The following is a 56475-nucleotide window of genomic DNA, read 5'->3' as shown; positions in this document are numbered from 1 at the left end:
TGACGCACCCAGGGCATGATCTCGAGCCAGTCGTCGACCCGCGCCGGACCGAAGAGTCCGGTGCCGTTGATGCCGAGATCGATGCCGAGGTCGGGGCGGCCGTACTGGTGCGAGAGGCCGATGAAGCGGCCGAACCGCTGACCGTGGTCGGCCTGGTCGGCGGGCGGACCCTGCTCGTAGTACTCGTCCCACAGCGCGACGACGGCGGCGAGCAGCTCCTCCGACGCGCCCCGGCGGCGGTACGCCTCGAGGAGCGAGGGCGCGAAGCCGGTGACGGTGGCGCCCCAGTCCATCGTGAAGCCGAGGAACGGCGAACCGACCTGCTCGTACCGGTCGCGGAGGGCGAGGATACGCGGGTGCGAGGCGTACTGGTCGGCGTGCACCTCGAGCGCGAGCGTGACGCCGTACTCCTCGGCGATGGGGGCGAGGGCCTCCATCGAGTCGGGCGTCAGCGAGATCTGCACGCGCGCGATCGGGAAGCCGAGTTTCGCCGCCGCCGCGATCTGCCGGCGCATGTAGGCGATGAGCTCGTCCTGGTCCATGAGCTTGTCGGGGCGCAGGCCGATGTCGGCGTTGACCGCGAGCGAGGTGCGGACGAGGCCGACCTCGTCGATCAGGTCGGAGAAGCGCCCGGCGAAGTGGTCGTCGATGTCGGGGAACCCGCGGAAGCTGGAGAATCCGATGATCTCCAGGCCCGGCCCGAAGCCCTCGGCCGCGGTCTTGCGGATGAGCTGGTCGAGGTCGTACTCGCGCCCGTGGAACGCGCGGGTGAAGCTGTAGAGCGTGACGCCCTGGATGGGCGTGCCGAGCGCGGTCATGCGAGGGCCTCCTCGGCCTGACGAACCGTCATCGTCTTCGTGTCGTGCTCCTCGATGTGGAGCACCTCGTCGTCGGCGATGATGATGTACGGGATGTAGAGCGTCAGATCGACCCGGACCTCGTGCTCGCCGGCATCCAGCGCGAGGTCTCCCGAGAGCACGGCGGAGTCGGTGGGGAACCACCACTCCTGCGTGTTCGTCGTCATCTCGCCGAACGTGAACTCCTCGCCGTTCATCTCCCAGCGGAGCGTCTCGGTCGGGGCCTCGACCCCGTCGATCGTGAGCTTCGCCGCGGAGATGCAGGATGCCGGCAGCGCCCGGTACCAGGGGAGGCGGACCTCCACCGCCGCACGTCCGTCGCGGGCACGCAGCGTGCCCTGTTCGATGATGCGATCCGGGATCACCGCGACCTCCTCGTCGGCGCGGCCGGAGCCGCGAACTTCTTTGTTCTGATTCCTACACTCTAATGTCTGATTTCTGCATAAGCAAGGAATCAGGCGAGGGATGCCGCGATCGCGCGGGCCCCGCGGACCGCGAGCGCCACGGACGTCAGCGTGGGATTGCAGGCCGTCGCAGTCGGGATGACGCCGTTGCCGGCGACGAACAGTCCCGGAACGCCCCAGACCTGACCGTCGGTGTCGCACACGCTCTCGCCGTCATCGGCGGCACCCATGCGCGTCGAGCCCTGGTAGTGCAGCGACGACCCCAGCGGGAGGGTGAAGGGCCGGTCGCCGACCGGATCGCCGATCGCCTCGGCCAGACGCGTGATCTCCGCGCGGGCGCGCTCGATCACCTCGTGATCGCGAGCGGTGAGGGTGTAGTGGATGCGGGGAGCCGGCATCCCGTACCCGTCGACGTGCGCGTCGTCGAACTCGACGCGGTCGTCGGCCTGCAGGTCCTTCGCGCAGAACAGCCCGAGACCGACGATCGACCCCGGCACGACCGGGTCGTCCTCGGCGAGCGCGATCGGCGAGGCGTCGAGCTGCATGATCTGCCCGTGGAACGGCACGGCGTCGGTGAACGGCACCCAGCTGACGCCGCTGTACTCGGCGAGTCCGGTGGCCGGAGCGTCGGCCCCGAGGGGGGCGACGTCGCGCAGCCGCGACGCGAACACCACCTGCGCCTGGTCGTTGAGGTATCGGCCGAGGGCCGGCGGGCGCACCCCCGAGGCCCACAGCAGCTGCGGCGTCCGCAGCGCGTCGGCGGCGACGACGACCGCCCGCGCGGCGACCTCGTGCTCTTCGCCCGAGCGCAGGTCGCGGACGACGACGCCCGCCGCGCGCCCGTCGGCGAGGACCACCGAGGTCACGAGCGACTCGTCGAACAACGAGAACGCGGGGTTCGTCCGCGTCACGTCGCCGAGGACCACGTCCGACCCCGACCACACCAGGCGACCGTCGTCGCGCCGGTGCACGGCCAGCGGCATCCGCTGCACCTTCGTCGCGTCCGTGCGTCCGTCGTCGACCGCGGCAGCCAGCCGTTCGCGCACGATCTCGCCGAACGGGGCGGAGTCGAAGGCGTCCCGCGTGACGCCGAGCAGACGCTCGGCCTCGGCGAGGAGTTCGTCCATGTCGGGGAGGAACCCGATGCGCTCGCTCTCGTTCGGCCACGGGCACGCGCCGGTCCAGTGGGCGGCCATGCCGCCCACGTTGCTCGACATCGCCGCGACCGGCAGGCCGTCCTCGCCCTCGAAGACGTAGCCGTCGTCGAGCAGGAACGTTCCGGGACGCGCCCCGCGCACCCCGGCCTTGGCGGCACCGGGGCTGACGACCTTCGTTCCCCGCTCCCCCGGGCCCTCCGACGCGACCTGCGCGCGCGTGCGCTCGGCCGGCTCGGCGATGTTCTTCACGTGCGCGCCGGGCGGGTCGGACACGGTCGGACCCACCTCGAACATCGCGACCGTCAGGTCCGGCGCGCGCTCCGAGATCACGCGGGCGTACGCCGCGCCCGTAGGGCCGCTCCCGACGATCGCGACGTCGACCGACGCGGGGTACTGCCGCCCGCTCATGCCGTGCGCCCCAGCTCGACGATGTGGGCGACGGATGCCGCGGACTCGGTCGTGGGGTAGTACTCCAGGCCGATCGGCCCGTCGTATCCGCTCGCGCGCAGCAGGCGGAAGCGCTCGGCCCAGTCGAGGTCGCCCGTCCCCGGCTCCCCGCGCCCGGGGGCGTCGGCGAGCTGCACGTACTTGACGAGGTCGCCCGCGTTCTCGAGCTCCGCCTCCATGTCCTCGCCCTCGACGGCCGAGTGGTAGATGTCGTAGAGCACACCGAACTGCGGCGACTCCACGCCGCGCGCGACGTAGACGGCCTCGGACGTGCGGTCGAGCAGCGAACCCGGGTGGTCGACGCGGACGTTCACGGGCTCCAGCACGAGCGTGACGCCCGAACCGTCGATCTGCGCGACGGCCTTCCGATAGATCTCGATCAGCTTGTCCAGCTGCACCTGCCGCTTCCAGCCGCCGAAGCCCGTGCCGCTGCCGACGACGATGCGGGGGCAGCCGAGGTCCTGCGCGATCGCGACGCCCTCGTCGAGCTTGCGGTAGAACTCCGAGTGGTCCCACGGCGGGATCATGAACTGCGTCCGCGGCTCGGCGAGCTGCGCGGTGAGCTGCGTGCCGGTCTCCTCGAGCGCGGCCTTCAGCGCCGGGAGGTCCTTCGGGGTCGCGGGGGCGTCCACGCCGGTCGGACCCCAGATCTCGACGGCGTCGAAACCGGCCGCGGCCGCCGCGCGCACGCGGTCGTGGTAATCGCCGGCCTCGGTGAAGAGCAGTTCGATGTTGGGGGCGAGCTGATACATGGGGGTCCTTTCGTTGTGCGGGCGCGCCGACCGGTGGATGCCGGGTGTCCTGGCATCCATTCGGGGTGCGCCCTAGCCCTTGAGGCCGCCGGCGAAACCTTGGATGAAACGCTTCTGAGCGAAGAGGTAGAAGGCGAGGATCGGCACCATCGAGACGATGACGATCGCGAAGATCTGGTTCCAGGCCGAGACCAGCGAGCCGATGTAGTAGTACATGGCGACCGGGAGCGTCTGGTTCGCCGAGCCGCCGAGGAAGATCAGCGACGTGAAGAAGTCGTTCCACACGATCAGACCCGCGAGGATCGCGACGGTTCCCGTCGCCGGCGACATCAGCGGCAGCACGATGCGGAAGAAGATCTGCGTCCGGGTGGCGCCGTCGATCGTGGCGGCCTCTTCGTACTCGGTGCCGAGGCCCCGGAAGAATCCGGCGTACAGGAAGATCGCCAGCGGCAGCAGCATCCCGGTGTAGAGGATGATCATGCCCCAGGCGGAGCCGGTGAGTCCGAGCGAACGGGCCCCGATGTAGAGCGGCACGGTGCCCAGCTGCGTGGGCAGCACGATGGCGACGAGGAACAGGTAGTAGACCGCGCGGCTCCAGCGGCGGGTGCTGCGGGCGATGACGTACCCGGTGAGCGAGCCGAGCAGCACCATCAGGACGATGCTGCCGGCGGTGATGACGATGCTGTTGACGAGGCCCATCACGACGTTCGAGTTGCCGGTCGCGGTGAGCACCTTGATGAAGTTGCCGAAGTCCGGGGCGGCCGGGGGCGCGAGCGTCGACGAGGTGATGACCTCGCGGTCGGACTTCAGCGCCGTCGTGACGAGGAAGTAGAACGGCAGCAGGAACACCAGCGCGAGGAGCCAGAAACCGAACTCGCGGAGCGCGGTGAGCTTGGTGTAGCGGAACATGTCAGGACTCCTCGGAACGACCGGCGGTCACGCGCTGCTGCACGACGGCGAAGACCAGGATGATGAGGGTGAGCAGGAGGGCGAGCGCCGCGCCGTACCCGAAGTTGCCGAGGGCGAACGACTGCTTGTAGACCTGCGTCGCGAGGGTCTCGGTGGCCGCCGCGGGGCCGCCGCCGGTGAGGGCCATGATCTGGTCGAAGACGCGCAGGCCGTTGACGAGACCGAGGGTCGTGGCGATCGCGACCGCGGGGCGGATCGACGGCAGGGTGACGTGCCAGAAGCGCTGCCAGAGGTTCGCCCCGTCGATGGCGGCGGCCTCCTCGATCTCGACCGGCACGGCGGCGAGGCCGGCCATGTAGATGACCATCGCGAAGCCGATGTTCTGCCACACCAGCACGATGAGGACGGTCCAGATCGCCCAGGTCGGATCGGCGACCCAGGCGCGGGCGATGTTCCCGAGGCCGACCCCGCGCAGCGCGAGGTTGAGCGGACCGTTGTAGTCGAAGATGAACTTCCAGATGTAGGAGGTCGCGAGGGGGCTCAGCACCACCGGCATGAAGAACAGGGTGCGCAGGATGTAGCGGGACTTGAGCCCGCGGTTGAGCCCGAGCGCGAAGCCCAGGCCGAGGACGTTGCTGAGGATCACCGACCCGAACGCGAGGAACAGCGTGTTCCAGAGGGCGCCGAGCTTGGTGGGGTCCTGGAAGATCTTGACGAAGTTGTCGAGGCCGATCAGCTCGAACGCGCCGATACCGGTCCAGTTCGTGAAGGCGAAGAACCCGCCGACGCTCGTGGCGACGTAGTGGATGCCGATGACGAAGACGATCCCGGGGAGCGCCCACCACCAGTGGCCGAACTTCAGCAGTCCGGGCCGCCGGGGAGCCGGGGCGCGGCGCCGTCCGCGGCGCGGCAGGACCACCCGCTCGGTCTCGGTCCGAGCCGCTTCGCTCGGTCGAAGTGTTGTGCTCATGACGTCCTCGTCTCCGTGGGGAAGGGTGCGGCTCCGCCGCCCGGGTCCCTCGGGGTCCCGGGCGGCGGAGGGTGTCAGTTGCCCCAGGCGGCGTCCATGCTCTGGAGCACCTGGTCGATGGTGGTCTGCCCGGTGAGCAGTCCCTGACCGCCGACCTGCAGCGCCTCGTACACCGAGGGGTTCGGCCAGATGTTGTTCGGCAGCGGCGTGTACTGCTTGTTCTTCAGCAGATCGGCCACGGGGGCGTAGATCGTGCCGCTGAGGTCGAGCGTGTCGAACGCCGAGACGGGCAGCTCACCCGAGAGCTCGTAGTAGCGCTGCTGCTGGGCGGGCTCGGCCATCCACTCGAGGAAGTCCTGAGCGGCCTGCTTGTTCTTGGCCTTGGCGTTGATCGACAGCGTGTAGTTGGAGCTGCCGAGAACCATCGGCTCGCCGCTCTCGGCGGGGAAGGGCTCGACGGCGAACTCGGCCTCGGCGGGCGCGGCCTTGGAGATCTCGACCGCGGCACCCGACGGGATGAAGCTGCCGACCGAGGTGCCCTGGGCGAGGCCGTTGGTGATGGCGTCGAAGCCACCGCCCTCGGCGCCCGGCTGGAAGCAGCCGGCGTCCTTCAGGTCGATGAAGGTCTGGAGGGTGTCCTTCCAGCCCTGGCTGTCGGCGAAGGTGACCGTGCCGTCGGCGCGCTGCTGGTTCCAGTCGGGCGTCGACGAGTACACGCGGGTCGCCGAGATGCCCTGGATGGTCAGACCCACGTTGGGGCCGGCGGCACCGGCGAGGGCGAGGAGCGATGCGCCCTGACCCTGGAGCGACGAGCAGGCCGCGGTGAGTTCGCTCATCGTGGTCGGGAAGGAGTCGAGGCCCTTCATCTTGGCGGTGCCGAGGCTCGCGACGACGGCGCCGATGGTGAAGTCCAGGGGCTGGCCGTAGACCTTGTCGTCGATGGTGTACACCGACTCGCTGCCGGGGATGATGAGGCTCTTCGCGGTGTCGCCGAGCGGTTCGAGGAACCCGGCCTCCGCGAGCGGGATGATGCCGCGGGCGTCGCCCGAGCCGGGCGTGGTCTGGATGACGTCGGAGGCGTTGCCGGCCTGCAGCTGCGTGCGGATCGTCTCGCCGTACTTGTCGTTGGGGGTGGGGTTGGTCGTGATGGTGACGCCCTCGTGCTGCGCCTGGTACTCGTTGGCGAGGGTCTGGTACGGGCTCTCGAGGTTGTTCGAGGTGGCGAACGTGAACGTGAAGGAGCCGCTGTCCCCCGAGCCGGTGTCGCCGCCGGAGCCGGAGCATCCGGCCAGGACCAGGGCTGCGGTGGCGGGGAGGGCGAGGAGACTTACGAGCCGCGTGACGCGACGGCGGGGTTGAGTCATGGCCAGCCTTTCTGACGACGTTGTCGGCGGCTCCTTCGGTGGAGCGCCTGTGCTGTGATCCTCAGTATCGAGGGGATGCGCCGAAAAAGCACATAAGTCTCGTAGATAGAGCACATAAGGCCCGCCCGGGCGTATGGCATCCACCCCCGCGATAACTCACGTGCGGCACATAGACCCCGTGGATACACTGGCGTCACGCATATCCGAGCGAAGGATCACATCGTGGTGACCGATCATGCGACGCTGTCGCGCCTCGACCTCAACCTGCTCATCGCGCTCGACGCGCTGCTCACCGAGCGGAGCGTGACGCGGGCGGCCGACCGGCTGCACCTCAGCCAGCCCGCCCTCAGCGCCTCGCTCGCGCGGCTGCGCACGCACTTCAACGACCAGATCCTCGCGCGGCGCGGGAACACGTACGAGCTCACGCCGTTCGCGGTGCGTCTCACCGATCACACGAGCACGGCCCTGGAGGCCGCCCGGCGCGTCTTCGAGAGCCAGGCGTCGTGGTCGCCCGCCGAGTCGACCCGCGAGTTCTCGATCTACGGCTCCGACTACGGCTTCGTCACCGTGGGCACCGTCGTCTCGCAGCTCGCCGCCGAGCAGGCCCCCGGGGTCCGGTTCCGCTACATGCTGCACAACCCCGGCATCGTCGAGGACGCCGCCAACCGCCTCCGCTCCGCCGACGCCATGGTCATCCCGCACGGTCCGGTCTCGGAGCTGCCCTACCTCGACCTGTGGCAGGACGACTGGCTCGCCGTCGTCTCCGACGACAACGACGAGGTCGGGGAGTCGCTGACGATGCAGAACCTCGCCGACATGCCGTGGGTGCTGACGTTCCAGTCCCGCTCGGCGTTCACCTCGGCCGCGCGCCAGATCCAGCAGCTGGGCGTCGAACCGCACATCGAGGTGGTGCTGGAGAGCTTCCTCCCGGTGGGGCACTTCGTCAGCGGCACGCGCCGCGTGGGTCTCGTGCAGTCGGCTCTCGCTCCGCACCTGCTGCGCATCGGCGGCATCCGCGTCGTGCCCCTGCCGTTCGCCGCGACACCGATCGTGAGCGCGCTGTGGTGGCATCCCTCGCACAACCGCGATCCCGAACACGAGTGGATGCGCGGACTGTTCGCCGAGGCCGGCCGCCGGGTCGCCGCGGGGCACGCGCCGCACTGAGTCCCGCTCTCCTGCATAAACGCGATTCGCGCGCATAAACACGGTGTGCACGCGTTTCCACGCGCGAATCGCGTTTATGCCTGGGTAGGGGTCGGCTATCAGTGATCGTGATGGAGCGCATCCGGATGCCACCGCGCCCATCGCTGGCCATCCCCGGCGCCCCGTGGCTACGGTGAAAATCAGAACCAACGTCCTGATTCTGTAAATCGCGCGTTCGTCCCCCTCCCGATGCCCGCTCAGTGAGGAGCACCCCATGGCACAACCGTTGCGCATCCTGATCGTCGGCGCCGGGATCGGAGGCCTGAGCACGGCCTCGGCCCTCGCCCGGATCGGCGCGGAAGTCGACGTCATCGACGACAAGCCCGAGATCAGCGTCGCCGGCGTCGGTTTCGGCCTGCGCATCAACGGCCTCCGCGCGGTGCGCGACATCGGTCTCCTCGAGGACGTGCTCGCGATCGGCCACCCCGCGCCCGGGATCGACAACTACGACGCCGACGGCAACCTCCTCAGCACCATGAGCTACGGGACACGGGACGAGGGGCTCCCCGGCTGCGTGACGATGTCGCGCATCGCCTTCCTCGAGCTCGCCGCGAAGCACGCCCTCGACAACGGCTGCACCTTCCGGATGAGCACGACCGTCGCCGACATCGCCCAGGATGCCGACACGGCCACGGTCACGTTCAGCACGGGCGACCGCGCCGACTACGACCTCGTGCTCGGTTTCGACGGCCTCCACTCGCAGATCCGTCGCGAGTACTTCGGCGAGAAGTACGCTCCCCGCCCCGTCGGCGGAGTGGCGTGGCGCGCGGGACTCCCGAACCGCCGCAGGATCATGCAGCCCATCATCTGCCAGGGCTACGGCGGCAAGATCATGCTGACGCCCCTGTCGGAAGACCTCATGTACATGGTGCTGACCGTGGCGGAGGAGGGCCGCCCGCGCTACGACGCCAGCAAGATGGCCGAGATCATGCACGATCGTGCGGCCGCGCTCACCCGCGGGTCGGAGTTCCTGGCCGATGCGCTCGAGGACGTCCGCCACGCCGAGAACGTCGCCTACACGCCCTATTCGACCGTGTGGGTGCCGTACCCGTGGTTCCGCGGCCGCGTGATGATCCTGGGCGACGCGGCGCACACGATGACCCCGTACCTCGGGTCGGGGGCGGCGATGAGCATCGAGGACGGCGTCGTGCTCGCGCAGGAGCTCGCGAAGGACCAGTCGCTGCTCGACGCGCAGCTGAACTTCATGAAGCGCCGCCTTCCGCGCGTGCGCGCGGTGCACGAGCGGTCGATCGAGTCGATGCTCGAGGAGTTCGACTCCGTCACCGAAGAGACCTACCGCGCCCGCATCGACCACCTCCGCCACGACGAGCCGATCGCCAATGAGTACGCGAACCGCCTCCTGCGGATGCCCTACTGAGACCCCCGAGGAGACGCCCGTGTCGCACACCCCCACCCGCACCCTTGTCGTGGATGCCGCCCGGGAGAGCGCCTTCCGTCCGCTGAACGGCGTGGGCGGCGTCCCCGGCCCCGTCGAGGGATACCCCGAGTTCCCCGACATGACGCCGCTGTGGCGGGAGGCGGGGGTGGCGGTCGTCCGCTCGTTCGACTGGGTGTCGCGCCTCGACACCCGCGACAACCCCACGAGCCTGTTCCCCGACTGGAGCGCCGACCCCGACGACCCGGCGAGCTACAACTTCACCGCGACCGACGAGTGGGTGGAGGCGGTGCACGCGATCGGCGCGGAGGTCCTGTTCACGGTGGCCAGTTCCATCCCGAAGAACAAACTCCCGGCCGAAGACGTCGAGCTCTACGGCAGGGTCGTCGAGCACGTCGTCCGCCACTACTCGGCAGGGTGGGCGGGCGGACCCGCGAAGCCCGTCCGCATCTACGAGTTCGGCGACCAGCCCGACTTCGGCCCCCTGCACTTCGGCGGGCGCCCCGAAGACTTCTACGCGATGTACGGCGCGTTCTGCGAGGCGGTTTCCCGCGTCGACCCCTCCCTGACGGTCGGTGGGCCGTCCCTCGCCTTCGCGCTCGAGGCCGACGCGCCCTACCGCGAGGGCTTCCTGGCCTTCGTGCGCGAGAACGACCTCCCCCTCCACTTCTTCTCGTTCCTGTGGTTCACCGACGGCAGCCGCGATCCGCTGGACTACCGCTACGTCGCCCGCGAGCTGCGGACCGTGCTCGATCGTCACGGGTTCAGCGACACCGACCTGACGCTCTCGTACTGGAACTACCTCGCGGTGCCCAGCAGCTCGGCCCCGGCCGCCGAGAAGGGCGCGTTCCAGGTCGCGACGGCGATCGCGCTGCAGGACACGGTGATCGACCACGCGTTCTTCTTCCGCGCCGACAGCGGCCGCGACCCCCACTACGGTTTCGTCGATCCGGGCGGCGTCGGCGACGTGGACGGCACCCCCGACGAGCGTTCCCGCGCACTGGCCCTGGCCGGACGCGCCCTCACCGGGCGACGCCTCGCCGCCTCGGGCGGGGACGAGTCGGGCCTGGCCGTCGCCGCCGGACGCGACGGCGACACCGTGCGCGTGCTGGTGTCCAACTACGTCGCCCCCGACAGCGCCCTCGCCCCGCGCGAAGAGGACCGCTTCACCTTCCGCATCCCGATCGGCGAACAGCGGATCGAGCTGGGCCTGACCCTGCCCCCGCAGCGTCCCGACCTGGCATCCGCCGGGGTCGAATCGGCTCGGATCCAGGTGCAGAACCTCCCCTGGACGGATGCCATCGTGCACGCCACGATCACGTCTCTGGACGGCGTGGTCGAGGGTCCTCACCCGGTGACGGTGTCCACCACCGGCGCCCTCCAGCTCGATGTGCCCCTGCCGCCGCAGTCTGCGATCCTCGTGGAACTGACGGCGTGAGCACAGGGGGTCCCGTGAGCGGCGTATCGGAGCCCAAGCAGCAGCGCAGCCGCGACTCGTTCGCGAAAGTGCGCGCCGCGGTCCTCGAGCTCCTGCACGAGCGCGGGACCGGTCAGTTCTCGCTCGCGGAGGTCAGCGCGCGGGCCGGAGTGTCGATCGGGTCGATCTACGGACGGGTGCCGGGCAAGGCGGAGCTGCTGCGGGCCGTCCAGACCCAGGAGTTCGATCGCCTCGACGCCGAGACCGAGCAGCGCGTGGGTGCGGCGGGGGTCGGGGCCGCGAACTTCGCGACCGCGACGGCCGACATCGTCACGGTCTACGCCGGGATTCTGCGGGAGAACCGCGACCTGTTGTCGCCCTTCTTCCTCCTGGGGGTGGAGGATGCCGAGATCCTCGCGCGCGGGCGACGCTCCGGTGACGCGGGGCAGGCGGTCTTCCTCCGCGCGCTCTTCGCCGCCGCCGCGGAGCACGGCGTTGACCTCCCGACGGAGAGCGCCGTCTGGGCGTTCGAGATCTTCTACAGCCTGTGCGTGCGGTACCTCGGCCTCGGCGTGACGGCGACCGCGAGCCCCCACGACACCTACGCCTGGCCCGACCTCCTCGAGCGCCTGGCCCGCACGGTGTACCGGACGATCGCGGCGGACTGACCCGGCGCGTGGCCGCTCACCGGCCAATCCGGCTCCCGCCCCCGGTCACCCCACCGGCACCGCCCGCATCGCCGAACGGATGAGGTCGTGCTGGCGCCGCACGAGCAGCAGCGGGTCGACCTCACCGAGTTCGGCGAACGCGTGACCCTCCCACTCGCTCGACCAGAAGCCGCGGTATCCGCCCTCGACGAAGACGCGCACGAGCTCGGGGTAGTCGATCGCGGGCTCTCGGCCGTCGTCATCGATGTCGTAGAACTTCGCGTGCACGTGCAGGATCTGGGGCATGATGTCGGCCCACTCGCGGGGGTCGACGTGCCCGTGCATGTTGAACGCGAGGTGGGCGAACGAGCCCAGGCGGCCGGGGTCGAAGTCACGCCCGCGCAGGTACGCGAGGAACTCCTGCTGACGCGCCTGCATCGTGGCATCCGTCGCCCAGATCTTCTGGAGACGCGCAACCGCTTCGTCGTCGAGCCCCGCGCGACGGACGGCTCGCAGCAGCGTCGGCGACATCGCGTGCATGGTGGACGAGAAGTCGGCGACGAAGCCGAGCAGCGGCGAGTCCAGCTCGGCGTAGGTCTCGCGCACCCGCAGGATCGGCTCGGCGTTCGGTCCCATGGGTGCGTGGATCTCGTACGCGAGCTTCAGCTCGAAGTCCTCCGCGATCGGCAGCAGCCGACGGAGCAGCTCGGGCTTGGCCGACTGGATGCGCACGAGCGGGAACCCGAGCTTCTTGGCGCCCTCGAACATGAGGGTCGAGAACTCGAACTCCTCGTCGGGGGTCATGTCGCGATCACGCCGGCGCCCCATGTCGAGGTTGGCGCCGAACGAGCTCTCGACGAACCCGTGCCGGTCGAACGCCGCGCGCCACGTGCGCACGAAGTCGTCGCCGACCACCGGGTAGGTCGGGACCATCTGGGATGCCACGATCTCGATGCCGGGGCCGATCCCGAGATCCGCGACCCGGTCGAGCAGGCCGTCGAAGTCGTACCAGCCGGCGCGGAACTCCGCGCTCGCGGAGTAGAGCGTCAGGCCGAGCCGGAAGGGGTCGTCGTCGGTCGCGGGCGGCGCGGGAACCGTCTCGTGCACGAGCGCCGGGGGCACGGCATCCGTGTCGACGACCGTCAGGGTCCTCACGTCGTGGACCACGTTCGGCACGTACATGCCGGGGCCGCCGTCCTGGCCGGGCGCGATCTGCATGTAGGGCAGGCGCAGCTCGCCGTGCAGCACGACGTCGTGGGTCTCTCCGAGCGCGACGGGTTCGACCCGTCGGACCACCAGCAGCGGGTGCTCCTGCAGGAACCACAGCGTCTCGCTCTGCTCGGGCAGCTCGTCGACGCGGTAGGGGCGTTCGCCCAGCTCGAACCGGAGGTCGTCGGCATCGACCGCCTCTCCGTCGATCGAGAGCGCGAGCGAGGTGACCGACGACAGCCAGAGGCTCCGGTACCAGGGGATGGTCAGCCGGAGCGCGAGCCCGTCGGGGTGGGGGCGCAGGCTGTCGGCGTGGATCAGTCCGTTGGGCATGACGCGCCTCAGAGCCGGTCGGCGATCTGGCGGATGAGCGAGTGCTGGCGGCGCACCTGCTCGATCGAGCGCCACGGTTCGCGCTCGCCCTCGTATTCGCTCGAGAGGTACCCGGTGTACCCCGCGTCCTTCAGCGCCCGGAGGACGGGCTCCCACGGGATCTGCTTGTCGTCGAGCTCCTCGTCGATGTCGTGGAACTTCGCCTGGATGAACACCACGTTCTCGATCACGTCGAACACGTCGTTCGGGTCGACGTGGATGCCGTCGAGGAACGCCGGACGCCGACCCGGCAGCTCGCCGACCTTCAGCGGGATCGGGCGGTCCTGGAAGATCCCGGTGTCCAGCAGCAGCCCGAAGTGCTTCGTGCCGGTGCGGCGGATGAGGGCGATGTAGTCGTCGACGACCTCGTGCTTGATCGGGGTGGGCGAGTGGATCTCGGGGCAGATGATGACGTCGAGCTCCTCCGCGAGCGGGAGGGATGCCTCGACGGCCTCGGTCCAGATCGGGTGGGGGACGAGGTCGCTGGACACGACGCCGATCTTCGGCCGGACGAACCGGAAACCGAGGCGCTTCGCCAGACGCAGGTCGCGCTGCAGGACGGCGGCGCCCTCTTCGGCGGTCATGTCGCGGGCGTTGGGGCCGCTGGAGTGCAGGCGCGTGTCGATCCACGAGCCGTAGTTCGTCGGCTCGAGGCCGTACTTCTGCAGCAGCGCGAACCACTGCTCGACCCACTCGTCGGAGGGGTTCGGGTAGTTCGGGATGTGCGCTTCGCCGAGGATCTCGAGGCCCGTCGCGCCGAGGTCGGCGATCGAGGCCATCGCGGTCTCGAGGTCCAGGACCGTGCCGAAGTCGCTCATGTAGCTGTACAGCGAGACGCCGTACCGGAAGGGGGCACCGGATGCCTCGGGCGCGAGCGTGACGTGCTTGGTCACGCGGTACGTGCTGGGCTGGTGCTCCTGCGGGATGTACGACATGCGCAGCCGGAGCTCGATCGACAGCTCGTGCACGCCGTCGGGGAGACCGCCGGCGAGCGGCACGGTGATGATCGCCGCGTCCTCGAGCGGCCAGCGCACGCCATCGCCGTCCCACAGCTCGGCGAGCGTGTACTGCCGTCCCTGCAGCGTCCACAGCGGCACGTCGGGGGCGACGTCGACGAGCCCGGGGATGCTCACGCCGATCCCGTCGATGAGGGACGCGGCCATGCCGCGGTACGACGGCATGCGGACGCGGAACTGGAATCCGGTGATCTCGTCGCCCTCGCGGACGTTGCGGAATCCGACGGACTGGATGAGGTCTCTTTCGAGAAGCATCGTCGCTCACTCTCTGTGGGGTTCGCCTTCGACGCTACCCCCTTATGCCTCATTCAGACATAAGCGTTCCTGATCCCCCGCATCAGCCGACGTCCGGCGGGCTCGCGCAGGCGTGAGTCGCCAAGATTTGTCGCCTCGGTGCGCCGAGAAGCGACAAATCCTGGCGACTCACGCGTCTGTTAGGCGGTCTCGCGGGCGTGGACGTCCTCGGAGGGCGACGCGACGGCATCCGGGCGACGCGTCGCGACGAACGTCGCGACCGCCACGGCGACCGCCGCGACGCCGACGACGCCCACGGCCGTCGTCAGCCCACCGAGGGCGGCGGCGAGGATCCCGATGAGGATCGGCGTCAGGAACTGGCCGAAGAAGAATGACGCCGTCCACAGGCCCGTCACCCGCCCGCGCTCGGCGAAGGTCGTGGTCGCGACCACCCACCGCAGCAGCGTGGGCAGGACGAGTCCCGAACCGAACGATGCGACGATCGCCCCCGCCACCACGCCCGGGACGCCCGACACGATCCAGATGACGAGGAGGCCCACGGCCTGGAGTCCGAACGCGATCGGCAGCAGGCGCACGTCCAGCCGACGGGCGAGGGTGGCGAAGAGGATGCCGCCGGCGGCGGTCGCCAGGGAAGCGACGGCGGCGACGGCGCCGATGACCGCGGTGTCGTCCGCGGCGACGCCGGCCCCGACCAGCAGGTAGCTCACCTCGATGATCACGACGTAGAACGTGAAGCCGCCGAACACCGTCACCAGCAGCCGTGCGCCGATGCGCCGCCACGGGACCGCGACGCGCTCGGACGCCTCCCGCGCCGACGCGCCCGAGGCCGCGCGCGGCTCCCACAGCAGGAAGAACATGGGGATCGCGAGGACGAGGCTCACCGCGTACACCCAGAACGGCGTGTGCCACCCGCCACCGCCGAGCGCGCCGCCGAGCGCGATGAACACGGTGGCGGCGAGGGTGGTGACGACGGTCTGCGCGGCGAGGTAGCGGTTGCGGCGCTGGTCGTGGAAATAGTCCACGATGAGCGCGGTGCAGACGGTCATGATCGCCGCCTCGCAGATGCCCACCAGCACCCGGCTGACGAGGATCTCCGTCAGGCCCTCGATCCACGCCGGAGCGGTGCCGACGAGGGCGTAGACCACCATGGCGACGAGGAGCAGGGGCTTTCGTCCCACCCGATCCACGATCTGCCCCGCGAAGGGCGCCATGAGGGCGATGAACAACGCGGGGAGCGCGACGATCATCGGAACGAGGACCTCGGACCCCGGTGTCGCGGCGAAGTGCGCCGAGAGCTGAGGGAGGACGGGGGTGATGAGCACGGAGCCCAGCACCGGCATGCAGCTCCCGGCGAGGAGCAGGATGCCCTGGGCGGTTCCCGCGCGGTGGATGCGGTGCGTGGTGGTGGAAGCGGACGTCATCGTCGGATCTCCTTAGACCGGACCGCCTCGCGTCGTCGCGAGGACGCCTCCATTGGACGCCCGTACCGCCCGCCGCGGGAAGCGCCGATCACTGATCCCCGCTATCGCTCTCCCCGATGCGCCCCGTCCCCCGCGCGCGTGAGTCGCCAAGATTTGTCGCCTCGGCACGCCGAGAGGCGACGAATCTTGGCGACTCACGCCTCTGAGCGGAACACCTCGGAGGCGATGCGGAACGCCGTGTTCGCGGCGGGGACGCCCGAGTAGATCGCCGACTGCAGGATGACCTCGCGGATCTCGTCGATCGTCAGGCCGTTGCGGATCGCGGCGCGCAGGTGCATCGCGAGCTCCTCGTGGTGCCCGTGCGCGATCAGCGACGACAGCACGGCGATCGAGCGCGAGCGGCGGTCGAGCCCGGGCCGCGACCAGATGTCGCCCCAGGCGACGCGCGTGATGAAGTCCTGCCAGTCGGCGGTGAGCTCGGTGGCGGCGGCGGTCGCGCGGTCGACGTGCGCGTCCGAGAGCACCTCGCGGCGCACCGCCATGCCCTGGTCGTGGCGTTCCTGGTCGGTGGCCATCAGGCGTCCTCTCGCGAGACGGTGGCGAAGAAGGAGCGGAGGACGGATGCCACGGCCTCCGGCTGCTCCGCGGGCGGCAGGTGTCCCGCGTCGTCGATGCGCACCGCACGCCCCCGCACGACACCGTCGGCGATCTCGACGGCCTTCTCCTCGGGCGCGACGGCGTCGAACTCGCCCCAGGCCGCGAGCACCGGCACCCCGATCGCACTGAGCGACGACCGCACGTCGTACGCGGCGAGCGCCTCGCAGCAGCGGGCGTAGCTCTCGTCGTCGGCGTCCTGCAGGGCGTGCAGCAGTCGTCCGCTCAGTTCCGGGCGCCGGGCCATGGACTCGGGGGCGAACCAGCGCTGCGCCGAACCGATGATGAGGCTCGAGGTGCTCTGCGTGCGCGCCTGCTCGGCCCGCGCGGTCCACGACTCCGCGTCGCCGAGCTTCGCCCCGGATGCCACGATCGCGGCGGCCCGCAGCCGTGCGCCGTGGCGCAGCGCCAGCTCGAGGCCCGTGGCCCCGCCGAGCGAGACGCCGGCGTAGAGGAACGTCTCGTCGGGGACCGTCGCGGCGACGGCGTCGGCCAGGTCGGCGACGGTGAACGGGCCGGTCGCCACGGGACCTGCGCCGTGGCCGGGGAGGTCCCACGCCGCGACGCGGTAGTCGTCGGCGAGGAGCGGCACGACGTCCTCCCACAGGATGGTCGAGGTGCCGAGCGACGGCCCCAGCACGACGAGCGGGGCGTCGGCGGGGCCGACGGGGGCGGTGAGCGCGATCATCGGGGATCCTCCGTACGGGCCAGGCGCGGCGCGAGGCCGACGTAGCCGGCCGGGTCGAGCAGCGCGTCGATGTCGAGGTCGCGGGTCTCGGGCAGCGCGCGCAGCGCCTCCCCGAGGTCGCCGTCGCCGCCGACGAGCGCCGCGAAACGGTCGGCCCCGATCAATGGGACGAGCACGCCGCGCAGCCGCTCGCTGACGATGCGGCCGCCGGTGAGCGCAAGGTTGCGGGCCACGGCATCCGTGTCCACGCGCAGATGCGCCGCGAGCGAGGACGCGTGCCAGGATGCACCCAGCACGAGGCGCAGCAGCTCTCGCAGCGTCGGCCACTCCGCGTGCCACGCGCCGTCGGGGCGCTCGTCGACCGCGAGGGCGGATGCCAGGTGCAGCGTCGCGGCCAGCTGCGGCGCACGGAGAGCGGCGGAACGGATCAGCACGGCCTCGGCCGGATTCTGCTTCTGCGGCATGGCCGAAGACCCGCCGCCCGTGCCCTCGGCGACCTCGCCGATCTCGGTGCGGCTGAGCGTCGCGACGTCGGCCGCGAACACGCCGAGCGCGTCGACCGCCTGTGCCAGCGCGTCACCCAGCTCGGTCACGGGCCAGCGCGTCACGTGCCACGGCGCGTCGGGGGCATCGAGCCCCGCGGCCTCGGCGTACGGCGCGGGCAGGGCGGCCGCGGCATCCACCGATCCCGTGATCTCCACGAACGACGCGAGGGTCCCGGCGGCCCCGCCGAGCTGCGCGGGGAAGACGAGCGCATCCAGACGCGCCAGAGACCGACGGATGCCGCGCTCCCACGCGGCCGCCCGGGCACCGACGGTCGTCGGCACGGCGTGCTGCGTGAGCGTGCGGGCCGCGGCGACGGTGTCGGCGTGCGTCTCGGCGAGGCTCCGCAGCCACTGGCCGGTGTGCGTGAGGGAGGCGATCACCTGCGCGACCGCGGCGCGCGCCACGATCATCGCCGCGGTGTCGAGGATGTCCTGGCTCGTCGCCCCGCGGTGGATCCAGGGGCGGCATTCGGCGGGCACACGGCCCTTCAGCTCGCCGACGAGCGGGATCACCGGGTTGCCGCCGGCCACCGACGCGGTCGCGAGCGCGTCCAGGTCGATCCCGAGCGAGGGCGAGCCGTACTTCTCGTCCAGGCCGAACGCGTGATCAACGGCGATCGCGACCTCGCGGGGCGCGATCCCCCGGTCGGCGTAGGCCGTCACGAGTGCGCATTCCGCGCGCACGAGCGCGTCCAGGTACGCCCGATCCGAGACGAGGCTGTCGTGACCGACGGTCGCCGGCGAGAGGAGCCCGGCGTCGAGGGGGTCAGAAGGCAAGGAAGACCGTCTCCTTCTCGCCCTGCAGCCGGATGTCGTGGTGGAGGTGTCCGTCGGGCGTACGCGTCGCCACGAGGCTAGCGCGCTCCTCCGCGTCGAGCGAGGACAGCAGCGGGTCGGCGGCGAGCGCGGTGTCGTCGCCCGGCACGTAGATCCGGGTGTGCAGCTTGTTCGGGAGCCCTCGGGCGAACACGATCGCCGCGAAGAAGGCCGCCGTGCCGCCGGGCTCGCGGGTCCAGAACTCGAAGTGCCCCTCGTCGTTCGTGAAAGCGCGACCGAAGCCGGTGAACGTGTGGTCGTCGCGGCGGAACGCGCCGCGCGCGCGGGGCACCGAGCCGTCGGCATCCGCCCCGAAGATCTCGACGAGGGCGTCGGGGATCGGGGCCCCCGCGCCGTCGTACACGGTGCCGCCGAGCACGATCGCGCCGGGCGAGTGCGGGAAGACGACCTCGTGCTGCTTCGGGAATTCCAGGCCGTACGCGAAGAACGGGCCGACCGTCTGACCGGGGGTGGCGCGATGGGTCTTGGCGGGGGTGCTCATCACTCGTCGCCCTCCTGTTCGAAGTACGTCTGATCGGGGCCGTCGACGACGATGTCGAAGCGGTAGCCGGTGGCCCACTCGGGGGAGGTGAGGGCGTGGTCGTAGACGCCGACGAGGGCGTCGCGGTCCTTCTGCCGGTGGATGCTGTTGTAGATCGGGTCGAGTGCGAACAGCGGGTCGCCGGGGAAGTACATCTGCGTCACGAGGCGCTGCGTGAACGACGTACCGAACACCGAGAAGTGGATGTGGGCGGGACGCCAGGCGTTCCGGTGGTTCTTCCACGGGTAGGGGCCGGGCTTGATCGTCGTGAAGGCGTACTCGCCCTGGTCGTTGGTGACCGCGCGGCCGGCGCCGGTGAAGTTCGGGTCGAGCGGGGCGGGGTGCTGATCGCGCTGGTGGATGTAGCGGCCGGCGGAGTTGGCCTGCCAGATCTCGATCAACTGGTTCGCGAGCGGCCGCCCCCACGAGTCGAGCAGGCGTCCGCGCACCGTCAGGCGCTCGCCGAGCGGCTCGCCGGCGTGCTGCAGCGTGAGGTCGGACTCGATCGCCGCGACGTCGCGCTGCCCGAAGGCGGGCGAGAACAGCTCGATCGTCTCGGGGTCGACGAGCTTCGGGTTCTTCGTGGGGTGGCGGAGCACGCTCGACCGGTACGCGGGGAAGTCGTAGGCGGTCGCCGGCACGTGCTCGCCCGCGGCCTCGCGGGCGTCGAGGGCGGCGTGCGCGGCCCGGATCTCGCGGGTGATCTCGTCCTGCGTCGCCTGGTCGGGGGCGGCGAGGAGCGATTCGGGTGCGGCTGCGGGGGTGCGGGTCATCGGGTCTCCTTCGACCGCTCCATGCTCCGGCACGCGCCGGTACGGGCGCCAGTGCGTTCCCGCTGAATGGGAGTCATGGCATCCTGAGTCCATGGCGAACTCCCCCTCGGGCGACTCGGTGACCGACCGCCTGGTGCGCATCCTCGAGACCTTCACCCCCACGCGCACCGCGCAGACGACGGCCGAGATCGGCCGCCGGGCCGGTCTGCCGAGCTCGTCGGCGCACCGGATCGTGAACGAACTCGTGGATGCCGGTCTCCTCGAGCGCGACGAGGAGAGACGCGTGCGGGTGGGCATGCGCCTGTGGGAGCTGGCGACCCGGTCGTCGCACGCGCTGCGCCTGCGGCAGGCGGCGCTGCCCTTCATGGAGCGCGTGCAGCAGCGCGTGCGCGAGCACACGCAGCTCGCGATCCTCGAGCAGGACGAGGCGCTGTTCCTCGAGCGGCTCAGCGCGCCGGACTCGGGGGCGAACATCACGCGCGTCGCGGGGCGGCTCCCCCTGCACGCCTCCTCGTCCGGGCTGGTGCTGCTCGCATTCGCCCCGCACGACCTGCAGGAGCGGGTGCTCCGTCAGCCGCTCGCCCCCGTCACGCCCGCGACGATCACCGACCCCACCGTCCTGCGCCGCACGCTCGCCGAGATCCGGACACTCGGCCGGGTCATCGCCCCGGGCTACGTCGACGAGGTGTCCACCGGCGTCGCGGTGCCCGTCCGCGACGAGACCGGCGCGGTCATCGCGGCGCTGTCGGTGGTGCTGCCGCGCGACGCCGAGACGCAGTTCGCCCTCGGCGAGCTGCACCGCGCCGCCCGCGACACCGAGCGCGCCCTCGGCTACCGCCGCTGACCCCGCTCGTTCGCGCGAGTCGCCAAGATTTGTCGCATCCGGCGCCCGACAAGCGACAAATCCTGGCAACTCACACGGGGGGAAGGCGGCCCGTTCATTGGGAATCGCGCAGCGATGGGGAGGCGATCCGGGGAGCATCGGGCGGGTACCCGTCGAAGGAGACGCCATGACCCCCACCGTCCGCACCCGTGTCGCGATCGTCGGCGCCGGCCCCGCGGGACTTCTGCTCTCGCACCTCCTGGATGCCGCCGGCATCCCCTCCGTCGTCATCGACCAGCGCTCGCGCGACGAGATCGAGAGCACGATCCGCGCCGGCATCCTGGAGCAGGGCACGGTCGAGCTGCTCGACACCCTCGGCGACGCGTCGCGCGTGCGCACCGTCGGACACCGCCACGACGGCATCGAGCTGCGCTTCGCCGGCGAGGGGCACCGCATCGATTTCGCCGACGCCGTGGGCCGCGCCGTCTGGCTGTACCCGCAGCACGAGGTGCTGAAGGACCTCATCGCCGCGCGCCTCGCCGCGGGGCAGGACCTGCGGTTCGGCGTCACGGCCGACAGCGTCGTGGATGCCGAGACCGGCCGCCCGCGCGTGATCGCCCGGGACGCCGACGGGCAGCCGTTCGAGATCGAGGCGGAGTTCGTCGTCGGATCCGACGGGTCGCGCAGCGTCGCCCGCGCCGCGGTGACCGGGTCGAGCACCGGCGGCTACTTCCGCGAGTACCCGTTCGCGTGGTTCGGCATCCTGTGCGAGGCGCCGCCGAGCTCGGACGAGCTGATCTACAGCAACTCCCCCGACGGCTTCGCGCTCATCAGCCAGCGATCCGCGACCGTGCAGCGGATGTACTTCCAGTGCGATCCCGACACCGACACCGCCGCGTACTCCGAAGCGCAGCTGTGGGACGAGCTGCAGAAGCGCGTGCCCGGCACGACGCTGACGGAGGGGCCGATCTTCCAGCGCGATGTGCTGCGCTTCCGCAGCTTCGTCGCCCACGAACTGCTCCGCGGTCGGGTCGCGCTCGTCGGCGACGCGGCCCACACCGTCCCGCCCACGGGCGCGAAGGGCATGAACCTCGCGGTCGCCGACGTGCGCCTGCTCGCCGAGGCCCTGCGCGCGCTGCTCCTCGAGGGCGACGACCGCGCGCTGCTGACGTACCCCGAGCGGGCGCTGCGTCGCATCTGGAAGGCGCAGCACTTCTCGTGGTGGATGACGAGCCTGCTCCACGTGGCCCCGGATGCCACCGACTTCGACCGCCGCCGCCAGCTCGGCGAGCTGCGCTCGGTGGTGGAGTCGGAGCACGGCCGCGCGTACCTGGCCGAGGCCTACACGGGCTGGCCGTTGGGCGCGTGAGTCGCCAAGATCTGTCGCCTCGGCTCGCCGAGAAGCGACAAATCTTGGCGACTCACGCGAACGGGCTACTCCTTCGAGAACGGGGAGGGCACCACCGGCACCGTGCCGGTGTAGCCCTCGCGCTCCTCGGCGAGCTCGGCGATGCGCTTGCGGCACGCGAACCAGCCGATCGCGATGCAGATGCTCGCCCCCAGCGCGACGAGCGCCGTCGCGGGCGAGTCCACGAACACCAGCACGAGCACGATCGCCAGGAACGCCAGGGTCAGGTACCCCGTGTAGGGAGCCCAGAACAGCCGGAACTTCGGACGCACCAGCTCACCGCGGTCGGTGAGGCGCTTGAACTTCATCTGGCAGAGCATGATGGTCGCCCAGGTGACGAGGATGCCGACGGCGGCGACGTTCAGGACGGTCTCGAACGCATCGCTCGGGGCGACGAAGTTGATGACGACTCCGAAGAGCGCGACGAACGCCGTGATCGCGATGCCGCCGTACGGCACGCCCGCCTTGTTCATGCGCGCGGCGAACCTCGGAGCGGAACCGGCCACCGCCATCGACCGGAGGATGCGGCCGGTGGAGTACAGCCCCGCGTTCAGCGACGACAGCGCCGCGGTCAGCACCACGAGGTTCATGATCACGTCGACGCCGGGCACGCCGATCGAGGCGAAGAACGTCACGAACGGGCTCTCGTCCTTCGAGTACGCGGTGAAGGGCAGCAGGAGCGACAGCAGCAGCACCGAGCCGACGTAGAACACCGCGACGCGGATGATGACCGAGTTGATCGCGCGCGGCATGACCTTCTCGGGGTTCTTCGTCTCGCCCGCGGCCGTGCCGATCAGCTCGATCGAGGCGTAGGCGAACACGACGCCCTGCATGAGGATGATCGCGGGCAGGATGCCGTTGGGGAAGAAGCCGCCGTTGTCGGCGATGAGCGAGAACCCGACGGGCGCTCCGGTGGGTGTGCCGAAGACGACGAAGTAGATGCCCACCAGCAGGAAAGCCACGAGGGCCGTGACCTTGATGAGGGCGAACCAGAACTCCAGTTCGCCGAACACCTTCACCGACACGAGGTTGACTGCGAGCACGGTGACGAGGGCGGCGAGCGCCCACACCCACTGCGGGACGGCGCCGATCCACGGCACGTACTTGCCGAAGAAGTTCATGTAGAGCGCTGCCGCGGTGATGTCGACCATCGTCGTCGTGGCCCAGTTGATCCAGTAGAACCAGCCCGACACGAACGCGGCCTTCTCGCCGAAGAACTCCCGCGCGTACGAGACGAACGAGCCCGACGTGGGGCGGTGCAGCACGAGCTCCCCGAGCGCGCGGAGGATGAAGAACGCGAAGAGCCCGCACACGGCGTACGAGATCACGATCGCCGGACCCGCCTGCGCGAGGCGCCCTCCGGCGCCGAGGAACAGGCCGGTGCCGATCGCGCCGCCGATGGCGATCATCTGCACCTGACGCGAACTCAGGCGCTTGTGGTACCCCTCGTCCTCGAGGTGCACGGTCGAGGTGGTGGTCGGCTCGGCAGCGCCGCCGGAGCCCGCGGGAGTGGTGTCAGTCACCCGTCCATCATCGGCACCACGGCCCGCTCCGAGGCGAAGCGCGCCGTGCGTTCTCAGAGCCAGTGCTTGCGTTTGAAGGTCAGCCACAGGCCGAAGGACGTCGCCGCCATCAGCGCCAGAGCCATCGGGTAGCCCAGAGTCCAGTCGAGTTCGGGCATGTTCTTGAAGTTCATGCCGTAGATCGCGCCCACCAGTGACGGCCCGAACAGGATCGCCGCCCAGCCGGAGATCTTCTTGACCTGCTCGTTCTGCTCGAGCGACGTCTCGGTCTGCCGGTGCGTGACGAGCGTGGCGTTGACGGTGAGGGCGTTGTCGAGGATCGCGCGGAGGGAGGCCAGCTTGTCGCACTGCCGCAGGACGTGGTCGAGCACGTCGCGGAGCGAGCGCTGCAGCTCGATCTCCACCCCGTACTTGTCGGCCCCTCGCAGCAGCGCCTCCAACATGTCGCGCAGCGGTTCGGTCGCCCGCTGGAAGTGGATCACCTCGCGCGCGAGTTCGTAGATGCGCTGCGTCAGCTCGGCGTCGCCCCCACCGAAGAGCTGGTCCTCGATCTCGTCGACGTCGTTCTGCAGCCCCGCCGCGACGGGGTCGTACTGGTCGACCACCTCGTCGAGGATCGCGTACAGCACGGCTTCGGGGCCGCGCGCGAGCAGCTCCGGCTGACCCTCGAGGCGCCGACGCACCCGCGCGAGGTCGGGCACCTCCGCCTGCCGCACCGTGACGACGTAGTCGGAGCCGACGAAGACGTGCAGTTCTCCGAAGTGGACCGTCTCGGTCGCGTCGTCGTAGCGCGCGGGCCGCAGCACGGCGAACAGGTTGTCGCCGTAGCGCTCGAGCTTCGACCGCTGATGCCCGGCGAGGGCGTCCTCGACCGCGAGCGGGTGCAACGAGAACTCCGCGGCCACGCGCTCGAGCTCGTCGGAGGACGGGCGCAGCAGGCCGATCCACGCCATGCCGCCGTGGGCCTCCATGTACTCGAACGTCTGGTCAAGGCTCGACGGGTTCTCGATGCGGTGACCGTCGACGTACACGGCGCTGTCGATGATGGGCATGAGTACGTTCTACCCCCCGAAGATGGACATCGGATGCCGCTGGCGCGGGGCGCCGGGACGTGGCATCCGTCCTCAGCCGACGGGTTCGATCGCGGGTCGCCGGGAGGCAGCGGTCACCGCACCGATGCTCGCCGCGATGACCAGCGCGATACCGGCGATCTCGAGCCACGACAGGTGCTGTCCGAGAAGGAGGAAGCCGGCGATGGACGCGGTCGCCGGACCGAGGCTCATCATGATCGCGAAGGCGGATGCCGGGAGGCGGCGCAACGCGATGAGTTCGAGCGCGTACGGCACCGTCGACGACAGCAGGGCGACCGCCGCGCCCAGCGCCAGGATGCCGGGCTGGAGGAGCGCGGAACCGGCCTGCAGGACACCGAAGGGCAGCGCGATCACGGCGCCGACGGTCATCGCGAGCGCGAGGCCGTCCAACCGCGGGAACTCCCGCCCCACGCGCGCGGAGGCGAGGATGTACAGCGCCCAGCTCACGGCCGCCGCGAGGGCGAACACCACGCCGAGGGCATCGAGCCGGTCCCATCCGCCCGCCCCGAGCGCCCCCACGCCCGCGAGGGCGAGACCGGCCCACAGCCAGCGGGCGAGTCCGGACGCCGTGAGGATCGACAGCGTCAGCGGACCGAGCACCTCGATCGTCACGGTGACGCCCAGTGGAAGCCGCTCCAGCGCGAGGTAGAACAGCCCGTTCATGGATGCCAGCACCACACCGAACCACACGACCGAACGCCACGCGCCCGCCGTGTGGCCGCGCAGCCGCGGCCGGGCGATGGCGAGCAGCAGCAGGGCCGAGAACACCAGGCGCAGCATGACGATGCCCAGCGGCCCGGTCGCCGGGAAGAGCATGACCGCGAACGAGGCGCCGACCTCCTGGCACGCGAGCCCGACGAGGACCAGGGCGGCCGCGGACCCCCGACCCGAGCGCGCGGTCATCGTGCGACCACCCGGGCGGTCACTGCGCGGGAGGGCAGATGGCGATGGTGCTGAGGTTGTTGCGCATCTGCTCCGCCGTCCACGGCAGACCGGCCTCGGGGACCGAGCGGCCGTCGGCGGCGGGCGCCTTCGACGCGATCGCCGCGAGCTCCCACGCGAGCCACGCACCGGCGTTCTCGTTCGCTCCGGAGTTGTTCAGCACCACGGCGACCGACATGCCGGTCGACGGGTCGGCGAACGCGCCCACGATGTAGCCGGGGACGGAGCCGAACTGCCCGATGAGCGAACCGGCCTGGTAGGCGGCGCCCGTGGCGGTGTACCAGGTGGGGGCATCGCCGCTGGCGGGCAGCGGGGAGGCGAAGCGGGTGTTGTCCGGGGGCAGCAGCGCGCCGGTCGCGAGGGCCTGCGCGTACCGGCCGAGGTCGGTGATGTCGGTCACGACGCCCGAGTCGCCGGCCCCGAGACTCGCCGAGGTCACGGTGTAGTCGCCGGGGTCGGTGCAGTTCCATGCGCCGTCGGCATTGGGCCGCGACCAGTACCCGTTGAGCGGATCGGCCGACGGTGCCGCGGCGGCGGGGCCCGGGAGCGAGGTGGCGTCGAGTCCGAGCGGGCGTGCCACGCGCTCGGCGATGAGGTCGGAGAGCGTCTCTCCCGTGGCGCGTTCGACGGCCATGCCCGCGAGGAGGTAGTTCGTGTCGGCGTTCGCGTACGCCGCGCCCGGCGCGTTCTGCCGGGGACTGGCGATGCCGTACGCCATGAGCTCGCGGACGTTCCAGACGCGGTCGGGGTTGGTCAGCACCTGGTTCGAGAGGTACGACTGGTACCCGCCGAGGCCCGACGTGCCGTTGCACAGCTGACCGAGCGTGATGTCGTCGAATCCCGGGAGGCCGCTGACCCAGTCGGTCACGGGGTCATCGAGCGAGAACGTGCCGTCGGCGGCGAGCTCGTAGACGATGTCGCAGGTCATCGCGCGCGTCACGTCCGCGGCGCGGAAGCCCATATCGGCGGTGACCTCGGCCCCGCCCGGACCCTGCGTCCCCAGGCCCGAGACCCACGAGCCGCTCCAGGGCGCCCAGACACCGACGATTGCGCCGGTCGAACCGGTGATCGCCATCGCCGAGGTCACGGCATCCCGAAGCTGGGAGACCGTGTCGTCGGGCAGCGCGCCCTGCGCCTGCTCGGGAACGTCGATGGATGCCGTCGCCTCCGGCGTGCACCCCGTCAGGGTGACGGCGATGATGCTGGCTCCCGCGACCACGACGGCCACTGATCGGCGCCAACCCCGCATGTCCACCCCCGGATGATTCCGCGCACGACGAATCGCGCGCTCGAAGAATTCAAACACACGCTGAACACACGCAGCGCCGGGGTGCACGGTCGCGGAGTCACGGCTCGATCACGGTTGCGGATGCAGACGGCATCCATGGACGTTCGGGGTTAGGTTCGCCTAACCCGTTGCGTATGATGTCGGCATGAACGCCGTCGCCTCGTTCACCGCCGCCCTGCGGGAACGATCGAGCGCTGCACACGCCCCGTCCGAGCTCGCGGACTTCATGGCCAATCTCATCACCGGCGCGGGGACCCGCGAGGACTACATCGCCCACGTCTCGCAGCAGTGGTTCATCTACGCCGCACTCGAGGCCGGCGCGGATCTGCTGCGCGACGACCCGGTCGCCTCGGTGTTCCTCAGCGACAAGCTCACGCGTCTGCCCGCGATCGAGGCCGACCTGGCGTTCCTCGTCGGTGCCGACTGGCGCGAACGCATCGCTCCCCTCCCGACGACACAGGCCTATGTGTCGCGTATCCGCCGTCTCGCGGCGCGCTGGCCCGGCGGCTTCGTCGCCCACCATTACACGCGCTATCTCGGCGACCTCTCGGGCGGCCGGTCCATCGGCCGCGCTCTGCAGCGCCGGTTCGGCTTCGAGACCAACGGCATCGGCCTCTATCTCTTCGCCGAGATCGCCGACCCCACGGCGTTCAAGCGCGTCTACCGGGAACAACTGGATGCCGCCCCGTGGGACGACGACGAGAAGGAGCGCGTCATCGACGAGGTGCTCGTCGCCTACCGCTTCACGACCGAACTGTGCGCCGACCTCGCGCGGGCGAAGGCGTCGCACGTCGCCTGAGCCGGGCGCTCAGGCCTGCGCCGCCTGCTGGCGGCCGAGCCAGGCCTGCTTCATGAACCGCCGGACGTCCTCATCGACGCGGATGTCGCTCGGGCGGAGCGGACGCGAGAGGTAGAGGCCGTCGAGCGAGGTGAGTCGGCTCAGCGCGACGTAGGTCTGCCCGGGGGCGAACGCCCCTGCTCCGAGGTCGACGACCGCGCGGTCGTACGTCTTGCCCTGCGACTTGTGGATCGTCACCGCCCACGCCAGCCGGAGCGGGAACTGCGTGAACTCGGCGACGATCTCGCGCGAGAGGTTCTTCGTGCCGGGATCGTAGGCGTAGCGGTAGCGCTCCCAGACGGCGGGCTCGACGTCGTGCTCGACACCGTCGACCTCGACCCGCACGCTGTCGCCGGCGATACGGGTGACCGTGCCGATCGTGCCGTTGACCCACCGCGGCCCCTCGCCGAACTGGGCCGAGTCGTTGCGCAGGAACATCACCTGCGCGCCGATCTTGAGCGTCAACGCGAGCTCGGCCGGGTAGTTCGCCTCGCCCCGCCCGAAGTCGCCCGAGATCTCGGCGTTCGCCGTCTGCGTGCGACCGACGAGCTCTTCGAGGTGTCGGCGGTTGATCTCGTTGACGCGGTCGTTGCGGGTCGCCAGCGTGATGATCGGGTGCTCGCCGTCGGCGGGGTGCGGCGGCGTGCGGGCACCGGCGGAGTTGAGGATGCCGGCCATGTCGGCCGTGACGCGTCCGTACCGCACGGCGTTCAGCAGCGACTTGAAGCCCGGGTCGGACTGCCGGTGGATCTCGACCAGCTCGTTCACGTGCAGGTCGGCGCCGTGACGGCCGATGTCGATGAGTCCGTCGCCCGAGGTCTCGCCGGACCAGACCTTCGCGTCGAAGAACCAGAACGAGCGGTAGTGATCGCGAATGTAGCGCGCCTCGTCACCGCGCGGCGGCACCGGTGCGAGCTGGTACGGGTCGCCGAACATCACGATCTGCGTCCCGCCGAACGGCTCGGCGCGGCGACCGCGGGCCTGACGGAGCGAGCGGTCGATGGCATCCATCAGATCGGCGTTCACCATCGAGATCTCGTCGATGACGAGGGTGTCGATCGCGTTGAGGAGCTTGCGGGTCGCATCGTTCTGGTCGATGTCACCGTTCGCGATGAGCCCGATCGGCAGCCGGAACAGCGAGTGGATCGTCTGCCCCTCGACGTTCAACGCGGCCACGCCCGTCGGCGCGCACACGGCGATCTGCTTCTTCGTGTTGTACGCCAGGTGCTGCAGGAGCGTCGACTTGCCCGTGCCCGCGCGGCCGGTGACGAACACGTGCTCGCGCGTGTCCTCGATCAGCCGGAACAGCGCCTGCTGCTCGGTCGAGAGAGGGGGCGTGGTCACCGGTTCATGCTAGTTCGCGCGGGATGCCGCGGGCGGGAGCGCTGTGGACGGCCGGCGCCTTCATTCCGGTGGCTCGGTGTGGCTGACGAGCCAGCGCGCCTGTCCCACGAGGACGTCCTCGACGTGGCTACGGAAGCGGGGGCACTGGGTGATGTCGTGCGCTCGGCAGCGCAGGGCGTGCTCGGTCATCGCCCGCGCCTGCGCGATGTCGGCGGCGCGGCGGTCGAGTTCGGCCACGTGCTCCTCCAGCACGCGGTGCCGGTCGGGGGCACCCTCGTCCAGCAGCACGCGAATCTGGTCGAGCGACATCCCCGCCGCCTTGTTGCGGAGGATCACCGCGATCCGCACCAGGTCCGCGTCGCCGAAGAGGCGCCTCCCCGCCGGGTTCCGCGCCGGGTGCAGCAACCCGGAGTCCTCCCAGTGCCGCAGCACGTGCGTCTCGAGCCCGAACCGTACGGCTGCGTCGCCGATCGTCTCGCCATTTGACTTCATGTCGACATGAAGTCACACGATGATCGCGAACGCAAACGGAAGGAGCCCGTCATGTACGAGGCCATCATCATCGGCGCTGGACCCGCCGGCCTGCAGGCCGCCCTCACCCTCGGGCGCATGCACCGACGCACGCTGCTCCTGGACTCGGGCGAGTATCGCAACGCCACCGTCGATCACGCGCACAACCTCCTGGGCAACGACGGCGTCGCGCCCGCGGATCTGCGCGCGCGGGGCCGCGAGGAGCTCGCCGCTTACGCGACGGTCGAGATCCGGGACACCGCCGTCTCCTCGGTCGCGGCAGATCCCGACGGTGTGCGGGTGGACGTGGACGGCGAGATCCTTCGCGCCGAGTATCTCGTCCTCGCCACGGGCCTCGCCGACGACCTCCCTCCGATCCCCGGACTCGCGGAGCACTGGGGCCGCCGGGTCGCGAACTGCCCGTTCTGTCACGGTCACGAATTCGCGGGGCGCCCGGTCGCCGTGCTGAACGCCTCGCCGCACGCCGCGAAACTACGGGGAATGCTCGAGCCCGTGGCATCCGAGGTCGTCGTGCTCGACCCGGCGCGCGTGCTCCGGGTGGACGGGGCCGACGAGGGACTGCACCTCACCCTGGAGGACGGCTCGACTCTCGAGGTCGCCGGGGCGTTCGTCGCCCCCGTGTCCCGGCAACGCGCGCCCTTCGCGGAGCAGCTCGGCGTCGCGTTCCAGGAATCCGGCGCGGTGCGGGTCGATCCCTTCGGCCGCACGAGCGTCGAACGCATCCTCGCCGCCGGCGACATGGCCCACGCCGACCACTTCCCCGGTTCCATGGCCACGCTCGCGGCGGCGATCGCCGCGGGGCAGCTGGCGGCCGTGGCGATCGTGCAGGAGCTCGCCGCGCCGCGCTGAGGCGTCCCCGACCGCCATATTCCGCTCCCGTGCAGGTCGCCTTCTTAGACTGGGTGCGTGCACGCGACGGACGGGGGCCCGGCAGCGCCTACGGGTGCTGCCCCGTCGCGCCCGCGCCGGCTCGCGCGCGACCTCACGATCCTCGGTGTCGTGGGCGTGCTGCTGATCGCCGCGCTGGGGGCGGGGGCGGCGGCGGCCTATCGCGAGCTCTACAGCCCGCGCGCGTTCGTGCTGCACTATCTCGAGCTGCTCCAGGACCGTCGCGCGGCCGAAGCCCTCGCCGTCCCGGGCGTCGCGGTCGACTCGACGGAGCTCCAGAGCGCGGGGCTTCCCGCCACGGCATCCGACGCGCTCCTCCGCACGGACGCCCTGCAGACGATCACCTCCGCTCACGTCACCGCCGAGACCGTCGTCGACGACGTCATCCGTGTGACGGTCGAGTACCGCGCGGGCTCCTACGAGGGTCGGACGACCTTCGCGATCCGCCAGGACGGGTGGATCGGCGTCGTCCCGCGGTGGCGGTTCGCCGTGAGCCCCCTCGCCGTCGTCGATCTCACCGTGCGCGGATCGATGCGCTTCTCGGTCAACGGATTCGAGATCGACAAACGCCAGGTCTCCGTCGACGGGGTGGATGCCGACGCCTCGGCGGCCGTGCCGCTGCTGGTGTTCTCGCCCGGGCTGTACTCGGTAGCCGTCGACACGCCGATCTCGGCGACCCCGGGCGTCGCGATCCTCGCCGACTCCCCCCTCACCGGGGTACCGGTCGACGTGCAGGCCGAGCCCACCGACGAGTTCGTCTCCGTCGTGCAGCAACGGGTCGAGGACTTCCTCACCGGCTGCGCCGAGCAGAAGGTGCTGCAGCCCACGGGCTGCCCGTTCGGTTTCACGGTCCGCAACCGCATCGACGACGCGCCGACCTGGTCGATCATCGACCAGCCGACGGTCTCGGTCGTCCCCGACGGGGCCGGCTGGCGGATCCCCTCGGCCGAGGCCACGGCCCACATCGAGGTCGACATCCGCTCGATCTTCGACGGATCCGTCCGCACCGTGGAAGAGGACGTGCCTTTCACCGTCGACGGTCAGATCTCCGTGCAGCCGGACGGCTCGGCATCCATCTCGATCGGCGGAAGCCTGGACTGACCGGACCCGGTCTCAGCGGCCCTTCGCCGCCGTGCGCTCCGCGGCGCGCGCATCGCGTGCGGCGAGCCGCTGCAATTCGGCGTTGTACTCGTCGAGCTCGGCGTCGCCCACCCGGTCGACGTGGCGGTCGCGGCGGCGCTGCTGCCGCTCGTCGCTGCGGCTCCACTGGATCGCGACCGTGATCGCGAGGATCAGCGTCGGGATCTCGCCGACGCTCCACGCCACACCGCCACCCGTGTACTGGTCCTGCAGCGGGGTGTCGCCCCACGTCCGGCCCATCGATCCGAACCACTCGGCGGCCATGAGGCCGGAGTTCATCATGATCGCGATGCCGAAGAACGCGTGCATCGCCATGACGGCGATGAGGATCAGGAGCCGCCCCGGATAGGGGAGCCGGTAGGGCACCGGGTCGATGCCGATGAGGCTCAGCACGAACAGGTACCCGGTGATGAGGAAGTGCGCGACCATCCAGATGTGGCCGACGTGGTCGTACAGCGACCAGCGGAACAGGTCGGTGTAGTAGAACGCCCACAGCGACACGATGAAGAGCCCCGCCGCCACGAACGGGTTCGTGAGGACCTTGGCGACGGGGTTGTGCACCGCCCACAGGATCCACTCGCGGCCGCCGCGCGAGCCGTCGTCGCGCTTGCGGATCGCGCGCGCCGCGAGGGTGACGGGAGCACCCGCGACCAGGAGGAGCGGGATCGCCATCGACAGCAGCATGTGCTCGATCATGTGCACGCTGAACAGGTAGTCCTGGTACACGTTCAGCGGGCCCGAGGTGACCCAGAAGATCGACAGCATGCCGAGCGACCACAGGATCGTGCGGTAGATCGGCCAGGAGTCGCCGCGACGGCGGAGGCGCCAGACCCCCGCGAGGTAGAAGAACAGCCCGAAACCGGCGACGAACGCCCACAGCAGGTCGATGTCCCACGCGGTGAACCACTGATCGATCGTGAACTCCGGCGGGAGCGGCGAGCCGGTCAGCACCTCGGCGGGGGTCGTGCCGATGAGGGGCAGGTCGGCGGCGGGCGGCGGCGTGCGGGCGAGCGCGACGGCGACACCGCTGGCGACACCCATGAACACCAGCTCGAGCAGGACGACGCCCCAGAAGCGGCGCGATCCCTCTTCTTCGCCCATGCGGGCGATCAGGCGACGGCGGTACCACGCGCCGAGGATGCCCATCGCCACGAGCGCCGTGACCTTGATCAGGACCAGGATGCCGTACGGCGACAGCAGGTTCTGCCACCCGACGAGGCCGATCGAGGCGCGCACCGTGCCCGAGACGGCCACGACGAGGAACGCGACCAGGGCGATCGAGGAGTACCGGAACAGCGTCGTCTGGAGCTCCGACCGGCTCATCGCGGGCCGCACGACGACGAGGAGGACGAGGCCGCCCAGCCAGACCGCCGCGGCGAGGATGTGGAGGACCAGGGAGGTGACCGCGGCGGTGTGGCTCGCCTCCGTCCCCGCGTGGCCCTGCGTGCCCATGGGGATCAGCGAGGCGAGCGCGAGGATCGCGACCAGGAGCGTCGGGATCCACGTGCGCACCGCGAACGTCAGCACCGTGAGGACCGCACCGGCGATCGTCGTGATGAGCCACGCCGGGCCCACCTCGGTCTCGACGAGGAAGCGTCCGAGCTGCTGGCCGAAGAGCGGATCGAGGGTCGGGGTCGCGTTGATGACGTTGAGGAACGTGAGGAAGCCCGTGGCGGCGGCCGACACGGTGAACACGGCCGCACCGATGGATGCCGTGTCCAGTGCGATCTCGAACGGCCGCTCCCCCGCGGGCAAGGCGAACAGAGCCAGCACGAGCGCGCCGACCATGGTCGCCGCCGAGAGGTTGACGACGAGCGTCGCGATCGGCAGACCCCACCGCACGGCCGGGCCGGGGTCGGCCAGGAGCGTCGGCGCAGCACCCCCGCCGTAGGCGAGACCTGCGACGACACAGATCACCGAGACCACGACGAGGATGACGGGTCCGGCCACGCGCAGGGCTCGGGGATTCACCCCCCAAGCCTACGTCGCGCGGGAACACAAGAGGGGGGATGCCACTGGCATCCCCCCTCTCGACAGGTCTCGTCGTCTTACTTGACGGCAGCCTTCAGCTTCGAGCCGGCGGTGACCTTGACGCGCTTGCCCGCGGGGATCGAGATCTCCTCGCCCGTCTGGGGGTTGCGGCCGGTGCGGGCCGACGTGGCGACCTGCTCGAACGCGATCCAGCCGGGGATCGAGACCTTGCTGCCCTTGGCGACCGCCTCGGAGACGGTGGAGAAGAGGGAGTCGAGCACGCTCGACACGGCGGACTGGCTCTGTCCGGTCGCGCTGGCGATGCTCGCGACGAGCTCGGTCTTGGTGATGGACTTGTCGGCCATGTGGTTTGTCCTCCAGGCGACGGTCGAGTCGCCTCTCGTTACATCGGACGAGGAGAGATTCCCCTCGGTGGTCGGGAGACCGCCTCGACAGTATCAACCGAACCGCGGAATTACGCGGATTTTGACGCATTTCGCCCGCGGGAGGGCGGCGTGTCGCACTTCGGGTGGGGCGCGAGTGACGCGAGGGACGCCCCGGAGGTCGCCCGCGGTGGAAACGACGAAGGGCGGGAGCCCCTCTCGGGACCCCCGCCCTCCGCGGTGGTTCTGGTGCTTACCAGGACGACTTGGTCACACCGGGCAGCTCGCCACGGTGGGCCATGTCGCGGAAGCGGACGCGCGAGACGCCGAACTTCGTGAGGACGCCACGGGGGCGGCCGTCGATGACGTCGCGGCTGCGCACGCGCGCGGGCGACGCGTTGCGGGGGAGCTTCTGCAGACCCACGCGGGCGGCCTCGCGGGCCTCGTCGGTCGCGTTGGGGTCGACCAGGGTCTTCTTCAGCTCGGCGCGCTTCGCGGCGTAGCGCTCGACGACGACCTTGCGCTGCTCGTTGCGCGCGATCTTGCTCTTCTTAGCCATGTGCTTAGCGCTCCTCTCGGAAGTCGACGTGCTTGCGGACCACGGGGTCGTACTTCTTGAGCACGATGCGGTCGGGGTTGTTGCGGCGGTTCTTGCGCGTCACGTAGGTGTACCCCGTGCCGGCGGTCGAACGCAGCTTGATGATCGGACGGACGTCCTGAGCCTTCTTCGCCATTACAGCTTCACGCCCTTCGCCTGCAGGTCACGGACGACGGCCTCGATACCGCGCGCGTCGATGACCTTGATGCCCTTCGCCGAAACGTTGAGCTTGATGTTGCGACCCAGCGACGGAACGAAGTAGGTCTTCTTCTGCACGTTCGGGTCGAAGCGGCGCTTCGTCCGGCGGTGCGAGTGCGAGATGTTGTGACCGAAGCCGGGAACCGCTCCAGTCACCTGGCACACTGCTGCCATGGTGATGTCTCCTTCTGTACCGTGACACCGGACGGTGCCACCCAAGATCCCTTGTCTGCACCCCGCTCCGGGCACAGCACGAGGCCGGGATCGGAAGGAGGGGTACGTACTGCGTGCTGGAGTGCGCGCAGACAAGCGTTCAGTCTAGCACGCCCGGCGTGTCGCCTTGACGGGCCGCAACCTCCGCCGCCCCACGCCCCCACCGGAACGGCGACACCGTCGGGTCGCCGTCGATCCAGAACCGCCAGGGGAAGGCATCCGTCCCCGCGATGCCCGCGACGCCCACCCGAGGTCCGGTCGTCGCCGCGGACGGCTCGGCGGGCAGGAGCAGCCGCGCCCGGGCACCCGCCCGTTCGGCACCCGTGACGGCGTCGATCCCGTCGTGGAGCGGATGCCGCAGGCCCACGGCATCCCCCAGGCGCCCGGGACCGCGCGCGAGGTCGCGGGCCGTGCGGACGACGCCCCCGCGCTCCCGCCGCCGACGCTCGGCCACCGCGGCGCCCTCGATCACCTCGCCGGCGCGCAGCAGCACACCGCCCGCCACCCCCTCGGGCCCGCAGACCACGTTGACGCACGAATGGATGCCGTGGCTCAGGTACACGTAGAGGTGCCCGGGCTCGCCCCACATCGTGGCGTTGCGCGCGGTCGGGCCGCTGCGCGCGTGCGAGCCCGGGTCGGGGCGATCGCCTGTGCCGAGCCCGTGGTAAGCCTCGACCTCGCTGATGCGCAGCAGCACGGTCTCGCCGCCGACGACGGTCTCGAGGTGGGCGCCGAGCAGCGACGGCGCGACCTCGACCGGCAGCCCCGCGAGGTCGTCGCGCGTGGCGGGTCGCGTCATCCGGGCGGCACCTGGCACCACGACAGGTCGAACCCCTGCAGAGCGGCGACCTCCTGGCCGGAGTCGATCTCGACGAGGTGGGTCTGCAGGCGCCCGGGCAGCGGCAGCTGGTAGCGGTCGAAGGGGTTGTCGACCGCCTTCGGCGCCACCAGCACCGCGGCGTAGCGTCCGCTCGGCGACACGCACGTCTGCAGCACCGTGTCGGTGCCGGGCACCTCGAGCAGCGCGCGGACGGTGCCGTCGGTGTCGACGTGGCCGATCGTGGTGGCGCGGTACGCACCGTCCGAGCCGATGTCGGCGAACGACCGGATCGTCCCCGCGCCCGCCCCCGGGACCGGCGTCGCACGCCCCGGCATCCCGGGCGGGTCCACGGGGGCGACGAGCGCCTGCTCGGATCCGTCGGTCAGGTCGATCTCGCGGATGCCCTCGAGCCGCTCGACGATCGCCACCGACGAGCCGCGCGCGATGCCGTCGATCGACAGGGCGCTGCCGAGCGGCGCGGCGTTGCCGCCCTGCGCGTCGGTGAGGAGGAGCCGTGAATCGAACGTCAGCACGAGCATGCTGTCGGTGTCGGGCACGAACCTCCAGTCGGCCACGCGGACGTCGCCGCCGTTGAGACCGATCTCCACCGGGGGCGCGTCGTCGGCGGCCGACGCCGTGAACAGCTTGCTCTCGCGCCCTCCGGTGGTGCCGAGGGTGGCATCCGAGAAGGTGAACCCGACGCGCTCGCCCCGGTCGGCCGACTGCAGGTTGGAGACGAAGCCGGGTCCCGGCAGGGCGATGTCGCGGGCGTTCTGCCCGTCGAGGTCGGTCACGATGACCCGCGCGCTGTCGCCCTCGCGCACCGAGACGACGAGGTGGTTCGCGGTCGCACGGAAGTCCTCGATGTGCTCGTGCGTGAACACCGGCAGCCCCGCGTCGCCGTGCAGGTCGGTGCGGAAGATCGTGTCGCCGTCGGCGGTGCCGCGCTGCAGGAGGAACGCCGACAGCGGCGGGGTGCGGAACGTCTCGCTGAGCGTCGACGCGGGTCCGGCTCCCAGGCCCTTCACCCCGTTCACGGTGACGGTGTAGTCGGAGTCGTCGCGCAGCGGGAGCGTGAACCGGATGCCGACGCTCCGGCCGGACGTGTCGACGGTGAACGGCGTCGCCGGCTCGATCTGGACCTGCGAGGCGTCGATCTTCTCGAGTGACTGGGTCGTGGTGAGGATGACCCGGGCACCGGATGCCGCGACGGCGGCGGCGGGATCGACCTGCACGTCCGTGACCCGCGGACCCTGGGCGACGGAGACGATGCCGCCGACACCGCCGACGAGGACGAGCGCCCCCAGCACCGCCGCGAAGGCGAGGAGGAACCCGCGGCCGCGACGCTTGCGCGCGCGGGCGCGGCGGGAGTCAGTACTCATACGGGTCCGCCGGCTCGTCGATCGCCGCGACCTGGTCGGCGCGCACCTCGAGGGCGCCGTCGCCGGTGGAGCGCACCGTCCCGGTCACCGTCACCCACTGCCCCGTCGACGGGGCCGTTCCCGCGGCGGTGATCGGCAGCCGCGCCGTCTGCGCGTCGATCACGCAGTGCGTGATGACGAGCCGCGTGAGGTCGAAGGTCGCCCCGTCCTGCCCGGGGGTGATGAACCCGGTGAGGGTGACGGGCTTCCCGTCGAAGGTCTCGGGGTTGGTCGCGTGGGCGAAGATCGCCGACCAGTCGCCGATGCCGAACTGCGAGGTGTCGCCCGACGCGGCGAGGGTCACGACGTCGGAGCCGACGAAGAGCGGCGGAGCGCCGACGTCGCGCGAGACGGCGAGCTCGGCCGACAGCGACGCCGGCGGGGTGAGGAGGACGGCCACGACCGCTCCCGACGCGAGGAGGCCGCCGCTGAACGCGGCGAGGCCCGCGACGGTGAGTCGGGGCCGCGCGGCGAGGTGGTCGTGGGCGGCGACGTCGTGCTCGTCCGGCGCATCGCCGTGGTCGTGGTCGGCGTGCGCGAACGCCTCGCGGCGTGCGAGAGCGGGTGCCGCGGAGTGCCCGTGCTCGTGATCGTGGCCGTGGTCGGCCTCGGCCCCGAGGGGGAGCGCGAACGTCGCGATCGCCCCCACGACGGCCACGACCGCCATCCCCACGGCGAACCACGCCGAGTCGGGGTTCACGTACAGCGAGATCCGTCCCGTGAGCCACAGCGCGATCGTGGTGACCGCGAGACACGAGGTCAGCCCGACACCGAGCCACCGAGTGGCCAGAGCACCCGTTCTAGACAAGGAGATTCACCACCGTTCCCAGGGCGAAGGCCGACAGCACCACGATCGCGGTCAACCCGACGAGGACGCGCGTGGTGAAGGTCGTGCGCAGGAGTGCGTACATCTTCAGATCGACGACGGGACCGACGACGAGGAAGGCGACGATCGACCCCGGCGTGAACGTCGAGGCGAAGGACAGCGCGAAGAAGGCGTCGACGTTGGAGCACAGCGACACCACGACGGCCAGCACCATCATCGCCGCGATCGACAGCGCGGGATCGGAGCCGATGGTCAGCAGCGCGCTGCGCGGGATCAGCACCTGCACGGCCCCCGCGACCATCGAGCCGATGATGAGCGCCGGCATGACCGAGCGCAGCTCGACGACGAACTGCGCGAGCGACCGGCGACCGCGACCGCCGCGCTCCTGGACGACGATCTCGCACGTCTCGAGGAAGCGCTCGGTGAGGAGCTTGTCGGGATCGGGATGCCGGCTGTAGAGCCACCCGATGAGGTTCGCGATGAGGAAGCCGCCGACGAGACGGGCCACCAGGATGCCGTCGCTGAAGCCGAACGCGGCGTGCGTGCTGATGATGACGATCGGGTTGACGATCGGCGCGGCCACGAGGAAGGTCAGCGTGTCCGAGACCCGGAATCCGCGCATGAGGAGCCCACGCGCGAACGGGACGTTGCCGCACTCGCACACCGGGATGAGCATGCCGAGCAGCGACAGCACCGCCCGGCGCGCCCACGGTGCCCGTGGCATCCACCGCTCGATCGCCCCCGGCGGCACCCACACCTGCACGATGATCGACAGCAGCACGCCCAGCACGACGAACGGCAGCGACTCGATCAGGACGCTGAGCGCGAGGGTCAGACCGTCCTGCGCGCGGGTGGGGAGCGAGGCGGCGAAGAAGGTGGGCGCGAACGCGTCGATGAGGAAGAGCGCGGCGATGACCGCGACGCCCACGCCGAGGCCGACGAGGGTGCGCGCGACGCCGGAACGCGGGGGTGCCGACGCGACGGAGCGACTAGTCGTCGCCACGCTCACGGGCGCGCGCGAGGGCGCAGTCGGCGCAGACACCGAAGATGTCGACCACGTGCTCGGCCTGCGAGAAGCCGTGCTGGGCGGCGGTGCGCTGCGCCCACTCCTCGACCGCGTCGGCCTCGATCTCGACGGCGACACCGCATGAACGGCAGATCAGGTGGTGGTGGTGGCCGCGGGTCTCGCACGCGCGGAACAGGTTCTCGCCCTCGGGGCTCTGCAGGGAGTCGGCGTCGCCCTGCGCGGCGAGCCCCGCGAGCGCGCGATACACGGTGGCCAGGCCGATGCCGGTGTTCTCGTCGCGCAGGGTGGCGTGCAGCGACTGCGCGCTGACGAAGCCGCCGGCGCCGGCGAGAGCTTCGCGTACGCGCTCTCGCTGCCACGTGTTGCGCTGGACCATGCCGCCGAGTCTACCGAGGCCAGTGGTGAATCGCCTGGGCGGCTACACCGCCCGGGTGGTGCGGTCGCGCCGCGCCCCCACGACCCGGCAGACGAGGTAGATCACGAACGAGATCGTGGTGATGTACGGGCTCACCGGCAGGGTCCCCGCGACCGCGAGAAGCACGCCGCCCACGGCCGACACGAAGCCGAACAGCGCCGCCAGCAGCGGCACCGAGAGCGGACCGGATGCCACGCGCATCGCCGCCGCGGCCGGCGTCACCAGCAGCGCCATCACGAGCAGCGCGCCGATGATGTGCACGGCGACGGCGACGATGAGTCCGAGCAGCAGCATGAAGCCCAGCGACACCGCCGTCGTCGGCACACCGCGGGCGGCGGCGGACTGCGGATCGAGCGAGTCGAAGCGCAGCGGGCGCCAGATCATCAGCAGCGCGATGAGCACGATCAGCCCGATGACGACGAGCCAGCCGAGCTGGGCGCTCTGCACCGAGACGATCTGCCCGGTCAGCAGGCTGAACCGGGTGGCGCTCCGGCCGTTGTAGAGCGACAGGCACAGGATGCCGACACCCAGGCCGAAGGGCATCAGCACGCCGATGATCGAGTTGCGGTCGCGCGCACGGGCTCCGAGCAGACCGATGATCGCCGCCGCGATGAGCGACCCCACGATCGACCCCGACACGACGTCGACACCGATGAGGAGCGCCACCGCCGCCCCCGCGAACGACAGCTCGCTGATGCCGTGGACGGCGAACGCCATGTCGCGCTGCATGACGAAGACGCCGATGAGTCCGCCGACGAGCCCGAGCACCGCGCCCGCGTAGACGGAGTTCTGCACGAGCTCGAGGATCGCCCCGTACTGGCTCACGCCGCCGAACAGCGCGTCGCCCACGTCCGCCCAGTTCATGCGTCGTCCTCGTCGTGGTGGTGGTGGGCCTCGTCGGCGTCGGGCGCACCCACGACGACGAGTCGTCCGCCGGCGCGGGTCACGAAGACCGGTGCGCCGTAGAGGGCGCTGAGCGTCTCGGACGTCAGCACCTCATCGGGGGTGCCGAGCGTGAAACGGCCGTGGGCGATGTACAGGATGCGGTCCACGTTCGCCAGAACGGGATTGATGTCGTGGGTGATCAGCAGCACCGCGGCGTCGCGCTCGCGACGGTGGCGGTCGATGAGCCGCACCACCGCCTGCTGGTTCGCCAGGTCGAGGCTCGTCAGGGGCTCGTCGCACAGCAGCAGGCGGGGATCGTCGGCGAGCGCCTGCCCCACGCGGAGCCGCTGCTGCTCACCGCCGGAGAGCAACCCGACGGGGCGATCCGCGAACGCGTCGGCGCCCACCGCCGCGAGCAGTTCGTCGATGCGGGCACGATCCTTGCGGCGCGAGAACGGCAGCCCGAACCGGTGCCCGTCGACGCCCAGACCGACGATGTCGCGCCCGCGCAACGGCGTTTCGCGGGGCAGGGGCCGTTGCTGCGGCACGTAGCCGATCCGGCGGTTGCCCGCGCGGCGGACGGGCGCACCGAGCGCCTCGATCGTGCCGCCGCTCAGCCGCTCGAGGCCGAGGATGGCCCGGAGGAGCGTCGTCTTGCCCGAGCCGCTGGGACCCAGGACCGCAACGAGCTCGCCGGGCTCGACCTGAAGGTCGAGCCCGGACCACAGTTCGCGTCCGCCGCGTTCGAGCGCGGCGCCGCGGATGCGCAGGGGGACGGTGTCGCTCACGCCGCCAGGGCGTCCGACAGCGCGGCGATGTTGCTCTGCATCCACGAGAGGTAAGTCTGGCCCTCGGGAAGCGTCTCGGTGAACTCCAGCACCGGAATGTTCTTGGACTTCGCTTCGTCCATGACCTGCGTGGTCTCGGCACCGCCGGTCTGCGGGTTCACGATCATGACCTGGATCTGGCCCGAGTCGATCAGCTGGAGCGACTCCAGCAGCGTCGCGGGCGGGACGTCCTGACCCTCTTCGACGGACTCGCTGAACTGGTTCGGGGTCGCGTTGACGAGACCCGCGGCTTCGATGAGGTACACCGGCACGGGCTCGGTGACGAACACCTTCGCCCCGGCATCCTTCGCTTCGATCTGACCCAGCGAATCCTCGAGTCCGGCGATCTGCTGCACGAACGCGTCGGCGTTCGCGGTGAAGTCGGCGGCGTGCTCGGGGGCGAGCTCGCCGAGGTGCTCGGCGATCGCCTTCGCGAGGTCTTCGACGGTGTGCGGGTCGTACCAGACGTGCTCGTTGAAGCCCTCGATGTGGTCGTGTGCGTCGCCCTCGGCGTGGGTGTGGTCGTCAGCGCTCTCGCTGGGCGCGGCGCTGGCGTCGTCGTGCGACTCGGAACCCGGGTAGTCGTGGTTGTACTCGACGGCGGTGAGGACCTCGGCGGTCGAGCCGCTCGCCTCGACCAGGGACTCCATGAACGAGTCGTATCCGGCGCCGTTCTCGATGACGAGCTGCGCGCCCTTGAGCGTCAGCTGGTCCTGGGCGCTGGCCTCGCACTCGTGCGGGTCCTGCGTCGGCGAGGTGATGATCGACGTCACGTCGACGAAGTCGCCGCCGATGTCCTGCGCGATCGAGCCGTAGACATCCGTGGATGCCACGACGGCGACCTTGCCGTCCGCGCCCGGCGTCGACCCGGCCGAGGGCGACGTGCCGGCGCAACCGGCGAGGGCGAGCACGGAGGCCGCGCCGAGGACGAGGGGGGCGAGCAGGCGTCGGGTCATGGCATCCACTGTATCGGTAGTGATAACCGTTCTCAAACTCAGCAGAGTGGCCCGGACGTGGCCGCCAGGTCACGCATAAACGCTGTCCGCGCGCATAAACGCGCTGTCATCGCGTTTATGGACGCCGGAAGCGTTTATGCGGAGAACACCTCGCGGCCGAAAGCGCGCGATCCCGCGAACTCGTGCACGCCCGACGCCACCTCGAACCTTCGACCGTCCGGGAGGTCGACCACACCGGTGGCCCCCGTCGGCACGCGCACCTCGACCGTCAGCTCACCGTCGGCGAGGCGCCACGCGATCGCGGCGCGGCCGTACGGCGTCTCGTGCTCGGCCGACGCGTGGGTCAGCCCGCCACCCGGACGGGGCGCGAACAGGATGCGGCGATAGCCCGGCTCGAGGGGCGCGAGACCCCCGACGGTGCGGTGGATCCAGTCGGCCACCGCGCCGAGGGCGAAGTGGTTGAACGAGGTCATGCCGCCCGGGTTGACCGTGCCGTCGGGCAGCAGGCTGTCCCAGCGCTCCCACGTCGTCGTGCCGCCCGAGAGCACCGTGTACATCCACGACGGGCACTCCTTCTCGAGCAGCAGGTCGTACGCGGTGTCGACGTGCCCGGAGCGCGTGAGCGCATCGGTGATGAGCGGTGTCCCCGCGAATCCCGTCGCGATGCGGTTGCCGCCGGCGCGGACGAGCTCTGCCAAGCGGGCACCCCAGACGTCGCGTTCCGCCACGTCGCCGTACAGCTCGAACTCGATGGCCAGGGCGTACGCGGTCTGGGCATCGCTGGAGAGAAGTCCTGCCCCCGTCACGTACTCGCGACGGAAGGCCTCGCGCACCTCGTCCGCGAGCTTCGCGTAGGTCGCCGCATCCCCCGCACGGCCGAGGACCTCCGCCGTCTTCGCCAGGTGGCGGCTCGACCACGCGAAGTACGCCGTCGCGACGAGGTACCGATCGGTCGTGGCATCCGCGGGATCGTGCGGGGGAGCCGCCGGGTCGAGCCAGTCGCCGAGCTGGAAGCCGGTGTTCCACAGGCGCGACGGTCCGGCGAGCCGCGCTACGAGGTCGACCCACTTCCGCGCCGAGTCGTATTGGTCGCGCAGGATCCGTGAGTCGCCGAACTGCCGGTAGAGCGTCCACGGCGTCAGGACCGCGACATCGCCCCACGCGGCGCCCGGGCGGATGGGTGTCCACTCCTCGCCTCCCGGGATGACCGGCACGTACCAGGGGACAGTGCCGTCCGGCAGTTGCTCGACGGCGACGTCGCGCAGCCACGAGCGGAGCATGCCCGAACAGTCGTAGAGGAAGGATGCCGCGGGCGCGAACACCTGCAGATCGCCGGTCCAGCCGAGCCGCTCGTCGCGCTGCGGACAGTCGGTGGGGATGTCGACGAAGTTGTCGCGCATCGACCACCGCACGTTCTCGTGCAGGCGGTTCAGCAGCGGATCCGACGACGAGAACCAGCCGGTGCGCTCCATGTCGGTGTGGTACACCCGGGCCGTGATCGCGCCGGGGGCGATGGCGCCCGGCCAGCCCGTCACCTCGGCGTACCGGAACCCGTGGATCGTGAAACGCGGCTCCCACTCCAGCTCCCCACCGCGGTGGACGAGGACGTCGGTGGCTTCGGCCCCACGGAGGGGCCGGGTGTACAGCTCACCGTCCTGGAGCACCTCGGCATGGCGGAGGGTGATGACGCGTCCCGGCTCGGCATCCACCGACAACCGGAGGCGTCCCGAGATGTTCTGGCCGAAGTCGAGGATCCAGGCGCCGGTCGACGACCTTGTCACCTCGACCGGCGCGAGCTCCTCCGTGCATCGCACCGGCGGACCCTCCGGCGCCACGAGCGTCGCATGGTCGACCGGGAGGAGCCGCGCGGGCGTCCATGCCGGGTCCACCGCCGTCGCCCAGTCCGGGCGGTCCAGCCGCGCATCGAAGTGCTCGCCCTCGTACAGGCCGGTAGACACGATCGGGCTCGGAGCCGCCTCCCACTCGGCATCCGTCGCCACGGTCGAGCGCGTGCCGTCGACGTGCTCGATCTCGAGCTGGGCGATGAGGCCGATGTCGCTGCCGTACAGGTTCGGGTAGCCGCCGTGGAACCCCAGGCGCCCGCGGTACCAGCCGTCGGCGAGCCACGAGCCGATCGCGTTCGCGCCCGCACGGAGGTGATCGGTGACGTCGTACGTGTAGTACCGCAGCCGCTCGCCGTAGACCGTCCAGCCCGGCGACAGCGCGTCGTCGCCGACCCTGCGGCCGTTGATCTCGACCTCGTACAGCCCGTGCGCCGAGACGTACAGTCGCGCGCTGCGGACGTCCGAGGCGACCTCGAACGCGCGGCGCACACGGGGCGGATGCCGCAACTCCTCGGGTTCCTCGTCCCATGCGGGCCCGACGACGCCGGCGACCCAGTCCGTGGCATCCAGGAGTCCCGCTTCGACCCGCGACGCCGGCGACCACGCGGATGCCCCGTCGTCGCCGCCGATCACGCGCACGCGCACGGTGGCCGCCTCGCGCGAGGTCAGGGGCGCGAAGGGCCAGTCGACCAGCACGGACTCGGTGCTGCGCACGATCCCGGAGGTCTCGACGCCGTGATCTGTCGTGATCTCGAGTTCGTACCCGACCTGCCGCCACCCGGCGGGAGCGTCGGCCTTCCACGACAGGCGCGGGGCTGCGACGCCGATGCCGAGGGCGTCGCGGAGGTGTTCGAACGTGAGGGGGGATACGTCTACGGTCATGCGGTGGTCATCTCATCCTGCTGCGGGTGAACCATGGGCTTGAGGGCCGAGCGATCGCGCCCGGGGAGAAGGAGGGCGTCGTGCACGGCGCCGAGGGGGTGCACGCTCGTCACCAGGCGGCGGAGATCCACCCGTCCCGCGGCGGCGAGGGCGATGGCATCCGGGTACTGATTCGCGTACCGGAACGTGCCGGTCAGCGAGATCTCGCGCGACTGGAGCACGTCGAGCGGGAGCGTGACCTCGCCGTTCGCGGCCATCCCCACCAGCACGGCGCGGCCGGCCGGCTCCAGCGCGGCGACACCGGCACGGATCGCCGCGGCGGCACCCGAGCACTCGATGAGCACCGCGCGGTCGGCCGGCAGCGGCTCGGTGCGGGGGTCCATCGTCGTCGACGCCCCCAGGTCGGCCGCCACGGCGAGCCGCTCCTCGGAGACGTCGCTCACGCACACCTCGGCACCGGCGTCGCGGGCGACCTGCAGCACGAGCAGACCGACGGGTCCCGCCCCGCTCACGAGAACGCGGTCGCCGATGCCGACGCCGGCCTTCCGCACGGCCCACAGCGCCACCGCGAGCGGCTCGATGAGCGCCGCCTGGTCGTCGTCGAGCGCGTCGGGGACGTCGTGGGCGAAGTCGGACGCCAGCGCGACGTGGGTCGCGAAGGCCCCGTCGACGGGAGGGGTCGCGAAGAACCGCACGTGGGGACACAGGTTGTACCGCCCGGCCCGGCACTGCGTGCAGCGGCCGCACGGGACGCCCGGTTCGAGCGCGACACGTCGCCCCACGCGGGCGTCGGGGACATCGGCACCGACCGCGACGATGACCCCGGATGCCTCGTGCCCGAGCACGAGCGGAGCCTCGACGCGCGTGGACCCGATGCGCCCGTCGCGGTACCAATGCACGTCCGAGCCGCACACGCCCACGGCGCGGATCTCCACGAGCACCTCGTGCGGGGCGAGCGCCGGTACGGGCCGGGTCTCGACGACGGTCGTGTCGACCGTCGTCATCACGGCCGCGCGCAGGAACTCCGGTGCCGTCATCCCTTCACCGCGCCGCTGGCCAGACCCGCCATGATGCGCTGGTTGAGCACGAGGTAGATCGCCAGGATGCCGAAGACGTTGATGCAGATCGCCGCGAAGAGCGGGCCGTACTGGGTGGCACCGAACTGCCCCGTGAAGTTCAGCAGCCCCACCTGGACCGTCCGCAGCTGCGAGGAATTGGTGAAGGTCAGGGCGATGAGGAGGTCGTTCCAGAAGAAGAAGAACTGCACGAGCCCGACGGTCACGATCGAGTTGCGGGCCATCGGCAGCGCCACGGAGAAGAACGACCGGAAGATCGAGGCGCCGTCGAGCGTCGAGGCCTCGAACACCTCCCGAGGGATCGCGCGGAAGTACGTCGCCATCATGAACACGGTGAGGGGCAGACCCGTGGCCGTGTAGGTGATGATGAGCGGCCACAGCGACCCCGTGATGCCGGCCTGGAAGTACACCGAGAACAGCGGGAGCAGGATCATCTGGCCGGGCACCATGATGCCGGCGAGGAAGAGCAGCAGGATGCCGCCCCGCCCGCGGAACACCATCACCTCGAGCACGAAGCCGGCGGCGACGCCGAGCAGCAGCATCAGCGCCAGCGCGGGGAACACCGCGACGACGCTGTTGCCGAGGTACTGGCCGATGTTGCCGGTGACCCAGGCGTCGACGTAGTTCTGCAGGTTCAGCTCGCGCGGGAGCGCCCAGGTGGGGGCGTTGAGGAACTCATCCTGGCTCTTGAAGGAGTTCATGAGGAGCCAGAGCAGCGGGAGCACCTCGATCGCCACCAGCAGGACGATGAGGACGGTGCCGGGGATGCGGCGCACGGACCCGGCGCGCGAGGTCGGGCGGCGACGGGGGCGCAGCTGCTCGGAGGACGTCGGAAGGGTGGCGGTGGACATGGCGGATCAGCCCTTCGTGACGTCGCGGCGAGACGACCGGAAGATGAAGACGGTCACGATCAGGCACAGGATCGTCAGCAGCAGCGCGATCGAGGCGCCGTAGCCGTACTCGCCGTAGCTGAACGAGGTCTGGAACATGTAGAGGGTCAGCGGAGTGGTCGCCGTTCCCGGGCCTCCGTTGGTCAGGGCCACGATCGAGTCGAAGACCTTCAGCGTGCCGTTGATCGAGAAGATGATCGACGACAGCAGCACCGGCAGCGACAGCGGGAGCACGATGCTGCGCACCATGCGCCACCCGTTCGCGCCGTCCAGGCGTGCGGACTCCATGATGTCGTCGGGGATGTCGAGCAGGCCCGTGTAGAGAAGGACCGCGTAGAAGCCCATCGAGCGCCAGAGATCCATGATCACCAGGACGACGATCGCGCTGACCGGGCTGCCGAACCAGTCGACGGATGCCACCCCGAAGACGTTCAGCAGGGCGTTGACCGGGCCGGTCTGCGGCGCCACCTCGAACAGCTTCTGGAACATCAGGGCGACGGCCACGGTGGGGATGATGACCGGGAAGAACACGAGCGTGCGGACCACGCTGCCGCGGTTGCGGAGGACGAAGACGTAGAAGAGCGCGAGCAGGTACCCGAGCAGCACCTGCCCCGCGGTGATGATCACGGCGTAGAGCAGCGTGAAGCGCAGGGCCTCCGCGACGCGCGGGTCCGAGAACAGGCGGACGAGGTTGTCGGTGCCGACGAACTCGAATCCCGAGATCGCGTTGCCCTCGAAGAGCGTGTATCCGAGCGACCACACCACCGGGATGAGCATGACGAGGGTGTAGACGAGGAGCGCCGGTCCGAGCAGCAGCGCGATCGCGCGGCGGTCGCCGAGGACTTTGTTCATGGGGATTCCTTCGAAGGGGGTGAGGCGGGGGCGACGCTGGTCGCCCCCGCCTCGGAGGACACGTCAGCCCAGGTCGGCCTGCACCAGGCTCATGAAGTCCTGGGGAGAGGTCGCGCCGGTGAGCAGCTGCGCCGCGTTCTTCTGGCTCGTCTCGGTGGCCTTGGCACTGAAGAGCGCCTCGAACCAGAGCACCGACTCCTGGGTGGAGGAGATCTGGTCCTGGACCAGGGCGGTCAGGTCGTCGACCTGGACGTCGCCGTCGACCGTGAAGCCCGAGATCGTGTCGGCCTTCGACAGCGACTCGGCTCCGTAGTTGTTGGCGATGCAGGTGAGCCACTTGCCGGTGTTGTCGTTGTAGGCCTTGGCAGACAGCGCCATAGGCAGACCGACGTTGGCCGGCGTCTGGCTGGCGTCGCCCTTGCCGCCCGTGACGTTCGGGAAGGGCAGGAACCCGATGTTCTCCGACCCGATCTGGTTGGCCGTCTCGTCGGCGAAGTTCGCCAGCGCCCAGCTGCCCATGTAGAAGAAGGCGGCCTTGCCGGTGAGGAAGGTATTGAAGGCCGTGTCGTAGTCGATCGAGCCCACGCCCTGACCGAAGTAGCCGGCGGTGCCGAGGTCGGCGACGGCCTGGGCCGCGGCGACGTACTCAGGATCGGTGAGCTTGGCCTCGCCGTCGGCGACCTTCTGCAACGCGTCGGGGCCGAGGTCGCGGAAGATGTAGCCGCTGATGAGGCGCGTGATCGGCCAGCCCTGCTCACCCGAGGCGGAGAAGGGCTGGACGCCCGCGCCCTGGAGCTTCGCGGCGGCGGCGGTGAGCTGGTCCCACGTCTGCGGAACCTGGATGCCGTTGTCGCTGAGGAGCTTCTTGTTGTACCAGATGCCCTCGATGTTGTACTGGTACGGCAGGACGTTGAAGCCGCCGTACAGCTGCTCGATCGTGGAGATGGCGGCGGGCTGGATCTTGTCGATGACGCCGAGGTCGGTGAGGGTCTTCTTCAGGTCGAGGACCTGGCCGCCCTTGGCGAGTTCCTTGGTGAGGGCCGGAGCGTTGCCCGCCGCGTACTGCGTGGGCAGGGCGTTCTGGCCGGCGAGCAGCTGGAGCTTCTGGTCGAGCTGCGTCTGCGGGACCGTCTCGACCTCGAGCGGCTGCGCGTCGTTCTCGGCCTTGCACTGGTCGGCGCTCAGGCTCGTCAGGAGATCGGGGATCGTGGTGTTCTCCTGGTTCACCAGGAACGAGAACTTTGACCCGCCGGCGGCGTTCCCGCCGCCACCGGCGCAGGCGGTGAGGGCCAGGAGCGCGGCGGCACCTGTCGCGACGATGGCCACCGTCCGGCGAGACCGCGTGAATGCTGTGGACACTTTTCCTCCTCGAAAACGCGCTTCCGTCATTGAAGCGCTTCAAGAGGATTATCCAAGCCTTCCCGGGGCGAGTCAAGGATTTTTTGAAACGCTTCAGAGGCCAGGGTTTGCGGCCGCCTGACGACCGACCGTGCTCTCCCGGACCACGAGTTCGGGCTGGAGCACCGTCGTGGTGTGGACGTGGTCGGCCCCGTCCTCGATCTCGGCCATCAGCAGCCGAACGGCCTCGCGGCCCATGTCGAGACCCTGCATCTGAACCGATGTGAGCGGGATCATCCCGCCCCACGCGGCGGAGTTGTGATCGCACCCCATCACAGCCACATCCCCCGGCACCTCGATGCTGTGCGCGTTGAAGACCTGGATGATCGCCATCCCGAGAAGGTCGGTGACCGCGACGACCCCGTCGAGGCGCCCGGCGCGCACCTCCCCCGCGAGCTCCTCGCCGGCCCGCAGCCCGCCCGGCGGGTCGAGGTTCTCGGTCGGGACCTCCTGCAACGAGACCCGACCGCCTTCCTCCTCCACGGCGCGCCGCACGCCGCGGCGACGTAGCGCCACCGGCTGAAGGTAGTCACGGCCGCCGACGAAGGCCAGACGCGTGCGCCCCCGGTCGATGAGGTGGCGCGCGGCGATGTAGCCGACCTCCTCGTTGTCGATCAGCACCTGGCAGCAGTCGGCCCTACCCGAGTCGTAGTTGAGGACGACGGTCGGGCGACCGTGGCTCCGGATCCGTGCGACGTCGTCGCCGGCATCCTCCATCGGAGCCAGCAGGATGCCGCTCACGCGCGCCTCGTCGAAGAAGTCGAGGTCGGCGCGCTGCTGATCCGCGCGATTGTCGCTGTTGGCGACGAGGACGTTCATCCCCAGTTCGGCCGCGAACCTCTGGGCACCGCGCGCGATGTCGACGAAGAGCGAGTTGCTGATGTCGATCACGACCAGGCCGATGCTGCTCGAACGCCCCGCTGCGAGCTGCTGGGCATTGGAGTTGCGGACGAAACCGAGCTCGGCGATCGCCCCCTGCACCTTGGCGAGCGTGGCCGGCGAGACCTTCGCGGGGTGATTCAGCACGTTCGAGACCGTGCCCAGGGCCACCCCCGCGACGCGTGCGACGTCCGCCATGCTCGGCGTGCGCATCCCATTCGACACCCGCGCCCCCTTCGTCCGCCTCGACCGTCTGCTTCGGATGCTAGCCGATCCCGACAGCGTGTTGATGCGTTTCAATATCCGTCCGGCGGGCGGCTCGCCGACCTTCGCCCCGAGCGGGACGGATAGCCTGGAATCGATGCCACGGGACGAGAACGCGCGAAGAAGACTGTCCCGAAGCACCCCGAACGGCGCCGTGGTCGCCGTTCTCGCCCTCGCCGGTCTGTGCTCGTCGTTCCTGTTCACCCTCGTGGTGCCCATCCAGGCGAGGCTGCCGGAGCTGTTGAACGCGTCCCGCGACGACACCGCGTGGGTCGTGACCTCCACGCTGCTCGCCGCCGCCGTCATCACCCCGATCGCAGGACGCCTCGGCGACATGTACGGCAAGCGACGGATCGTCCTCGTGCTCCTGGTGGTGATGATCGCCGGGTCGGTGATCGCGGCCCTCTCCCCGGGCATCGTCGGGTTGATCGTGGGGCGCGCCCTGCAGGGTGCGGTGGTCGGCGTCGTCCCCCTGGGCATCTCGATCATGCGCGACGTCCTCCACGAGAACCGGGTCGACAGCGCGGTGGCGCTCATGAGCGCCACCCTCGGCGTCGGCGGAGCCGTCGGCCTCCCCATCAGCGCCCTCGTCGCGGAGCGCACGGACTGGCACTGGTTGTTCTGGATCGCCGCCGCCCTCGGTGCCGTCGTGTTCCTCCTGGTGCTGTGGATCGTGCCGGTGAGCGTGCTCCGCACCGCCGGCCGCTTCGACTACGTGGGTGCGGCAGGACTCGCGGTGGGCCTCATCGGCGTGCTCCTCGCGGTGTCGCGCGGCAACTCCTGGGGGTGGACGTCGCCGCTCACGCTCGGCCTGGCCGTCGGCGGCATCCTGGTCCTGCTCGTGTGGGGCTGGTACGAGCTCCGCATCGACGAGCCGCTCCTCGACCTGCGCGTCGCCGCCCGGCGTCCCGTGCTGCTGACCAACCTCGCGTCGATCGCGATGGGCTTCGCGCTGTTCACCTCGAACGTCTCGCACCCGCAGATCCTCGAGCTCCCGACCGCCACCGGAGTCGGTCTCGGCCTGTCGCTGTTGGCCGCGAGCCTCGTCGTGATGCCGTCGGGTCTGGTGATGATGGTGCTCTCGCCGATCTCGGGCACCCTCGCGCGGACCATCGGCCCGCGCGTCCTCCTGGTCGCCGGCTCGGTGTCGCTCATCGTCGCCTACGGCTTCAGCCTGATGTTCTCGACCGAGGTGTGGCACTTCGTCGTGGCGAACATCCTGATCGGCTTCGGAATCGGGTTCGGCTACGCCGCCATGCCCATGCTCATCATGCGCTCGGTCCCGCCCAGCGAGACGGGCGCCTCGAACGGTCTGAACGCCCTCGCGCGCTCCCTGGGCACGAGCACGTCGGCCGCCGTGGTCGGCGTCGTCCTGGCCACGCTCTCGACCGGCGAAGGCGAGACCCGCGTGCCGACGGCACAGGCCTTCGACGTCTCGTTCGCCCTCGGTCTCGGCGCGGCGATCGTCGCCCTCGTCCTGGCGCTCCTCATTCCGACGCGACCGGCGCCGCGCGAGCGGCATCCGGCGCTGCCGGAGTAGCGCGGGGCCGAACCGACCCGCGCAGACGACAGCGGCGCCACCCCGAAGGGTGACGCCGCTGGAATCGCTGCGGATCAGCGCAGGATGCCGCCGAGGTCGAGCGCGCCGTCGACCACGTCGTCCACACCGGAGGTGACGTCGCCGACGACGTCCTCCACGGAGCCGGAGATGTCGCCGACCGAGGCGCCGTTGTCGCCCGTCGAGACGCCTGCGTCGCCGGTGGAGACGCCCGTGTCGTTACCCGAGCCGACGGGAGCGTCGATCGGAGCGGTCACGTCGTTGCCCGAGCCCACCTCGTTGCCGGAGCCGAGGTCGTTGCCCGAGCCGATCGGCGCGGTGGTGTCGTTGCCCGACCCGATGGGGGCCGTCGTGTCGTTGCCCGACACGACCGGGGTCTGGTTGCCCGACGCGACATCGCCGTTGAGCGAGTCGCTGACGAGCGGTCCCTGCACGAGGGGTCCGATGTTCGCGATGTCGCCCACCGCGGTCTGCGGGCTGGCGGTGAAGTCACCGCTGTCGATGAGGTCGCTGACCCACGTGTAGAACGGGTCGGACGCATCCACGAACTGCGTCGCGGTGGTCGAGGCATCCGTCGAGGTGACGTTGTCATCGGCCGAGGCCGGCAGTGCCAGTCCGGCGACGGCGAGAGCCGCAGCTCCGGTGCCGGCCGCAGCGATCATGCCGATTCGGGTCTTCGTGTTGTACGTACGCATCAGGTTTCCCTTTCCGTTTCCGTCTACGGCGCTTCCGCCGCATGTGGGGTGATCCGAAGAGCACGCGGAATCGGATGGGTGGGAAACGGGAGGGATGCCGATCTGCGGCGTTTCTGGAGCGGCGCGATCCGCGTCAGGACGGCGATCGCGGGAAACCCTGGCAGAAGCCTGGCAATGCCCGATCCGGGCTGCATGCGCAGGCTTTCAGGGAAAGGCCGGTCATCGACCTCGTGGCCGTGAGCGTCTCGACGACACGCCGGATACGTCGCCACCGTCGACCGCTATTTCGTGGAGGCCTCTGGGATTGCTCGCCGCGCTGCCGCACTGCTCCAGGCCGCGCCAGAAAGAAGGACGAACGCGAGAACGATGACGACGAAAGGTTCGTTCACGAACCCGAGGACCGCCAGGACCGTGCCGCCCACGATTGCGATGCCACCGGTCAACGTCATCGGAAGAATCGCGGCCCGGTGCCCCTCCCGCCAAGCGGTGTCACTCGCGAGCGTGGCTCGCGTGCGTACCCCGACGATGCGGTTGCGCGGAATCTTCCCGACCGCGGGAAGTACGGTCCCCGCGATGGCGAGTACTGCGACAGCTATCTCGATGTAAATCATGCGGTGACCTCCTCGGCCTTCGCGGGCGTGGATGGGGATGCACGCTGGAACTGTAAGAAGAACACGTTGGCCTTCTGCAGCCAACCCCGCAGCGCCGACCCCTCGGACCATTGCGGGACGGCGAGATTCCGACACAGCCGACGCCAGGCGAGCGGCATCCGGCGCTGCCGGAGTGACGCAATAGGCATCGCGTCGAAGCATCGGCGGTGCGCCGCGCGCGGGCCGGTGCCATCATCGGCACATGTCGGCGATCGAGGGTGCCACGCCCCCGCCACGTCGGCCGGGGGTGCCACCCTGGGGCGATCAGTGGGGCGTTCTGACCCTCGTGAACTTCTTCGCGGGTGGCGCGGCACTTTGGGCAACGGCCGCGGCGTGCCTCGTCGCCATGTCCACCGAGTACGACGGGATCGTGACGATCATCGCCATCATCGTGGTCCCGCTCCTCGTCGCCGTGCCGTCGGCGCTGGTCGCCCTCGTGGTCGGCCTGCCCGTTCGGCTGATTCCCGTTGCCCGCCGGTGGTGGCTGGCCCACGGAGAAGTCACGCCGATCGGGGCGGCCACAGGGTTCGTAGTCCTATTCGTCGGAGTCTGGGTCATCACCGCTTCGGGATCGCAGCCATCGTCCCCCGGCTTGCCGATCCTGCTGGTCGGCTGGGGCATCTTCTGCCTCAGCGCGATCAACTTCGTCTGGCCGCAGCGCTGGCGACGGGCGGCCGAGTTCCCTGTCCCGGACGCTCCTCCGCCCGTGACACCGCGCCCCTGAGCGTTGTCCCGACGGACGCGATCCGCGTCACGACGGCGATCGCGGGAAACCCTGGCAGAAGCCTGGCAATGCCCGATCCGGCGCCGTCTCCGCCGCTCTCGCGCGGGTCGCCGCCGGCCGTGGCAGCGGTGCCCGGCCGCCCCTCCCCAGGGGGGAGGAGCGGCCGGTCCGCTCATTTCCCGATCACTGCTTCACCAGCACCCCGCCGTCGACCCATGCCGTCGCGGAACCGCTGTTCTTGTAGAAGTACAGCAACGCAGAGGTCGCCGACGCGCCGGTGGTGAAGGTCACCGACGCCTGCTTCCAGTGCGAGCTCGTCACCGGCGTCGAGATCTCAGTGCCACCGAAGTTCTTCGCTCCGAGGTACACCGGCTCACCGGCCGACGACTTCGCGAAGCCGGTGAAGGTGTACGTGGTGTTCGGGGTGAGGCCCGAGACCACCTGGTACACGCCCTTGCCCGCGCCGGTGAACGTCGCCGCATAGCGCCCGTCGTACGGATTGGTGGCGACGACCGAAGCCGCACCCTCCACCGACCACGAGGTGAGGTCGCCGCTCTCGAAACCCGGGTTCAGGATGCCGGCGTTGGTCAGCTCCAGCTCCGACAGTTGCAGGCGGTACACCTGCGACGCCCCTTCCGTGATCGGCTGGCCCTGTTTCGTCGCGGTCAGCCGCACATAGCGGTAGGAGGCGGCGCCGGTGGAGAACACCTGCGGCCCCACGACCTTCTGACCCGACTTGTAGCCCGTCTTGGTCACCAACGAAGTCCAGGTGGAACCGTCGTTCGACCCCGCGAGCACGAAGTCGACCGGGAACCCGGCACCGTCGGCATCCTGGTCGTCCCGCGGCCACAGGGTGGCAGTGTCGAACGACTTCGCGCTGCCGAGATCGAGCTGCACCCACTGCGTGGCGGAGGCCGTCGCTGTCGCATCCGAGGTGAAGCCCTGCGAGATGCCGCCGGTGTCGGACGAGTCGTACGTGTGGCGACGGCCGTCGACGAGCTTCGCCCCGCCCCAGCCGCCACCGGTGTAGCTCGAGGAGGCGGTCACCGTGCTCGCGCGCGCAACATTCGTCGCCGACGTGGGAGTGGTCACGGCCACGGCGCCGGTGGACTGCGTCGACGGGGCCAGGACGAACAGCGACACGGACTTCGCGGGCAGGCTCACCTGCGACGACCACGTCGATGCCGGTGCCGCCACGTTCACGCTGGAGGGACGCAGCAGCTCGTTGGGCCCAGTCGTGCGGTTGCGCGTCCCCGCGGACCAATCCGCGTAGTAGTTGCCGGCCGTGGAGTTGACGTCGTACCGGGTCACCGAGAAGTTGGACGACCCGAACGGCAGAGAACTCGCCGAGAGCGAGACCGTGGAGGCATCCGTGCCGTCGTTCCAGGCGAGGAACGCCGTGGTCTTGCTCCCGGTGTCACCGGTGGCGATCGCCCCGACGGAGCGATCGGTCGGGGCACCCGACGTCGTCGAGGTCAGCACCGTCGAGGGCATCAGGTCGAACATCTCGAAGACGTTTCCGACAGCCTTGCGGTGTCCCTCCACGGTGAGCAGGCCCAGGTCGGTGGAGAAGTCCGCCGTCGGGTTCCATCCCTCGACGGGGCTGAAGAAGAACACCCCGTTCAGCGTCGGCTGGAGCAGCGCCGAGGTCAGACGGCGCGCCGCATACGAGGCGAGGACGTTCGTGTCGGCGTCACCACCCGGAGTGGAACCGAAAGCAGCCGTGGTGTGCCACTCGGTGACGTACTGCTTCTTCGCCGGAATGTTCCGCGACGACAGCATGCCCGCCACGGTCGCCGACTTCGAGAAGTCGTTGCCGCCGTAGTCATGCCAGCTGACGAAGTCGAACGGTACCGTCGGGTGCGCGGCGATGTAGTCCAGGAACGTCCCCATGATGGGCGCCTGGATGTTGTAGACCGCGGGCCCGCCGATCTGCGCGGTCGAATCGGCGCTCTTGACCGCGCTCGCCGACGCCGCGTACAGGTCGTTGAACGCCGAAGTGCCCGACTTCCAGAAGTCGAAGTCGGGCTCGTTCCACACCTCCCAGTTCAGGCCGGTGTGTCCGAGGTCGGCGTAGTGCTTCACGGTCGTCGAGACGACCGTGGACCAGTCGGTGAGGCTGGAGGGCGCGGTGAACTTGTCCTTCGCCAAGGCCCCGGGCATGTAGCTCAAGGTGAACCACGGCACCATGCCCTGATCGAAGAGCGGAAGGACGACCGAGTCGAGTTTGGTGAAGTCGAAGGTGAGCGCCCCGGACGCGTTCCGCGAGACGAGCCCGTAGAAGTCGTCGTCGAAGATGTGGTCGATGCGGACCGAGCGAACGCCGGTGGAGTTCACCTCACCCAGCGTCTCGGGCAGGAGGTGGAGGTTCTTCGTCACGGCATAACCGCCCTGCGAACCGTTGAGCAGCCGGCTGTCGTCGAGCTGGAGCCCCGAATCCGTGCCGTAAGTCGCGCTGAACGTCACCGAGCTGGCGGCGACCGCGGGAGGCGCCGACGCCCCCGCTAGCAGAAGGGCGCCGATCATGGCACCGACGGTCGCGTTTCTCTTGATGGACACTTCTCTCCTCTTCTTTGAGAATCCGACGGCGCACC

The 56475-nt window shown here is 70.3% G+C and carries 54 protein-coding genes (1 of these 54 cut by a window edge); 11 read left to right on the top strand and 43 right to left on the bottom strand.

Annotated elements, in window-relative coordinates; all coding sequences use genetic code 11:
- The 7 genes from CSIV_RS09995 to CSIV_RS09965 form a co-directional block, all read right to left on the bottom strand.
- On the bottom strand, window positions 1–818 hold the 5' portion of the coding sequence (locus CSIV_RS09995) for a sugar phosphate isomerase/epimerase family protein (protein ID WP_077051207.1). It extends 283 nt beyond the left edge of the window; only the first 818 of its 1101 coding nucleotides appear in the window; the start codon lies at window positions 816–818; its stop codon lies off the left edge, out of view.
- Window positions 815–1222, bottom strand: coding sequence for a C-glycoside deglycosidase beta subunit domain-containing protein (locus CSIV_RS09990; RefSeq protein ID WP_077051206.1), 408 nt, complete (start codon window positions 1220–1222; stop codon window positions 815–817). Before CSIV_RS09990 ends, CSIV_RS09995 begins: the two co-directional genes overlap by 4 nt.
- 89 nt (window positions 1223–1311) lie before the next feature.
- Window positions 1312–2826, bottom strand: a complete 1515-nt coding sequence (locus CSIV_RS09985; RefSeq protein ID WP_077051205.1) for a GMC oxidoreductase — start codon at window positions 2824–2826, stop codon at window positions 1312–1314.
- Window positions 2823–3617, bottom strand: coding sequence for a TIM barrel protein (locus CSIV_RS09980; protein WP_077051204.1), 795 nt, complete (start codon window positions 3615–3617; stop codon window positions 2823–2825). Before CSIV_RS09980 ends, CSIV_RS09985 begins: the two co-directional genes overlap by 4 nt.
- Window positions 3618–3689: 72 nt before the next feature.
- The gene (locus CSIV_RS09975; protein ID WP_076493090.1) at window positions 3690–4526 is read right to left on the bottom strand and encodes a carbohydrate ABC transporter permease; all 837 of its coding nucleotides are present in this window, start codon (window positions 4524–4526) and stop codon (window positions 3690–3692) included.
- A 1-nt stretch (window position 4527) separates the two neighbouring features.
- Window positions 4528–5496 (bottom strand): carbohydrate ABC transporter permease, encoded by a 969-nt coding sequence (locus CSIV_RS09970; protein WP_077051203.1) that lies wholly within the window; start codon window positions 5494–5496, stop codon window positions 4528–4530.
- A gap of 74 nt (window positions 5497–5570) precedes the next feature.
- Entirely contained in the window at window positions 5571–6860 is a 1290-nt protein-coding gene (locus tag CSIV_RS09965) for an extracellular solute-binding protein (RefSeq protein WP_077051202.1), read from the bottom strand.
- A gap of 225 nt (window positions 6861–7085) precedes the next feature.
- Between CSIV_RS09965 and CSIV_RS09960 the strand changes: the two genes are divergently transcribed.
- The 4 genes from CSIV_RS09960 (at window position 7086) to CSIV_RS18390 (ending at window position 11544) form a co-directional block, all read left to right on the top strand.
- Window positions 7086–8024, top strand: a complete 939-nt coding sequence (locus CSIV_RS09960) for a LysR family transcriptional regulator (protein WP_077051410.1) — start codon at window positions 7086–7088, stop codon at window positions 8022–8024.
- Window positions 8025–8277: 253 nt separating this feature from the next.
- The gene (locus CSIV_RS09955; RefSeq protein ID WP_077051201.1) at window positions 8278–9441 is read left to right on the top strand and encodes an FAD-dependent monooxygenase; all 1164 of its coding nucleotides are present in this window, start codon (window positions 8278–8280) and stop codon (window positions 9439–9441) included.
- 19 nt (window positions 9442–9460) lie between these two features.
- Entirely contained in the window at window positions 9461–10897 is a 1437-nt protein-coding gene (locus CSIV_RS18065) for a hypothetical protein (RefSeq protein ID WP_077051200.1), read from the top strand.
- 14 nt (window positions 10898–10911) lie between these two features.
- Window positions 10912–11544: a TetR/AcrR family transcriptional regulator gene (locus CSIV_RS18390; protein WP_077051199.1), complete on the top strand. Its 633-nt coding sequence runs from the start codon at window positions 10912–10914 to the stop codon at window positions 11542–11544.
- Between the two features lie 45 nt (window positions 11545–11589).
- Here CSIV_RS18390 and CSIV_RS09940 read toward each other — a convergent pair whose 3' ends face one another.
- The 8 genes from CSIV_RS09940 to pcaH all read right to left on the bottom strand — a co-directional run bounded on the left by CSIV_RS09940 (window position 11590) and on the right by pcaH (window position 19813).
- Window positions 11590–13065, bottom strand: a complete 1476-nt coding sequence (locus CSIV_RS09940) for a C-glycoside deglycosidase beta subunit domain-containing protein (protein WP_077051198.1) — start codon at window positions 13063–13065, stop codon at window positions 11590–11592.
- An 8-nt stretch (window positions 13066–13073) separates the two neighbouring features.
- The gene (locus CSIV_RS09935; RefSeq protein ID WP_077051197.1) at window positions 13074–14375 is read right to left on the bottom strand and encodes a C-glycoside deglycosidase beta subunit domain-containing protein; all 1302 of its coding nucleotides are present in this window, start codon (window positions 14373–14375) and stop codon (window positions 13074–13076) included.
- A 179-nt stretch (window positions 14376–14554) separates the two neighbouring features.
- On the bottom strand, window positions 14555–15796 hold the full coding sequence (locus tag CSIV_RS09930; protein WP_077051196.1) for an MFS transporter: 1242 nt from the start codon (window positions 15794–15796) through the stop codon (window positions 14555–14557).
- 194 nt (window positions 15797–15990) lie between these two features.
- A complete protein-coding gene (pcaC, locus tag CSIV_RS09925) occupies window positions 15991–16371 on the bottom strand; it encodes a 4-carboxymuconolactone decarboxylase (protein WP_077051195.1) in 381 nt (126 codons plus the stop codon).
- On the bottom strand, window positions 16371–17138 hold the full coding sequence (locus CSIV_RS09920) for an alpha/beta fold hydrolase (protein ID WP_077051194.1): 768 nt from the start codon (window positions 17136–17138) through the stop codon (window positions 16371–16373). Before CSIV_RS09920 ends, pcaC begins: the two co-directional genes overlap by 1 nt.
- Window positions 17135–18460: a lyase family protein gene (locus tag CSIV_RS09915; RefSeq protein WP_077051193.1), complete on the bottom strand. Its 1326-nt coding sequence runs from the start codon at window positions 18458–18460 to the stop codon at window positions 17135–17137. Before CSIV_RS09915 ends, CSIV_RS09920 begins: the two co-directional genes overlap by 4 nt.
- Window positions 18450–19001: a protocatechuate 3,4-dioxygenase subunit alpha gene (gene pcaG / locus CSIV_RS09910; RefSeq protein WP_077051192.1), complete on the bottom strand. Its 552-nt coding sequence runs from the start codon at window positions 18999–19001 to the stop codon at window positions 18450–18452. The genes CSIV_RS09915 and pcaG overlap by 11 nt, the downstream gene beginning before the upstream one ends.
- A complete protein-coding gene (pcaH, locus tag CSIV_RS09905; protein ID WP_077051191.1) occupies window positions 19001–19813 on the bottom strand; it encodes a protocatechuate 3,4-dioxygenase subunit beta in 813 nt (270 codons plus the stop codon). The genes pcaG and pcaH overlap by 1 nt, the downstream gene beginning before the upstream one ends.
- 91 nt (window positions 19814–19904) lie before the next feature.
- Here pcaH and CSIV_RS09900 point away from each other — a divergent pair, with 91 nt between their 5' ends.
- The gene (locus tag CSIV_RS09900) at window positions 19905–20657 is read left to right on the top strand and encodes an IclR family transcriptional regulator (protein WP_077051190.1); all 753 of its coding nucleotides are present in this window, start codon (window positions 19905–19907) and stop codon (window positions 20655–20657) included.
- Between the two features lie 166 nt (window positions 20658–20823).
- Window positions 20824–22005, top strand: coding sequence for a 4-hydroxybenzoate 3-monooxygenase (locus CSIV_RS09895; RefSeq protein WP_077051189.1), 1182 nt, complete (start codon window positions 20824–20826; stop codon window positions 22003–22005).
- Window positions 22006–22070: 65 nt separating this feature from the next.
- Here CSIV_RS09895 and CSIV_RS09890 read toward each other — a convergent pair whose 3' ends face one another.
- The 4 genes from CSIV_RS09890 to CSIV_RS09875 form a co-directional block, all read right to left on the bottom strand.
- Complete coding sequence (locus CSIV_RS09890; RefSeq protein ID WP_442922950.1) at window positions 22071–23507, bottom strand: amino acid permease; 1437 nt, start codon at window positions 23505–23507, stop codon at window positions 22071–22073.
- Between the two features lie 113 nt (window positions 23508–23620).
- Window positions 23621–24619: a magnesium/cobalt transporter CorA gene (gene corA, locus CSIV_RS09885; protein WP_077051187.1), complete on the bottom strand. Its 999-nt coding sequence runs from the start codon at window positions 24617–24619 to the stop codon at window positions 23621–23623.
- A 72-nt stretch (window positions 24620–24691) separates the two neighbouring features.
- Window positions 24692–25561 (bottom strand): EamA family transporter, encoded by an 870-nt coding sequence (locus tag CSIV_RS09880; protein WP_077051186.1) that lies wholly within the window; start codon window positions 25559–25561, stop codon window positions 24692–24694.
- A gap of 19 nt (window positions 25562–25580) precedes the next feature.
- Window positions 25581–26849, bottom strand: coding sequence for a serine hydrolase domain-containing protein (locus CSIV_RS09875; protein ID WP_077051409.1), 1269 nt, complete (start codon window positions 26847–26849; stop codon window positions 25581–25583).
- A gap of 184 nt (window positions 26850–27033) precedes the next feature.
- Between CSIV_RS09875 and CSIV_RS09870 the strand changes: the two genes are divergently transcribed.
- A complete protein-coding gene (locus tag CSIV_RS09870; protein WP_077051185.1) occupies window positions 27034–27687 on the top strand; it encodes a biliverdin-producing heme oxygenase in 654 nt (217 codons plus the stop codon).
- 9 nt (window positions 27688–27696) lie between these two features.
- On the opposite strand, the gene CSIV_RS09865 is transcribed toward CSIV_RS09870, so the two are convergent.
- Window positions 27697–29070: an ATP-dependent DNA helicase gene (locus CSIV_RS09865; RefSeq protein WP_077051184.1), complete on the bottom strand. Its 1374-nt coding sequence runs from the start codon at window positions 29068–29070 to the stop codon at window positions 27697–27699.
- Window positions 29071–29130: 60 nt separating this feature from the next.
- A complete protein-coding gene (locus tag CSIV_RS09860) occupies window positions 29131–29562 on the bottom strand; it encodes a MerR family transcriptional regulator (protein ID WP_077051183.1) in 432 nt (143 codons plus the stop codon).
- A 51-nt stretch (window positions 29563–29613) separates the two neighbouring features.
- Between CSIV_RS09860 and CSIV_RS09855 the strand changes: the two genes are divergently transcribed.
- Together CSIV_RS09855 and CSIV_RS09850 are read left to right on the top strand one after the other, a co-directional pair.
- A complete protein-coding gene (locus tag CSIV_RS09855) occupies window positions 29614–30450 on the top strand; it encodes an NAD(P)/FAD-dependent oxidoreductase (protein ID WP_077051182.1) in 837 nt (278 codons plus the stop codon).
- Between the two features lie 57 nt (window positions 30451–30507).
- Complete coding sequence (locus CSIV_RS09850; RefSeq protein WP_077051181.1) at window positions 30508–31590, top strand: hypothetical protein; 1083 nt, start codon at window positions 30508–30510, stop codon at window positions 31588–31590.
- Window positions 31591–31602: 12 nt separating this feature from the next.
- Here CSIV_RS09850 and CSIV_RS09845 read toward each other — a convergent pair whose 3' ends face one another.
- The 19 genes from CSIV_RS09845 to CSIV_RS09755 all read right to left on the bottom strand — a co-directional run bounded on the left by CSIV_RS09845 (window position 31603) and on the right by CSIV_RS09755 (window position 50188).
- Window positions 31603–33600 (bottom strand): cytochrome c oxidase assembly protein, encoded by a 1998-nt coding sequence (locus CSIV_RS09845; protein WP_077051180.1) that lies wholly within the window; start codon window positions 33598–33600, stop codon window positions 31603–31605.
- A 77-nt stretch (window positions 33601–33677) separates the two neighbouring features.
- Entirely contained in the window at window positions 33678–33965 is a 288-nt protein-coding gene (locus CSIV_RS09840; RefSeq protein WP_022878194.1) for an HU family DNA-binding protein, read from the bottom strand.
- A gap of 271 nt (window positions 33966–34236) precedes the next feature.
- Window positions 34237–34542 carry a 30S ribosomal protein S14 gene (gene rpsN, locus CSIV_RS09835; protein ID WP_022878196.1) on the bottom strand — a complete coding sequence of 102 codons (306 nt, stop codon included), beginning with the start codon at window positions 34540–34542 and terminating at the stop codon, window positions 34237–34239.
- 4 nt (window positions 34543–34546) lie between these two features.
- A complete protein-coding gene (gene rpmG / locus CSIV_RS09830; protein ID WP_013584775.1) occupies window positions 34547–34717 on the bottom strand; it encodes a 50S ribosomal protein L33 in 171 nt (56 codons plus the stop codon).
- Window positions 34717–34953, bottom strand: coding sequence for a 50S ribosomal protein L28 (gene rpmB, locus CSIV_RS09825; protein ID WP_013584774.1), 237 nt, complete (start codon window positions 34951–34953; stop codon window positions 34717–34719). The genes rpmG and rpmB overlap by 1 nt, the downstream gene beginning before the upstream one ends.
- Window positions 34954–35092: 139 nt before the next feature.
- Window positions 35093–35791, bottom strand: coding sequence for a DNA-3-methyladenine glycosylase (locus CSIV_RS09820; protein ID WP_077051179.1), 699 nt, complete (start codon window positions 35789–35791; stop codon window positions 35093–35095).
- On the bottom strand, window positions 35788–37194 hold the full coding sequence (locus CSIV_RS09815) for a hypothetical protein (protein WP_077051178.1): 1407 nt from the start codon (window positions 37192–37194) through the stop codon (window positions 35788–35790). The genes CSIV_RS09820 and CSIV_RS09815 overlap by 4 nt, the downstream gene beginning before the upstream one ends.
- Window positions 37184–38041 carry a TIGR03943 family putative permease subunit gene (locus CSIV_RS09810; protein WP_083735093.1) on the bottom strand — a complete coding sequence of 286 codons (858 nt, stop codon included), beginning with the start codon at window positions 38039–38041 and terminating at the stop codon, window positions 37184–37186. Before CSIV_RS09810 ends, CSIV_RS09815 begins: the two co-directional genes overlap by 11 nt.
- Window positions 38034–39068: a permease gene (locus CSIV_RS09805; RefSeq protein WP_077051177.1), complete on the bottom strand. Its 1035-nt coding sequence runs from the start codon at window positions 39066–39068 to the stop codon at window positions 38034–38036. The genes CSIV_RS09810 and CSIV_RS09805 overlap by 8 nt, the downstream gene beginning before the upstream one ends.
- Entirely contained in the window at window positions 39049–39462 is a 414-nt protein-coding gene (locus CSIV_RS09800; RefSeq protein WP_077051176.1) for a Fur family transcriptional regulator, read from the bottom strand. Before CSIV_RS09800 ends, CSIV_RS09805 begins: the two co-directional genes overlap by 20 nt.
- Window positions 39463–39504: 42 nt before the next feature.
- Entirely contained in the window at window positions 39505–40365 is an 861-nt protein-coding gene (locus tag CSIV_RS09795; RefSeq protein WP_077051175.1) for a metal ABC transporter permease, read from the bottom strand.
- Complete coding sequence (locus CSIV_RS09790) at window positions 40362–41174, bottom strand: metal ABC transporter ATP-binding protein (protein WP_077051174.1); 813 nt, start codon at window positions 41172–41174, stop codon at window positions 40362–40364. The genes CSIV_RS09795 and CSIV_RS09790 overlap by 4 nt, the downstream gene beginning before the upstream one ends.
- Window positions 41171–42169, bottom strand: coding sequence for a metal ABC transporter solute-binding protein, Zn/Mn family (locus CSIV_RS09785; RefSeq protein ID WP_077051173.1), 999 nt, complete (start codon window positions 42167–42169; stop codon window positions 41171–41173). The genes CSIV_RS09790 and CSIV_RS09785 overlap by 4 nt, the downstream gene beginning before the upstream one ends.
- Before the next feature lie 134 nt (window positions 42170–42303).
- On the bottom strand, window positions 42304–44895 hold the full coding sequence (locus tag CSIV_RS09780; RefSeq protein WP_077051172.1) for a glycoside hydrolase family 78 protein: 2592 nt from the start codon (window positions 44893–44895) through the stop codon (window positions 42304–42306).
- Window positions 44892–45932 (bottom strand): NAD(P)-dependent alcohol dehydrogenase, encoded by a 1041-nt coding sequence (locus CSIV_RS09775; RefSeq protein WP_077051171.1) that lies wholly within the window; start codon window positions 45930–45932, stop codon window positions 44892–44894. Before CSIV_RS09775 ends, CSIV_RS09780 begins: the two co-directional genes overlap by 4 nt.
- Window positions 45929–46822 carry a carbohydrate ABC transporter permease gene (locus CSIV_RS09770; RefSeq protein ID WP_077051170.1) on the bottom strand — a complete coding sequence of 298 codons (894 nt, stop codon included), beginning with the start codon at window positions 46820–46822 and terminating at the stop codon, window positions 45929–45931. The genes CSIV_RS09775 and CSIV_RS09770 overlap by 4 nt, the downstream gene beginning before the upstream one ends.
- A 6-nt stretch (window positions 46823–46828) precedes the next feature.
- Window positions 46829–47713: a carbohydrate ABC transporter permease gene (locus CSIV_RS09765; RefSeq protein WP_077051169.1), complete on the bottom strand. Its 885-nt coding sequence runs from the start codon at window positions 47711–47713 to the stop codon at window positions 46829–46831.
- A gap of 63 nt (window positions 47714–47776) precedes the next feature.
- Window positions 47777–49072, bottom strand: coding sequence for an ABC transporter substrate-binding protein (locus tag CSIV_RS09760; protein ID WP_238592362.1), 1296 nt, complete (start codon window positions 49070–49072; stop codon window positions 47777–47779).
- Window positions 49073–49165: 93 nt separating this feature from the next.
- Complete coding sequence (locus CSIV_RS09755) at window positions 49166–50188, bottom strand: LacI family DNA-binding transcriptional regulator (protein WP_077051167.1); 1023 nt, start codon at window positions 50186–50188, stop codon at window positions 49166–49168.
- A gap of 163 nt (window positions 50189–50351) precedes the next feature.
- Between CSIV_RS09755 and CSIV_RS09750 the strand changes: the two genes are divergently transcribed.
- Window positions 50352–51794: an MFS transporter gene (locus CSIV_RS09750; RefSeq protein WP_077051407.1), complete on the top strand. Its 1443-nt coding sequence runs from the start codon at window positions 50352–50354 to the stop codon at window positions 51792–51794.
- A gap of 74 nt (window positions 51795–51868) precedes the next feature.
- On the opposite strand, the gene CSIV_RS09745 is transcribed toward CSIV_RS09750, so the two are convergent.
- Together CSIV_RS09745 and CSIV_RS18385 are read right to left on the bottom strand one after the other, a co-directional pair.
- Complete coding sequence (locus tag CSIV_RS09745) at window positions 51869–52507, bottom strand: hypothetical protein (RefSeq protein ID WP_077051166.1); 639 nt, start codon at window positions 52505–52507, stop codon at window positions 51869–51871.
- Between the two features lie 281 nt (window positions 52508–52788).
- On the bottom strand, window positions 52789–53118 hold the full coding sequence (locus CSIV_RS18385; RefSeq protein ID WP_077051165.1) for an SdpI family protein: 330 nt from the start codon (window positions 53116–53118) through the stop codon (window positions 52789–52791).
- Window positions 53119–53359: 241 nt separating this feature from the next.
- Here CSIV_RS18385 and CSIV_RS09735 point away from each other — a divergent pair, with 241 nt between their 5' ends.
- Window positions 53360–53881 (top strand): hypothetical protein, encoded by a 522-nt coding sequence (locus CSIV_RS09735; RefSeq protein ID WP_139340665.1) that lies wholly within the window; start codon window positions 53360–53362, stop codon window positions 53879–53881.
- Between the two features lie 183 nt (window positions 53882–54064).
- Here CSIV_RS09735 and CSIV_RS09730 read toward each other — a convergent pair whose 3' ends face one another.
- Window positions 54065–56440, bottom strand: coding sequence for a GH39 family glycosyl hydrolase (locus tag CSIV_RS09730; protein ID WP_077051163.1), 2376 nt, complete (start codon window positions 56438–56440; stop codon window positions 54065–54067).
- Window positions 56441–56475: the final 35 nt, after the last annotated feature.

The organism is Microbacterium sp. CSI-V (assembly GCF_001984105.1).
Taxonomy (GTDB): domain Bacteria; phylum Actinomycetota; class Actinomycetes; order Actinomycetales; family Microbacteriaceae; genus Microbacterium.
Note: the sequence above shows the minus strand (reverse complement) of the source record. Positions and strands in the feature narration are given on the sequence as shown.

Excerpts from the sequence above, each read along its gene's own strand:
- CSIV_RS09965 (WP_077051202.1), bottom strand. The coding sequence starts at position 6,860 with ATGACTCAACCCCGCCGTCGCGTCACGCGGCTCGTAAGTCTCCTCGCC.
- CSIV_RS09875 (WP_077051409.1), bottom strand. The coding sequence starts at position 26,849 with ATGCGGGGTTGGCGCCGATCAGTGGCCGTCGTGGTCGCGGGAGCCAGC.
- CSIV_RS09750 (WP_077051407.1), top strand. The coding sequence starts at position 50,352 with ATGCCACGGGACGAGAACGCGCGAAGAAGACTGTCCCGAAGCACCCCG.
- CSIV_RS09815 (WP_077051178.1), bottom strand. The coding sequence starts at position 37,194 with ATGAGTACTGACTCCCGCCGCGCCCGCGCGCGCAAGCGTCGCGGCCGC.
- CSIV_RS09785 (WP_077051173.1), bottom strand. The coding sequence starts at position 42,169 with ATGACCCGACGCCTGCTCGCCCCCCTCGTCCTCGGCGCGGCCTCCGTG.
- CSIV_RS09820 (WP_077051179.1), bottom strand. The coding sequence starts at position 35,791 with ATGACGCGACCCGCCACGCGCGACGACCTCGCGGGGCTGCCGGTCGAG.
- CSIV_RS09800 (WP_077051176.1), bottom strand. The coding sequence starts at position 39,462 with ATGGTCCAGCGCAACACGTGGCAGCGAGAGCGCGTACGCGAAGCTCTC.
- pcaG (WP_077051192.1), bottom strand. The coding sequence starts at position 19,001 with ATGAGCACCCCCGCCAAGACCCATCGCGCCACCCCCGGTCAGACGGTC.
- CSIV_RS09775 (WP_077051171.1), bottom strand. The coding sequence starts at position 45,932 with ATGACGGCACCGGAGTTCCTGCGCGCGGCCGTGATGACGACGGTCGAC.
- CSIV_RS09840 (WP_022878194.1), bottom strand. The coding sequence starts at position 33,965 with ATGGCCGACAAGTCCATCACCAAGACCGAGCTCGTCGCGAGCATCGCC.
- CSIV_RS09980 (WP_077051204.1), bottom strand. The coding sequence starts at position 3,617 with ATGTATCAGCTCGCCCCCAACATCGAACTGCTCTTCACCGAGGCCGGC.
- pcaC (WP_077051195.1), bottom strand. The coding sequence starts at position 16,371 with ATGGCCACCGACCAGGAACGCCACGACCAGGGCATGGCGGTGCGCCGC.
- rpmG (WP_013584775.1), bottom strand. The coding sequence starts at position 34,717 with ATGGCGAAGAAGGCTCAGGACGTCCGTCCGATCATCAAGCTGCGTTCG.
- CSIV_RS09795 (WP_077051175.1), bottom strand. The coding sequence starts at position 40,365 with ATGAACTGGGCGGACGTGGGCGACGCGCTGTTCGGCGGCGTGAGCCAG.
- CSIV_RS09895 (WP_077051189.1), top strand. The coding sequence starts at position 20,824 with ATGACCCCCACCGTCCGCACCCGTGTCGCGATCGTCGGCGCCGGCCCC.
- CSIV_RS09955 (WP_077051201.1), top strand. The coding sequence starts at position 8,278 with ATGGCACAACCGTTGCGCATCCTGATCGTCGGCGCCGGGATCGGAGGC.
- rpsN (WP_022878196.1), bottom strand. The coding sequence starts at position 34,542 with ATGGCTAAGAAGAGCAAGATCGCGCGCAACGAGCAGCGCAAGGTCGTC.
- CSIV_RS09735 (WP_139340665.1), top strand. The coding sequence starts at position 53,360 with ATGTCGGCGATCGAGGGTGCCACGCCCCCGCCACGTCGGCCGGGGGTG.
- CSIV_RS09985 (WP_077051205.1), bottom strand. The coding sequence starts at position 2,826 with ATGAGCGGGCGGCAGTACCCCGCGTCGGTCGACGTCGCGATCGTCGGG.
- CSIV_RS18385 (WP_077051165.1), bottom strand. The coding sequence starts at position 53,118 with ATGATTTACATCGAGATAGCTGTCGCAGTACTCGCCATCGCGGGGACC.
- rpmB (WP_013584774.1), bottom strand. The coding sequence starts at position 34,953 with ATGGCAGCAGTGTGCCAGGTGACTGGAGCGGTTCCCGGCTTCGGTCAC.
- CSIV_RS09900 (WP_077051190.1), top strand. The coding sequence starts at position 19,905 with ATGGCGAACTCCCCCTCGGGCGACTCGGTGACCGACCGCCTGGTGCGC.
- CSIV_RS09745 (WP_077051166.1), bottom strand. The coding sequence starts at position 52,507 with ATGCGTACGTACAACACGAAGACCCGAATCGGCATGATCGCTGCGGCC.
- CSIV_RS09935 (WP_077051197.1), bottom strand. The coding sequence starts at position 14,375 with ATGCTTCTCGAAAGAGACCTCATCCAGTCCGTCGGATTCCGCAACGTC.
- CSIV_RS09855 (WP_077051182.1), top strand. The coding sequence starts at position 29,614 with ATGTACGAGGCCATCATCATCGGCGCTGGACCCGCCGGCCTGCAGGCC.
- CSIV_RS09755 (WP_077051167.1), bottom strand. The coding sequence starts at position 50,188 with ATGGCGGACGTCGCACGCGTCGCGGGGGTGGCCCTGGGCACGGTCTCG.
- CSIV_RS09880 (WP_077051186.1), bottom strand. The coding sequence starts at position 25,561 with ATGACCGCGCGCTCGGGTCGGGGGTCCGCGGCCGCCCTGGTCCTCGTC.
- CSIV_RS09920 (WP_077051194.1), bottom strand. The coding sequence starts at position 17,138 with ATGATCGCGCTCACCGCCCCCGTCGGCCCCGCCGACGCCCCGCTCGTC.
- CSIV_RS09940 (WP_077051198.1), bottom strand. The coding sequence starts at position 13,065 with ATGCCCAACGGACTGATCCACGCCGACAGCCTGCGCCCCCACCCCGAC.
- CSIV_RS09780 (WP_077051172.1), bottom strand. The coding sequence starts at position 44,895 with ATGACCGTAGACGTATCCCCCCTCACGTTCGAACACCTCCGCGACGCC.
- CSIV_RS09765 (WP_077051169.1), bottom strand. The coding sequence starts at position 47,713 with ATGAACAAAGTCCTCGGCGACCGCCGCGCGATCGCGCTGCTGCTCGGA.
- corA (WP_077051187.1), bottom strand. The coding sequence starts at position 24,619 with ATGCCCATCATCGACAGCGCCGTGTACGTCGACGGTCACCGCATCGAG.
- pcaH (WP_077051191.1), bottom strand. The coding sequence starts at position 19,813 with ATGACCCGCACCCCCGCAGCCGCACCCGAATCGCTCCTCGCCGCCCCC.
- CSIV_RS09770 (WP_077051170.1), bottom strand. The coding sequence starts at position 46,822 with ATGTCCACCGCCACCCTTCCGACGTCCTCCGAGCAGCTGCGCCCCCGT.
- CSIV_RS09930 (WP_077051196.1), bottom strand. The coding sequence starts at position 15,796 with ATGACGTCCGCTTCCACCACCACGCACCGCATCCACCGCGCGGGAACC.
- CSIV_RS09970 (WP_077051203.1), bottom strand. The coding sequence starts at position 5,496 with ATGAGCACAACACTTCGACCGAGCGAAGCGGCTCGGACCGAGACCGAG.
- CSIV_RS09860 (WP_077051183.1), bottom strand. The coding sequence starts at position 29,562 with ATGAAGTCAAATGGCGAGACGATCGGCGACGCAGCCGTACGGTTCGGG.
- CSIV_RS09975 (WP_076493090.1), bottom strand. The coding sequence starts at position 4,526 with ATGTTCCGCTACACCAAGCTCACCGCGCTCCGCGAGTTCGGTTTCTGG.
- CSIV_RS09870 (WP_077051185.1), top strand. The coding sequence starts at position 27,034 with ATGAACGCCGTCGCCTCGTTCACCGCCGCCCTGCGGGAACGATCGAGC.